Raw genomic sequence first — 56,337 nt, forward strand, 5'->3', positions numbered from 1 at the left:
ACGCCGTAATAGAAAGGGTTCGACTGAATCGTCGAGTTGCCCACCAGCACGCCAGCGTCTGTCGCAGGGTTCGTCGCGCCATTCGTAAAGTAGTTCTCCGTCGTTCCGTGTGAGCGGTTCCAGTTCAGCGAGGCATTATCCCGAAATCGTCCGTAGCTCAACATATAGCCAGCCGTGATCCCATAGCCGGTGCTATCTGTCCGCCCGCCAAGTGGCAGGAAGATGTTGCGCAGATCACTGGCACTGTGTGAATAGCTGCCATTGAAGTTGATGTTCTGACCCAATTGCGCAGGTCCGCTTGTTTGTCGCCGTCCAAAGCCTCTGCCAAAGGCCGGAGCCTGCCCGAAGTTCCTCACATAACGGAGCGCGGCAGAGGTAGAGTTCTGCCCTGCGTTCGTCACGGTCTGGTAGTTGTTCAACGCGCCTGCATTCGGCACATTCGGCGCAGGGTAGAACTTCAATAGTGCCAGCGCCTGTGCGGAGACAGGCGTCTGCGCGTTATTCAGATTGTTGCCCGGAATCGGTTTCCCGGTCGCGGGATCATAGAGCGCCTGCGAGAGAGCGGAGAAATCGCCGCCGCGCTCAGCCAGCGTTGGCACCGTACCGTTGTAGATGGAAGGATTGATGTTCTTCTGTCCGGTCAGATTGAAGAAGAAGAATTGCTTCGTGCTTGGCTTGATGAGCCCAGGAATGAAAGGCGACCCGGCAAGGCTCACGCCAAAGCGGTTCGACATCGACGAGGGCTTCACCACCTGCGCGCCTGGCTCACCCAGCGCAGCCGCAACCGAGAACGGCGCGGCATTCAGCGCACCATTGCCGCCCTGATAGAAGATCGCACCATGCAGCTGCGTCGGATCGAACTGCCGGAACCCGCCGCGCCCGCCGCCGCGTCCTCCACCACCAAAACCGCGTCCGCCGCCACCGGGCCCCATCATGCCGCCAAGCATTCCCGCGACCATGTTCGTCATGTCGCCGACAGCCCCGCCCTGCCTTCGCGCCTGTTCCATTGCATCCTGAATGCGCTGACGGATCTCATCTTCGCTGAAATTGGCAAGGCCGTTGGTCTCGCCCATCTGCCCGTTCACGGCAACCGACTCCGTCGCCGCAGAATCCGCTCCGCTCGCTGAAGGCATCTGCGCACCCGTGTCGCTTCCGCCCGAACTTGCGTCAGCAATGTCCGCACTATCGCCGGACAAACTCAACGCCTGCGTTCCGCGCGCCAGCGCACCCGCTAAAGCGCTCGCCGTTCCCGTCTGCCGTGCCTGTTGCTGTGCCTCCTCGCGTGCCATCCGCGAAGCCAGCTGCATCTCGAACTGAGCGATCTCCTCGGGCTTCCCGCCATTCTGACCATTTGCGTTGATCAAAACTTCTTTTGTCTCTGCTGCAAACGCCGCCAACTCCGCCTTCACCACGTAGCGTCCATCGCGCGGAACAATCATCGAAAACGCGCCATTCACATCTGTAGTTGTCGCGTATTTCTTGCCGGTCAAGGTGTTGGCTGCTGTCACGGCTACGCCTGGCAGGGGCACTGTACCGGCCTTCACGGTTCCCGTAATCGTACCTCCAGATGCAGCCGCCGACACGGCAGCAGCCGGTGCTACAGGCGCAACCTGTGTCTGGCTCGGAGCCTGATTCTGCGCTGCGAGGCTCGTTCCAGCCCACGCAGACACAGCCAGTACCACCATCGTTCGTCTCATCAATCTCTGCACAAAACCCTCACCGAAGTTCATTGCCTAAGCAGGCCGGAGATTTCTAGTTAGGAGCGGTTGTCGCGGCAGGAGCAGTCGTAACCGCATCCGTTCCCTTTGCGCCGTTCTCATCTGCTGCACGTCGGCGCCGTTGCCGCATCATCGAAGGATCCACAATACCCAATTGCGTCGGTACAAAGACGCCGTTCTTGATCGTGCCGGGACCCATTACGCGGTCGCCCACCTTCACGTCGGCCAGCGTAACGCTCTGTTCATCTGGCGCAGTTCCCGGTGCGCCAGCTTCCACCGGCCCGCTGCCATTCATCATCGAAGCCAGCCTGCGGCCGCCGTGCCGGAACGACGTCCCTTCATCCACTCCGATCACCTGCGACACCCCATCGGGTCGCAGTACAGTAATCTTCAGTGCGTCCATATCGACTGCCGTAACTTTTCCGGTGATGTAAACCTTCCCCAGACCCTCGCGTGCCTTGCGTACCTGCTCGGCATCCATCACTGCGACAAACACCGCATGGACCGTCTTCGTGGGAGCATCCATCACGCCCATCGCGCCCACGCCGTCGCCCACTTTGACATCGGTCAGCTTCACCGGCTGGCGGTTCTCCATCAGTCGTGTATTGGCCGAGACAGCCACCTGATACACATCGCCCGCATCGGTCTTCACTGTCAGATGGTCAGCCGTGACAGCCGTCACGGTCCCGCGCACCATCTGGCCACCCGCAAAAGCGGGCCGCTCACTTTGCGGACCACCCATTCCATCCTGGCCCTGTGCCTGAACCAACCCGGTCGCCAGCAAAGCTGCCAGCGCAAACCGGAAAATCGTCATCTTGCGTCTCATGCCACACCTGCCATAAGGCCCTGTGAATCGAACGAATCCCTGTGCACATACAGACGATTTCCGGTCACGAAAGACGCGCCGTACGGATAAAAACTTCCATTGCAATGTTCTATGCGGCACACGCCCTCAACTACACTACGGCCATGAGCGATGCTGTCCAGACCCCCCACACACATGCCACACACAGCCACACGCCGCACATAGAAGGCCACTTTGAGTCCTCCGAGACCGTCCGGGACATCGTCATCGGCCTCTCTGACGGTCTTACGGTCCCTTTTGCTTTGGCGGCAGGTCTCTCGGGAGCAGTAGCGTCGTCGCACATCGTCGTCCTCGCCGGTCTCGCGGAGATTGCTGCCGGCTCGATCGCCATGGGTCTTGGCGGCTATCTCGCGGCCCGCGGCGACGCTGAGCACTACGCCTCCGAGCGCCAGCGCGAAGAGCGTGAGATCGTCGAGCGCACTCACGATGAAGAGGAAGAGATCTACGAGATATTCGGTCAGTACTCGGTCGACCGCGCCAGCGCAGCGCCGGTCCTCCATGCACTCAGGCAAAATCCCACTGCTTGGGTCGATTTCATGATGCGCTTCGAGCTTGGCCTGGAAGAGCCGCCTGCCAACCGCGCCCACCGCTCAGCGATTACGATCGCCGCGTCCTATGTCGCCGGTGGATTCATCCCATTGTTGCCGTACATGCTGGTCAGCAACAATCTGGCCGCACTCAAGCTCTCCGTCCTGATTACGCTGCTCGCACTGGCCGTCTTCGGAGCGCTCAAGGGAAAACTAGTCGGTACCGGCTGGCTCCGCAGTGCCATCCAGGCCATCACTATCGGCGGCGCTGCTGCTGCTGCTGCCTACTTCCTCGCTCGTCTGCTCAACGCCCACTCGTAAGCCTGATGAGGCTGCCACTCTTCATCTAACCGGCATGGCTGCTAGGCGGCACGTCCGCATCTACTTCCAGCCCGAAGCGCGAAAGTTCGCGCTTCTGCAGGTTGTAGTCCACAAAGAAGCCAATGCCAATCGCCAGCGGAATCAGCCCCGCCGCCGCGCCGGAGAGTACCTCATGCACCTGCAGAATAGCGGTCAGCAGGAGGAAAAACGCAATCAGGCCAATCCCAATCGAGACCAACACAATCCCCGTCCTTCGCGCATTGCTCAGGCTGCGGAGCGGGTCCTTCGGGGGGCGCATGTCTTCTCCGGGTGCGCCAAGCAGCTTCTCGATCTCGGCAATCGACATGCCTCGCGCAATCATCGCCATGCGCTGCTCTGCCTTCATGCGAGTGCTGTGCATCTGTGCCCAGATGCCCCCAATGATCGCCACAATTGGGATCAGCATCGCTACGACCGGAACAATTAGTCCGCCACTCAGTACCTCATTCATAGTGTTTCCTTTCTGCCCGCGTTAGACCACCGCGCATTTGCAAAGTTTCACCCCGGCGCGTGAAACTTTCATCCGAGCGAGTTGTCTAACCCTTCCTTGGCGGCCGACCTCAACTTCGAGCAGATTGTCCGGGACCATCAGACGATGGTCTTCAGTACGCTCGTGCGCCTTACCGGGAGCCGCGAGAACGTCGAAGACCTCGCGCAGGAGGTCTTCCTGCGTCTCTACCGGGCCTTGCCCGGCTTTCGCGGCGAAGCCCTGCTCTCGACCTATCTTTATCGCATTACTATCAACGTCGCGCAGAACGAGTGGAAGCGCCGTCGCCGCGCTGAGCGGTCGACGGTGTCGATCTCCGATGAGGTCTCAGGCTGGGAAGACCGCCTTGAACATCCCGGCCTGAATGCAGAGCAGCAATTAGCCGAAGAAGAATTTAAACTTACCGTTGAAGACGAGTTACACAAACTAAGTCAGGTCGAACGCACGGTGCTCGTCCTCTACCATCAGGAAGAGCGCACCTATGAGCAGATCGCCGAGGTGCTCGGCATGCCCATCGGCACAGTCAGAACGCACCTCCATCGCGGCAGAAAAAAGATGCGCGAAGCGCTCGCGAACGCATCCAAAGGAAGGAGCGAGCTATGCACGGCGAACCTGTGAACAACCCGAACGAAGCCATTAATCTGGAAGAAGCTTTGCTGCAGGCTCTGGACACAAAGATTGTCCAGGCATTGGAGATGCAGCCCGAGGTGGCGATTCCAGCCAATTTTGCTGCGCGTGTTGCCAGTCAGGTTCCTGTGCGACGCTCTGCCATTCGCCGTGCAGTTCTTCTGCGCCCCACACACTATGGGTTGAAGGCGATGGTCGCTTCATTGGTAGCCTTGGCAGTCATTCTCGTTGCCTTATTGGCCAATCACTTCGGACATACCGCAATCGGGCAGGTGATGGAGTGGATCATCTACTCGCAGTTTCTCTTGTTAGCCGTATGGTTTGGCGTCTACCGCGTCAATATCTTCTCAGCCCTCAGGCCGCATCGAGCAGGGAAATAGTCAACTGCGAGGTTTGGGAGAATTTTCGAGCTCCTATACACCCTTTTTCATCGGCTCCCAGATGAACTTGTGTATCTGGAGCGACAACCGCGCAGGAAGACCATCGGCAAGCATCCACTCCACTAGCTTGCGCGGATCGAGCGCCATATTGTCTGCCGTACGCTGCGGGCTTGGTGTCTTCTGGAAAGCAGGGCTCAGCAGCACTTGCCCAGCCTTCAGCTCAAGCTCATGCTTGCGAATGAACTCCCGCGCAAACTCATAGTCCGCACGGTCCGCAATCACAAACTTCACCTCATCATTTCCGGTAAGTGCATCGAGGTTTTCCATGCGAAAGCTGTCCGCCGCAGCACCCGCACCCGGACACTTCACATCCACAATCTTATGAACCGCCTTGGGCACGTCAGTCAGCGGGCGCTCCCCGGAGGTCTCCATCATCAAAGTAAAGTTCTGTGCGAGCAGCCGCTCCATCAAGGGAAGAAGCTCCTTCGCCTGCAGCATCGGCTCACCGCCTGTGAACTCAATCAGCGTGCAAGGCGCCAGCGCCTTGATCTGCGCCTCGATTTCATCCAGGGTGAACGGCTTACCACCCGTGAAGGTGTACTCGGAGTCACACCACGCACAGCGAAGATTGCATCCAGCCAGCCGCACGAAGATGCACGGCAATCCCGCAAACGATGACTCGCCTTGGACGGATTTGTAAAGTTCAATTAAGTACATGTGAAGGCTTACTCGGGCACTTATTCGTAGTAGCGTGCAAAGCTGGTATCGGTCTCGTACAGCGTGCAATCCTTCACGCGCACGCGGCCTCCGGTCATCTCATGCACCTGTTTGCTGGTCTGTTGGTAGAAATACCGCGCCAGGTTCTCCGCGCTGGGATTGATCTCTTTGTCGAACGGCGCCAGGTCGTTAATCATGAAGTGGTCCAGATACTCGACCGTCGGACGCATCACCTGTTTCAGCAGCTTGAAGTCGAGCAGCAATCCGGTCTCATCCAGTTCCTCACCCACCAGGGTCACGAAGACCTTGTAGTTGTGGCCATGCGGGTTCTCACACTTGCCTCGATAGTTGCGGAGGTAGTGGCCGGAGGAGAAACCGGCTTCTACAGTCACTTCAAACATGGTTGGGAGACACCTTCACTTTCACTTGCGAGCCGCGCTAAAGTCTTCAAATTAGATGGGGAAGGGAACGACGCGGCTTCAGCTTTTCCTCTTCTATTGTAACGTTTTGTCGGCGTCTCGGGTATTAGCCGCGTTTACGCCGGGCGCGGCGCTGTTCCTCGCGCTGCTCTTCAGTGTGCCGCTCCGCCTGCTCAAACAACGTGGTCAGAATCGCCCCCAGCCCCACCACCATGCTGATGACAAACAACACCAGCCCCATCGACCGCCACAAAGAGATGTCGCCCGGACTCCCCGGCTGCTGCGCGATGTTTGTGTAAGAGACGCCAAACGAGACAATTGCGAGGATCAGCAGCGTACCGGCGAGGATGTAGAGATTGCGTCCCATCGTGCTGTTTAAATTCTCTCAGAATCCGCGAAGAACCGCTCCACGTCGGCGATCTCCTGGGTCAGCCGATAAGGCGGAAGACTCTCCAAAAATATCCGTCCATAGCGCTGCCGCTGAATCCGCGGATCAAGCAGCATCAGCACACCCCTGTCCGTCAGCGAACGAATCAGCCGCCCAAATCCCTGCTTCAGCGTGATTACAGCATTCGGCACCTGGTAGTCGAAGAACGGTTTCCCACCCTGCGCTTCGATCGCCTGCATCCGCGCCTCCACCACAGGATCATTCGGCACAGCAAACGGCAGCCGGTCGATAATCACACAACTCAATTGCTCGCCCTGTACATCCACTCCCTGCCAGAAGCTCGACGTGCCAAAGAGCACCGCATTCGGTGTCTCGCGGAATTGCTGCAACAGAACATGCCGAGGAGCCGTGCCGTGCAGCAGCAACTTATACGGCAACTCGGCTAACAGCCGGTCGTGCGTCTCCTGCATCTGCTTGTAGCTGGTAAACAGGCAAAACGCGCGCCCGTGCGTAATCTCCAGCACGCGGCGAATCCGCTCTGTAGCCCGTTCAGGAAAGTCCGGCTCACGAGGATCAGGCATATTCGGTGGCAGATAAAGCAGCGCCTGTTCGCCGTACCTGAAGTGACTCGGCACCACCAGTTCTCGCGCACTCACCAGCCCCAGCCGCGCGCGGAGATGATGGAAGCCTCCAGAAACTGTCAGCGTAGCCGAAGTCAGAATCACCGAGCTATACGCATCGAAGAGCGTCGTGCTCAGCAGCTCCGAAACATCAATCGGCGTGGCCTGCAACTGCGTATGCAGCACCGGATTCCCATGTCCACGCGCCGCCGCGCGCACGCCACCCACAGCCCGCCGCTCAATCCAGAAGACTGTGTTGCGATCCGGCGACTCCAGCAAAAAAGAAAGATGCGCACGAATCTCTGCAGCGCGCCGCCGCAACCCCGGAGCCTCGTCCACATTCTTCAGATACTCCAGCTCCCCCTCCAGCCGCGTCAGCGCATTCTGCACCGAGATGTAGAAATCGCCGCTCTCCTCCAGAAAAGCCTCGCGGTTATGAAACGGCATCCTCCCCGCACCCGCCGTCTCCATCGGCAGCACGCCAAAGAACATGCGCGCGCGCTCCTTCAGCGTGGCACACGCGCTCTCAATCGCGGACGTACTCGCATGTTTCGCCTTCAGCATCAACTCCACATCGCGCACCAGCTCATCAAAACGCTGCGTACCCAGCCCAATGCCGAAGTAGTTCGACGCAACCTCCTCCAACTCATGCGCCTCGTCAAAGATCACCGCCGCTGCATCCGGCAGAATCCCCGCATCCGGCGCACCCGCAGCCTCCTGCTTGATGCTCAGATCGGCGAAGAAGAGATGGTGATTCACGATGATGATGTCCGACTCCAGCGCCTTGCGCCGCATCGCCGTCACAAAGCACTGCTCCCAGTCCGGACACGTCTGCCCCAGGCAAGCCTCCGTGCGCGCATCCAGCTTCTGCCACAGCGCCGAAGTCTCCGGCAGCGCATCAATCTCCGCGCGGTCGCCCGTCTCCGTCGTCTTCTCCCACGCCAGAATGTTGTGAAACTGCCAAATCTCCTCCAGGCCATTCAGCAGCGGATTATCCCGCAACGCATACAGTTTGTGCCGGCACAGATAATTCGCCCGCCCCTTCATGTAACAGACCTTCAGCGGCCCCAGCAGCGATTCCAGAAATGGCACATCCTTGAAGTAAAGCTGCTCCTGCAGATTCTTCGTGCCGGTCGAGATAATCACCCGCTGCTGCTTCTCACGCGCCAGCCGCAACGCAGGCAGCAGATACGCCAGCGTCTTGCCGGTCCCCGTCCCAGCCTCGACGATCAGGTGGCGCTTTTCCTTGAAGGCCCGCTCAATCTCCCGCGCCATCTCATACTGCCCCTTGCGATGCTCAAACGCCAGCGACGACCGCGAGAGCATCCCACCTGGCGAAAAAAAGTCATGCAGACTCGGCAGCTTCTCAGCCGGTGCAGGCGTAATCGAGATGGGAGTGCTGGCGGACAAGGTAAGGTCTGTGAAGTTCCTGCGCTCAGTTGGCCGCGCAATTTCTATAATAGATAGGTAGCGAAGATTTAGCGTAATTGCCCTGGCCACCGGAATGGTGCGCGGGAGAAAGACGGACATTCCGTGGCTCAGAGAGACGGCAAGAAAAGACTAGGCAAAAAACACAGGCAAGCCAGCACGCGGCCAAAGAAGGGTCGCGCTCCGAAGGCCGCACCGACCACAGGCGCAGTAGACCCACGCAAGCGCAAGCTGCTCGCGTCCAAACGCGCTGCAGCAGAAAATGCCGCGCGCACGCCGAAGAAGTCGCCGACCAAAGAGCGCAGCGTCGCACTATCCCCAGACGGCACCCGGAAGCAAGCACGGCAAGCATCTGCGCTAGGTGCCCGCGCAATCAACCCCACGCCGCTCGCCCCATCAGAAGACCAGGACTGGCGCGAAGTCGAGCTGCTCGCCTCGCAGATGGCCACCGAAACCGAGCGCGCCGAATCACGCACCCTCCCACTGATTGCCATCTGCGGCCGCCCCAACGTAGGCAAATCGACGCTCTTCAACCGCCTCACCGGCTCGCGCCGCTCCATCGTCGGCGACGAGCCCGGCATCACCCGCGACCGCATCTACGGCGAGATCGAGTGGATGAACCGCGACGCCCGCATCGTTGACACCGGCGGCGTCATCCCCGACGACGAAGCCCTCATCCCTGCCGAAATCTTCCGCCAGGCCCAGGTCGCGCTCGACGAAGCCGATGCTATCGTCATGGTCGTCGATGGCCGCACCGAGCTCGCCTCGCCCGACATGGAGCTCGCCCGCCTGCTCCTGCGCGGCGGCAAGCCCGTCTTCCTCGCCGTCAACAAGATGGACACCGAAGCCCTGTTGCCCTCGGCGGAAAACTTCCGCCGCCTCGGCTTCCGCAACGTCCTGCCCATCTCCGCCGAACACAACAGCGGCATCGGCGACCTGCTCGACGCTGTCTTCGCAGTCCTCCCCGAAGTCGACATCGAAGAGCCCGTCGTCATGCTCACCGCAACCGACGAAGCCGACGAAGACGAAGACGGTCCCGACTACTCCATAGCGCCCGCAGCGAAGCGTGTCCGCCATCTCCGCTCGCACGGCGAGTATGAAAGCCGCGAAACAAAGATCGCCATCATCGGCCGCCCGAACGTAGGCAAGAGCACGCTGCTCAACGCGCTCACGGGAACAAAACGTGCCATCGTCTCGCCCATTGCCGGAACCACACGTGACGCAGTCGATGAAGTCGTCGAACGCGACGGCCACGCCTTCCGCTTCGTCGACACGGCAGGCATCCGCCGCAAAGGCAAGACAAAGCTGATGGCCGAAAAGCTCTCAGTCGTCATGGCGCGCAAGCATCTCGAAGCCGCCGACGTCTCGCTGCTTGTCATCGACGCCACCGAAGGCGTCGCTGCGCTCGACGCCAACATCGGCGGCTACGCGCACGAGAGCGGCCGCAGCGTCATCATCGTCGTCAACAAGTGGGACCTCATGACGAAGACCGGACCCGACGGCAACCGCCTCTTCGACGGCAAGCAGCCCGCAAATCAAAAAGTCTACGAACAGCAGGTGCGCGACGCGCTCAAGTATCTCGACTACGCGCCGCTCCTCTTCGTCTCCGCAGCCGACGGCAAAAACATCGAACAGGTCTTCAAGAAGGTCGAGTTGGTCGCCCGCGAGCGCCGCAAGCGCATCACCACCGGACAGATGAACCGCTTCCTCGAACGCGTAGACTTCCAGCGCGCCAGCGTCCCCATGAGCAAGCGCGTGCGCATCTACTACATGACGCAGGCCGCCGTCGCGCCGCCGACGTTCGTGCTCTTCACCGACAAAGACGTGAAGCTGCACTTCTCCTTCGAACGTTTCCTTGAAAATCAGATACGCGAATCCTTCGGCTTCATCGGCTCACCCATCTGGTTCAAAGTCCGCGCCCGCAACAAGAAGAAGGCGGAATAGTTTTCGCATCAACTCTGTATATCTGTATCTCTCGATCGTCTTCCTCGCAGTATTTGCGTCGTCAAACCCAAAAGCGGAATCCCTGTTCCCAGAAGGAACATCGATGAGGGCTCAGGTACAGATGCGGGTGGACTGTAGCCGGTATCGGAGATGAGAGTCGCGTTCGACACCAGGTTTCCGTTGACGTCGTAGACGCTGGCCCCTGTGATTGTCAGCGGGTCAAGGTAGTTGGCAATGGCCGTGCAGGAGATGCCGCCGCTGATTTGGAGTGCTGTGAGCGCCGGACATTCAGCCAGGGTCGTGAGATTAAAGGAAAGATCGGCGATGCCGCCGCTGATGGGCACAACTATCTGGATAGGGCCCGATGGCGCGCTCGCAGAGCCGCTGTTGGAGATATTGGCGAGCACGTCCTCGGTGGTGCCGGAGGGTGCGCCGTTAAAAGACTCGCCCGAGGCGATTCCGACTTCTGCAACGGCCTTGCAGGGTGTCGATGCTGGACAGATAGAGCTGGGCATTCCCGTTGTAGAAACCGAGGCATTGCCGGTAACACTCAGATCGATGACTGCCGTCCCGCTCTGAACGCTGCTGGTGAAGTTGTAAAGCAGAGCAGCGCTGGCGATGGCCTCGTCGGTGGTTTGGCCCGTGAAGCTAGGCAAGGGAAGGCCGCCCGGAGGAAACTGTGCAGCGGCGCCTACTGTTCCAGTGGCGCTTGAGCCGCTGGCCTGCGCGCCGGTACATGACGCCGGGTTGGCGTTGCTGGAGCATAAGACGGTACTGTTGCCCAGAAACTCGGCGGAGAGAGTAAGGCTGTCAGCGTGCGCGGTCGGGGGCTGAAGGCAAAGGGATACCAGAGCAGGCATGATTGAAAGGAGAATGAAGTACGGGCGTAACTTTGCAGATTGGACCATTGTGCTAATCCTCTCTTCTGGCAAATTTTCCCGGGGAAGCCCGAAGTCTAGCACATTCCTGATAACTATTTCCGCAAATACTCGCCGCTCTTGCCGCCGCTCTTGCGCACCAGCACCACCTCGCGGATGCGAATCCCCTTATCCAGCGCCTTCGTCATGTCATAAACGGTCAGCGCCGCGACTGAAGCCGCCACCATCGCCTCCATCTCGACACCTGTCCCGGCAACGGTCGCCGCAGTAGCCTCAATCTCGACGCCACCCTCCACCACTCGCGCCGCCACATCCACAAAGCTCAGCGCCAGCGGATGACACATCGGAATCAACTCAGCCGTCTTCTTCGCCGCCTGAATACCCGCGAACCGCGCCACCTCCAGCGGATTCCCCTTCGGATTCTGCGGCAACGCCGCAAGCACTGCGTCCGAAAGCTCAACAAAGGCCCGTGCCACAGCCTCGCGCCGAGTCTCCGCCTTCGCGCTCACATCCACCATGTGGGCCTGGCCTGCTTCGTCGTAATGCGACAGTTTCGCCATCCCTCAAGCCTACCGCAACAGCAAGGAAATCACGTCGCCGCGCGAGCACTTCTGATCAGGAGGCAACACAGCGTAGCAATTCGAGCGAGCATGAGCAGCCATATCACCCGATCCCTGCCACGGCACCAACCGCACTTCAGCCTTCGTACGGTCCGAAGTCAGTCGAGCAGGCAACACCCGCATCAGCCCCGGCTTCGCCTCGACATCCTCCGCCAGAGTCGCCTGAACAAACCGCGGAGAAACCTCACCTGAGCCGCTGATCGCCCGCAGCAGCGGCGCAACGAAGCAACAAAACGTCACCTGCGTCGAAACCGGATTCCCAGGCAGCCCAAAGAAGAATTGCTCACGCAAACCATCCCGGGCAGGCAGTCGCCCGAAGACCACCGGCTTACCCGGCTGCATCTTCACTCCGGTAAAGAAGAACTCTGCTCCCAGCGAGCGCAGTACCTCTTCCACCAGGTCATACTTGCCCATCGAAACCCCACCCGAAAGCAACAGCAACTCGCACCCACGCGCCGCACGAACCGTTGCATTAAGAGCCGCGCGTTCATCGCGAGCAACAGGGAACCGCACCGCCTCACCACCGGCCTCATCCGCCAAGGCCGCCAGCCCATAGCTGTTCGAATTGCGAATCTGCTGCGGCTCCGGCACAGCGTCAATCCCCACTAACTCATCACCCGTAGCGACAATCGCCACTCGCGGCCTGCGAAACACGTCAAGCGAAGCCCGCCCGCAAGCAGCCGCCAAAGCAATCTCCGCGCCCTTCATCACCGAACCAGCCCGAAGCACCACGTCGCCCGCCCGCGCCTCGCACCCACGCGGAACAACATTCTCGCCGCTCCGCAACGAGCGCCCTGCCACCATCCGGACCCTGCCAGCCGCCTGCTCCACATGCTCCACCATCACCACAGCATCAGCCCCATCCGGAATCGGAGCGCCAGTCATAATCTCAATCGCCGAGCCGCGCACGAGCGCAGGCCCACCCCACTGCTCGCCCGCCCTCACCAACCCCGCAACCACCAGCTCAGCGCCGGCAACTGCATCCGCAGCCCGCACTGCAAACCCGTCCCGAGCCGACCGCGCAAACGGAGGCTGGTCCCGGTCTGCCGCAACGTCTTCAGCCAGCACCCGGTCCACGCAATCCAGCAGGGCCAGCCGCTCGACTCCGGTTTTCTCAATCGGCACAGCCCAATGCAGCACCATCTCCAGCGCCTCATCAAAGCCCGCAACGTACTCGGACGTCTCCAATTTCATCTCGCGCTCCTCACGCCGAAAGCAAAATGGCCCCGAGCATCGCCCGGGGCCATTTCAACCGTTGTCGCATTACTTCTTCTTCTTGCCTGCTCTGTAGCTCGACTCAACCGTCGCGCCGATGCCCTGCAGAATGCCCTTCACGTCAGCCGCGTGGGGCCCATCCGGAGCCAGCTCCAGATACTTCTGATAAGCCTCGACGCATCCCGGAGGAGCGACTATCTTCTGCGTCTTCGGGTCCACTGTCGCCTTTGGAATCAGTGCTTGTCCCTTGATGAAGTAGGTGTCTGGACGGTTCGGATCAACGGCGATCGCCTTGTCGGCAGCCGCGGCCGCTTCATCCAGCTTGCCTGCGTTGTACAACGTTGCGGCTTCGTTGTAGTAGTACATTCCCGCGTTGGCGGGCAGAGCCTTGGCCGCCGCTTCGTACGCATCGGACGCGTCCTTCGCGTCGCCCTGCTTGCCGTACGCCTGGCCAAGCTGGTTGTACGCAACCGCAGTCGTCTCCGGATTGGGCTTCTTCGACGCCGCGTTCAGATCTACACCCTTCTTGTACGAAGTCGCTGCATCGTTATACTTCTGCACAATCGCTGCGTCAGTAGGCGAAGTCCCGGCTGCGCGCGCGGCTTTCGCTGCTGCATCGGCGCTGCCTAGCTGCGCATCGCCCAGCGCCAGCCACAGAATCGGCTCATCCGGCTTGGCTGTTGTGGCGCTCGTCATCAATTTGATGGCTTCGTCATAGTTACCGGCCTTCGTGTCTGCGCGCGCCTGGGTCAACTCTGCATTCAGGTTTTTGATCTGCACGTTGGCAGCCATCGCCGACTCGTTCTTCTTCTTATACTCTTCCAACTGCTTACGCTCGTCGGGAGTCATCTTGTCGATGTACTCCTTGCGCGACATGTCGAAGTCCACCTGCTTGTCATCGCCTGCCGCCAGGGTCACATTGTCATTGAAGTCGACGCTCTTCGTGCCCTGAAACACGACCGCGACATAGTTGCCTGGAGCAATCCCTGTCCCCTTATAGTCGCCGTTCGCATCAATCGTGAAGTCGTAGGGGAACTTGCGGTCGTTCGCCGGCGAAGTCCGGTCGGTCGTCAGCTTGATATCGCCCGAAGTGAGCGGCTGGCCGAGCGGGTTACTCACGTGGCCATGAATGCTCGCCGTTCCTGTCTGCGCCACCGCGCTTGCCGGATGCGCCATCACGTAGGTCATCAGCAGACACGCTGCAAGCGTTCCGCCCATCTTCCATCCAATCTGTCTCATACGCTCTCTTCTCCTGCCCCGTCGGACCCCGGGGTGTTATCTCTGAACTTCCAACATCAACTTCCGCAGCCAAATTCTTGGATGCAAAAAACTCAGTTACGCGGCGGCGTAGGGTATCGGGTCCGCCGCTCCGGCCTCGCGGAACGCCCGGAGCCGCAAAACGCAGCTCTCGCACACCCCGCATGCCTTCTCCTCGCCGGAATAGCAAGACCAACTTACATGGAACGGAGCGCCCAATTCAACTCCCAGACGCACAATCTCGCTCTTTCGCATGGCAATCAGCGGTGTCACCACGCGAATATCGCCCTCTTTCGTGCCCGCTTCAATCAATTTGTTGAAGGCGTCATAATACGCCGGACGGCAGTCCGGATACCCCGAGCTGTCCTGCTCCACCGCGCCAATCAACACCTTCTTCGCCCCCAGAACCTCGGCCCAGCTCACCGCCGCCGACAGAAAATGCGCATTGCGAAACGGCACATACGTCACCGGAATCTCTGTCCCAATCTGCGCCTCCTCCGCCGGAGCCTGCGGCACGGCAATCCCCGGATCGGTCAGCGCCGACCCGCCAATTCTGCGAAACAGGTCCATCTTCAGGTGCATAAACTCCTTCACGCCCACCAGCGTGGCCACGGCCTCGGCCGAACGCAGCTCCCGCGCCTCCGTCCGCTGTCCATAACCAAAGTGAACGGCATAGACCTCGTAGTCCCTTGCCGCCAGCGCCGCACATACGCACGAGTCCATCCCACCTGAAAGGCACACCACAGCTCGCGCGCGCTCACTCATCGACATCCACCCTCTCGTCCGCTTCAGGCGAATCCAGAATCGCCAGTGCATCCGCCAGGTCCTGCCTGTGCACCTGCAGCTGCGTCGCAAGCGCGCCACTGTAGATGCGGCTCGCGTTCTCGTTGATCAGAAGACACTCCACCCCAGCCGATTCCAGAGCGCCCCTGGCCAGCATTGCCTCACCCGGCTCAAGAAACTCCCGCACCGTCACGAACTCTTCTGGATCATCCGGCAAATCCGTCATCGCTGCCCCTATCTCCGGCTATCTCATCACTTCGCGTCATACGATTGCAAATGCGCTGTGATTGTCCCCCAGAACAGCCGCGCCCGCATCTGCACTGGCATATGTCGCGCATCGTCCGTATACCAGATCCAGATGTTGCCGCGGTTCTTCACCACGCCCTCATCTGCGGTGGGCTGTACGCGAATCGTCTGAAACGTCCCCGCAGGCGTCTTGATCTCTTCCTTTGCCTCTACCTTCATCGTCACTGTCACGGTGCGCATCGAATCGGCCAGCGGCAGCTTGAAGCTCTGCCCCACCACCATCGGCTGCGACGCAGCATAGAAGATCGCCGAGAGCGAGTCCGTCACGCACGGAGGAATCGAAGCCGTTTGCTCTTTTTCGGTCCCTTTCACCAGGTTTTTTTCGATCTGGTGCTGCTTGCCGGCCGCATAATCAAACGTCAGCACGCTCGACACCTTGCGCCGTCCCTCCAGCAATTGCTTGCTGAAGCCCGTCGAGCAGCCCGTCTTCGTGTTGAACCCCGCCTGAAACGTGTCGACCACCGGGAACAGCATCGTCACTGCGCCCACAGAATCGCCCGAGGCCGTTATCTTCTGCACATCGCCCTGCCGCTCCAGGTGAAACACCGCCGTGCCTGCGGTAAACACGCGCCAGTCGACGGAATAGATCAGTGTCTGCCGCTCCGGATAAACAAAGTCAGGCGGCGGAGGCTGGAGTGCTGGAATCTGGCTTGTCTGTGTCTGCTGTGGTGCCTGTGAGGGCTGTTGCGCGGGCACCGGCAGCGCCGTCATCAGCAGCATCGCAATCGAGAACAGGGCCGTTTTATGCGTAAACAGAGGGCAGCTCGCAAAGTTGGAGTTGGGTGACACTACCGTTTCAAAAACAGCAGGCGCGCCGCCAGCGCCGCATAAAGGGCGATGGCACCTATACCTGCATTGTACTCGCGGTGCTTCATATAAAGCTCCCGCGAAAAACTCCCCGCAGCCTCGGCGGTCTTCGCCGCCGTCAGCCGCGGCAGCAGCCTCGGCACTTGTCCAGCATACGCATCAAAGCCCGCAAAGTGTTCCCGCAGGTAGGCTTCTTCCGACCGGATCGTCGGCAGATAGATCGCCGCAAACAAAATCGCCAACGCAACGAGGATAATCCAGCTCCACGCCGCTATCGCAAATCCGAACGCAATCATCATGGACCCCAGATACAGCGGATTGCGCGTATGCGCGTAAGGCCCGGTCCGCGTCAACTCGGCATTCTTCTTCACATAGCCCGAAGCATACGCGCGCAGCCACACACCCGGAACCACCAGTACCAGACTTTCCGCCATCGTCTGCCACGTAGGCCGTGCCAGCCACAAAAACACCGCAGCAAATACAAATCCCAGCGGCACACGAATGCGCCGCGCGATCTTCTGCCATCTGGTCCGTTCGCTCACTCCACTACCTTACCCTGTCCTCAGCTTTCACCGACTGCAAAAGCTCAAACGCCGCGCTCACTACCTCGTCGACCGTAATCAGCATCAGCCCACGCTCCGGCGTCTTATGGCGCGAATGGTCCGTCTCGCTCTCCGCATGGCGCAACACGCGCGACCGCGTCCCATAAGGCCCAGTTCGCTCCGGATCGGTCGGCCCAAACAGAGCCACCACCGGCTTGCCCAGCGCAGCCGCCAGGTGCAGAGGCCCTGTATCGCCTGCAATCACCATCTCTGCCCGCCGCACCAGCGCAATCAACTCCGCCATCGTCCCCGGCAAAGCGATGGCAAACCCATCACTCGCCGCAACCACCGCCTTCGCCGTCGGCTCTTCCGCCGAAGAAGCATTCACCACAACCCGAAACCCCGCATGCCCCAGAGCTGCTGCAACCGCGCCATACCGCTCCGCGGGCCACTCCTTCGCGCCCCACCCAGCCGTAGGCGCAAGCAGCACAATCGGCCGATCCATCGGTAGTTTCCGCGCCAGTGAAGCCTCCGCCGCTTCATCGACAGGCAAAATCACGCGCGCAGGAGACAAAGTCTCCCCAACAGCAGCACCCAGCAGCTCGCACCCCTGCTCAATCACATGCGGAGCCCGCGCCCGCACCCGCTCCTTGTAGAGCCACCGCGCCGGACCCTCACGCGGCCTCGCCCGTCCCACAAACCGCCTTGCCCCGGCCATCCGCCCGATTACCGCCGTGCGAATCAACCCCTGCATGTCCACGCAAAGATCAAACTCAGCCGCACGCATCGCCACTCGCAGCGCCGAGATATCCGCAAGCGTAGCCCGTCCCAGCGGATGCTTCTTCCACTCCCGCGCCGCCGCCAGAAACGTCTGGTTCACCAGAGGCATCTCGGGCCCGCGCACCGTCGCCCCAGCCACGCGCAAAAGCGGCTCCCATCGCGGCTCAATCACCCACCCGACAAACCACTCCGGATGCCGCTCCCGCAAAGCCGCCACAGCCGGCATCGCATGAAGCACGTCACCCATCGCGCCCATGCGCACAATCAGCACACGCGGTGCATGTTCATCACCGGCAATTTTGAAATTCGTCGTCAAGCTGCCATTTTCTCATGGCAATATTAACGCCGACGCCGGTCCAGCCCACCCACCATTGCCACCAACTGAATCAACGCGTCCTTCTCATCCAGCAGCTCGACATTCAGCCGAGCCACCACAATCGGCCCCACCTGCTCCAGCCGCTCGCGCATCTCCTCCGTCAGCTTCACCGCATCCTTTTCGGTGGTGCAGAACCCATTCGCTCCCGAAGCCCGCGCCCGCTCGATCAGCCGCTGCACGTCTTTCTCGTCATAACGATGGTGATCGCGAAACACCACCATCTCCACCGGCTCATAGCCCTGACCCTTCAGCATCCTGCTGAAGCTCTCCGGCCTCGCAATCCCGCAGAACGCAAGCGGCATCGTCGGCAGAGCCACCTCGCCGCCCTCGCCCAAACTCAGCGTCCGCCGAATCACCCACACCGCCGGCCCGCTCTTATCGCGCGTCAGCTCATCGACAAACCCGCCGAGCGCATCCACCTCTTCCTCGCGCAGCACCAGTACGTCTGCCTTTGCCACTGTCTCCAAAGGCTCGCGCAGGTTCCCCGCCGGAAGCAGCCTGTCCTCCACATCCTCCTGCGTCAGCAGAACAATATCGACATCCCGAGCCAGTTGCCGATGCTGAAACCCATCATCCAGCAGATGCACCATCGTCTTCTCAGTCGGCTCACTCCGCTCTGCCAGCAGTCCAGCCTTGTACCGCTCCGCACCCACAAACACCGGCACACCCGACCGCTGCGCCAGCAACACCGGTTCATCGCCATGCCAGCCCGCGTCATCAAACGGCTCCACACGTTCCACCGTGGCCGAACTCCGCCCATACCCCCGCGACAGAATCCTCACCGCATAACCGCGCTGCCGCAGCATCGTTGTCAGCATCAGCACCACCGGCGTCTTGCCCGCGCCGCCGGCCGACACGCTCCCTACGCTGATGACCGGGCTCTCCAGCCGCTCCTGGTTCAGCCATCCCCACCGAAACATCTGCGCCTTGATTGCCAGCACAAGCCTGTACACCGGCGCCAGCGGCAACAGCCATGGCCTCCGCACACTCATCGCCCACCTGCTCCGTTCGTGCTCAGCAAATTCATCAGGGCCCCCGTGGTCCGCGCCGTCGCGCCAGCCTGCGCGTCGAACACCTCTCGCCCGCGCTCGCCCATCGCCAGCGCCTCGCCGCTCCTATCGAGCATAGCAACAAGCGCATCGCCAATCACCTTGTTATCCACCACGCGAATCGCATCCCGCACCCGCATTGCATCCACAATCTCGCGGAAGTTTTCATACGACCCGCCCATCACCACCGGCACGCCAAACCGAGCCGCCTCCAGCGGATTGTGCCCACCCTTCGCCACCAGGCTCCCGCCCACAAACGCAACCGCCCCCAGCGAATAAACCGAAGCCAGGTCCCCAATCGTATCGAGCAAAAAAACACTGCCCGGCGCAATCCCCACCGGAGCCACACGAAACGCACTCGCGCGCACACAACCAAACCCACTCGCCTCAACCATCGAAGCCACCGCCGCAAACCGCTCCGGATGCCGCGGAGCCAACACCATCACCGCGCTCGGTTCGGCCGCAACCACGCGCGGCCAGGCCTCCAGCAGCATCCGCTCCTCACCCTCCAGCGTGCTCCCGCAAACCACCACCCTCGCATCCGCCGCCAGCCGATCACGCAACATCCGCGTCAACTCGCTCTCCGCACCCACGCGAATGTCGTACTTCAAATTCCCCGAGACATGCACTCTATCGGCAGGCGCGCCAATCCTCCGTAGCCGCGCAGCATTCTCCTCACTCTGCGCCAGAAACACCGAAACCCGCTCCAGCAGCGGCCTCCACAGCCTCTTCAGCCGCAGATACCGCGGCAGCGACCTATCTGACACCCGCGCATTCACCACTGCCAGCGCTACACCGTCGCGCTCGCACTCCATCATCAGCCGAGGCCAAAGCTCGCTCTCCATCAGCACAATCATCCGAGGCCGCAGCACCGCAAGATACCGTCGCACGGCAAATTTAAAATCCAGCGGCAGATAAAAAACAGGCACCCCAGCAAACCGCTCCTTCGCCAGCCGCTGCCCGGTCGCCGTTGTCGTCGAAACCGCCACCACCCACCCAGGCAGAGCCGCACGCAGCTCCCGCACCAGCGCCGTCGCCGCCATCACCTCACCCACCGACACCGCGTGGACCCACACCACCCGCTTCCCGGCCACAGCCTCGCGCAAACCAGCAGGCACGCGCCCCAGCCGTCCAGCCAGCCCCGCGCGATACCGCCCACTCGTCATCATCCGCACCAGCCAGTACGGAGCGCCCACCACCAGCACCGCCGCCAGCAGCGCGCTATAGACCCACAGCATCACCCTCAGCTAACCTCCGCTTTGCCTCAACCGTCAGCCAAGATGATAATCAACCTGACCATGAAGTCCCAGAAATCCCACTCACTCCGCACCATCCCGCTCCTCGCCGCAGCTCTCGCGCTCAGTGCCACCGCTGCCCACGCCCGCGAAAAGAAGGCCCCGCCCGTCAAGCCTGCTAACCAGTATGCCGCCTTCGACCAGCACCCCAACGAAAAGCTCACCATCGCCGCCGAGCCCTGCACCGACCCCAAAGACTGCGACTTCTTCCGCCTTCCCTACATCGAGCACGGCTTCATCCCCATCCGCATCGTCTTCACCAACGACGGCGACACCGCCCTCACCCTCGACGACGTCCGCATCCAGCTCATCACCTCCGACAACACCGTCGTCCCTGCTGCAACCGACGACGACCTCAACCGCCGTCTCTTCACCACCGGCGGCGTCCGCGGCACACCGGTCCCGCTGCCCGCGCCCTTGCCGCCCATCCACATCCACCGCCAGCAGGTGGACAAGAAGATCACCCAGGACGACGACGACTTCGGCTTCTCCGGCACCGTCGTCAACGCCCACTCGACCCTCGCCGGCTATCTCTTCTACGACGTCCGCGGCCTCGACGCCCCACCCCTCAAAGACGCCTCCATCTACGTCAAAGAGATCTGGACCATGGACCGCAAAAAAGAGCTCTTCTCCTACACCATCCCCCTCAACAAATGGCTCGCCACCCAACCGCATTAAAACAGTTGCTGGTTGTCGTTGCTATTGTCGCTGTCGTTGTTGTTTTTTGCATTTCCATTCCGCAGCGTAGCGGAGGAAACTGCTGTTTGCTTACCCTGACACAAACGCTCGGGTGCCCCATTCATGCGCGGCCTCATCGCGCATGGGTGGGAATGAATACATGCGAACCGTTCAATTGGTTATTTAGCAACGCATAATCTGTCGAGATAATCTAAAACCAGCCACCAACCAACCAAAATGCTCACCATTAGAACCGCAGTCCCCGCCGACGTCCCCCAGATCCTCGCCTTCATTCGCGCCCTGGCCACCTATGAGCGCGAGCCCGACGCGGTCCACGCCACCGAAGCCGACCTTCTCCGCGACGGCTTCGGAGAGACCCCGCAGTTCTACTGCCTCATCGCCGAACTCCAGCAAGCCTGCCACACGATCCCGGTCGGCTTTGCCTTGTACTTTCACAACTACTCCACTTGGCGAGGCCACCCCGGCATCCACATCGAAGACCTCTTTGTCCTGCCCGAGCATCGCGGCAAAGGCATCGGCAAAGCACTGCTCACCCGCGTAGCTGCCATCGCCCACGCCGAAGGCTGCACACGCCTGCAATGGGACGTCCTCGAATGGAATACCCCCGCCATCGGCTTCTACGAGCAGCTAGGCGCAAAGATGCTGATGGACTGGCGCACCATGCGCGTCACCGGCGAAGCCATCCCCGTCCTTGCGGCCCAATCAAACTCTTGACACCCCCGATATAATAAAACTAGGGGGCAAGACCACAGATCACCGCAGAACCGCAAGATTAAGTCTTGTGAATGGAAGGCTTTGCAGCTTTAATCCCTGCAAAACAGGACTTTTCATGAAACTATTGTCCATATCGCGCAACAAGTCGTTATTTTTGAATACTTTGGTACGGCATAAATATACTTGACACACCATGACTATTTGTTTAGTATTAGTTAATGGCAATCCAAGACATCCCGAACAGCCTGATTGAAGTCATCCGGTACTTTTCGGATGTTGATGTCTGCATTGAGTTTATCGCTTCTTTGCGGTGGCTCGATGGTACTGTTTGCCCTCACTGCGAGAGCAAGAATGTCGGCTTTCTCAAGACCCGTCGCATCTGGAAGTGCCGCGCTTGCCGCAAGCAGTTCTCTGTGAAGACCGGAACCATCTTTGAAGAGTCTCCAATCAAGCTCGACAAGTGGCTCATGGCGATCTGGCTGGTAGTGAACTGCAAGAACGGCATCAGCAGCTACGAGATTGCACGTGATCTGAAGGTCACACAGAAGTCGGCTTGGTTCATGCTGCATCGTATCCGTCTCGCTCTCAAAAACGGCTCATGGGAGAAGCTGGGCGGCAGCGGTGGCCCTGTAGAAGTGGATGAGACTTTCATCGGTGGCAAGCCAAAGAACATGCACGCTGACAAGCGGCTCAAGATGAAGACTGCGCTTCATGGCTATGCAGAGAAGGCCATCGTGGTTGGGATGCTCGACCGTGAATCGCGCCAAGTCCGCGCAGAGGTCATTTCTAGCGTGAAGCGCGAGACTCTGCAAAAGAAGATTCTGGAGCGCGTCGGGTTCGGCTCTACCGTCTATACCGATGGATGGCCCGGATACGACGGCCTCAAGGCTGAGAAGTACATCCATGAGACCGTAAACCATATGGAAGAGTATGTGCGCGGCAACGTCCATACTCAGGGAATCGAGAACTTCTGGAGCTTGCTCAAGCGTGGATTGAACGGAACCTACGTTGCTGTAGAGCCGTTCCATCTTGACGCCTATTTGGATGAGCAGATGTTCCGCTTCAACAATCGCGGCACACGCGAGAACCCGCTAAACGACGGTGATCGTTTCATGCTGGCGGTATCGCAGATTTCAGGGAAGAGACTGACTTATGCAGAACTGACCGGCAAGGTGCCAGCCACGCAATCCTAAGAGTGTTTTGAGACTGCGGAACGGAGCTTTGCGGATGCGGCAGAATCGAGGGAAGCGCCCTTAGAGAGCCGCTTTCCGCTTTCTTTGTGGGCTTCGATTCTCGTTCTCATTTCATCCTTAGACACCTTGAGAACATCGCGCACGGCGGCCGTGAAATTAGCGAACTCAGGCGTGGCAGGGGGCGTCTTCATAGGGCATATAATACTGCGAAGGCCCCTTCCGCAGTTAGCGGGGAATTGGATCTAACGAATCGCCCCGGTTATCCTTGCCGGGAGAGTGGGGCGCATCATTCGCAATCCTCTACAGAATAGAGGATACGCTATTGATCGCCCTAAATCAAGATTCTGTTGACGTTTCAGATGCCGCCACAGAGAATGGTCGATACCTCATGATCGAATCATTTGCGATTAAGAACTTTCGATGCTTCAAGGATATAAACACAACGCTGAAGCGTTTTAATGTTGTGGTGGGCGAAAGCGGTAGTGGGAAGACTTCTCTTCTTGAGGCTTTGTTTCTTCTGGGCGGTTCCAGTCCGGAGATATATTTCCGTCTGCGCAACTGGAGAGGATTTAGCAATCAAGTCACATTGGTTGGCACGAGGGAATCGTACGAATCTCTATTCCGCGATTTGTTCTATGACTTCGATCAAAAGCAGGGCGCGGTCATCAACTCCTACGACTCCGCAGCTGGCACTCGACAACTAGACATCCTTTTCAAGAAAAAGGATGAATACTCGCTTGATCTGAACCTTGAGGAAGGACACGCATTTCTGATCTCTCCGATTTTGTTCAAATGGACAGTGCGCGGGAAAGTTTACGATTCTCTTCTTGAGTTCAAAGAAGGAAAGTTTACCGTTTCAGGGGTGGCCCCTGTAGCACCACTGGTCTACCTGAATTCTAATAATTTCAGTACCCACCAAAATACGGCTTCACTTTCAGCTCTGAATCGCAAATTCCAAGCTGGTGATTTAGTAAATGCGATTAATAGTATTTTCCCTCAAGTGACGGACCTTAGTTTGGAGTTGGTTGGGGGGGAGACGGCTATACACGTTTCTACAAACCTAAGCCAGATGCTTCCGCTTGGGGACTTGTCGGGTGGAGTCAACAAATTCATTAGCATTGCCCTTGCGATTCTTGCTAATCCTGGGGGAGCGGTTATCGTTGACGAGTTTGAGAGCGGATTCTATTACAAAAATATGTCAGCTATCTGGTCGGCACTAGTTAAACTGTGCATTGATGCAGATGTCCAGCTGATCGTTACCACTCACAGTTACGAATTCTTAAAAACGGTAGCTTCTTCATTGAGTGACGAGTCTTTAGTGAAGCAGATGCAGTTTATGCGGCTAGAAAAGGATGAGGAAGGTGGTCAGTTCATCAAAAAGATCACTCCGAATGCCTTTGCTTCCGCGATGGACTACGAGATCGAAGTGCGCTAGTCGCGTTGGAGATGCGCTATTCCTAAGTTAGTGATCGGTCCGTCAGTCGTGCTCGGAGAGGGTACTCGCGATAAGAAGTTCCTTGAAGAACTTTGCGCGGCGCGAGGCATCGCTGGACATGTTATGAGCGAAGTCGAGAGTAATGCTAATTTTGGCAAGTATATTCAGGCCATCTCGGCACAGACAAATTTCCTCCATACCTGCAAAGCGATTCTCATAGTGAGCGATAGCGATGAATCGCAGCCCGATTCTTTCAAGTTCATCAAGAAGCAGCTGAACGATATTGGATATCCTTCGCCAGCATACCCATTAGAAATTGCCAAGAAGAAGGATATGCCATCGGTGGCAGTCGTCATGCTTCCCTATCCTGTAGTCAACGGGATTACAGAAGGCTGTTTGGAAACTGTACTAATCCCAGCGATGGAATCCGCAAATTGCGCACAGGCGGCATGTGTAGACCAGATGCTAGCGTGTGTAAATGTTGCTGCGTGGCCCAAGAAGAGTTCTAGGGACAAAGCAAAGGTGCGTTGTCTCATTTCCGCTGTCTGGAGTGACGACCCTATGAAGGGACTTCAGTGGTGTTATGGCTCAAACATGGGACTAATACCTTTGGGGCATGCGGCATTCGACGGCCTTGCCGATATCCTCAGCAATTTCCCTGCTTGGGCTGCGTCAGATCTCAAAACATGGGCCGAATGGAAGGCCAAAAACCCCTGATTGGTGTGTCAGGTATGTTTATGCCTTTGGTACTTAAGTAGGGGGAGGGGGCGGGGTGGAACTCAAGCGAATCCGGGTCATCGGCGGCGGCCTCGCCGGCCCCGAAGCCGCCCTCCAGGCCGCCCGCTTCGGCTGCCCGGTCGATCTCTTCGAGATGCGCCCCACTCGCTCCACCGAAGCCCACCAGACCGCCGACTTCGCCGAACTCGTCTGCTCCAACTCCCTCAAGTCCGAATCCGAAAACACCGCTCCCTGGCTCCTCAAGCAGGAGATGCGCCTCGCTGGCAGCATCCTCCTCGCCGAAGCCGACGCCTCCGCCGTCCCCGCTGGCCATGCCCTCGCGGTAGACCGGGTGGAATTTTCCAGAAGAGTCGCCGCCCGCATCGCCGCCGAGCCCCGCATCACCGTCCACCGCGAAGAGATTACCCATCTCGACGAGTCTGACACCGAAACCATCACCATCCTCGCCACCGGCCCGCTCACCAGCCCCGCACTGGCCACCGAACTCCAGCGTCTCACCGACTCCACTCACCTCGCCTTCTACGACTCCATCAGCCCCATCGTCGACGCCACCACCATCGACATGGAGAAGGTCTACTTCGCCGCCCGCTGGGACAAGGGCACCGCCGACTACATCAACTGCCCCTTCACCAAAGAAGAGTACGAAGCCTTCCTCGAGGCCCTCACTGCCGCCGAAACCGTCCCCGCCAAAGAGTGGGAGCAAATTCCCACGGAGAGTGATGGAAAAGAGTTGTCATCCTTCCGCGTAGCGGGAGGACCTGCTTCTCCCCGCCAGCCAGAAACGCCCGCTTACTTCGAAGGCTGCCTCCCCATCGAAGAGACCGCGCGCCGAGGCCCGGACACGCTCCGCTTCGGCCCCATGAAGCCCGCAGGCCTTACCAACCCAAAGACCGGCAAGTGGCCCTACGCCGTCGTCCAGCTCCGTCAGGAGAACCTACGCGCTGACAGCTACAACCTCGTCGGCTTCCAGAACCACCTCAAGTTTGGCGAGCAGCAGCGCGTCCTGCGCCTGATCCCCGGCCTCGAAAACGCGACCTTCCTCCGCTACGGACAGATCCACCGCAACACCTACATCAACGCCCCCACGCTGCTCACCGATACGCTCCAGCTCAAACAACACCCGAACATCCTCATCGCAGGGCAACTCAGCGGCGTCGAAGGCTACACCGAATCTATTGCAAGTGGCATGCTCGCCGGACGCTACGCTGCAGCCCTCGCACAAGGCGAGCGACCCACACCTGCACCACGCGCCAGCGCCAACGGCAGTCTCACCCACTACATCACCCACGCCGAAAGCAAAAGATTTCAGCCCGCCAACATCACCTTCGACCTGCTCCTGCCGCTCGAAGAAGAGCTGCGCAAGAAGATTCGCGACAAAAAAGAGCGCCATAGGATCCAATGTGACCGTGCGCTCGAAGCCTGGAAAACGTGGCTCGATCAAACTGTCCCGTGTGCAGCCGGTGCCAGCTAAACAGCCGACGCAAGCGTAACCGCAAACAGTTTTGCATCATCGTTCCACGTATGCGTCGCTCTGAAGCCAGTATCACTCAGTAGCGACTCCACCGCCTCCGGCGTGAATTTGTAACTGTTCTCGGTATGAATCGTCTCGCCGCGAGCAAATGTCAGAATCATCGCATCTCCCGCGCTGTTCGCCGGAACATGGACTCGCTGCGCGCACAAAGACTCAAGGTGCATCTCGATCCGCGACTCCCGCGCATTCCAGATGGCCTTGTGACGGAAAGCCGACAGATCGAAGTCAGCGTCCAGCTCTCGATTGAGCCGCTCCAGCACGTTGCGATTGAAAGCAGCAGTCACGCCAGCCGCATCGTTGTAAGCAGCAAGCATTGCAGTGACATCCTTCACCAGGTCCGCACCGAGCAGGAACTGGTCACCCGGAAGGAGCTGAGCCCGTAGATTCTGCAGCAGAGCAAGTGCTTCATTTGGAGTGAAGTTACCGATGCTCGACCCAATGTAAAGCGCCAACGTACGCGTATTGGGCAAGCGGTTCTCAGGCAGAGGCTCGCGTGTATAGTCCGCGACCTGACAGCGCACGGAGACACCAGGAACACGACCCAGAATGTTCTTCCTCGCGCTCTCCAGTGCTGTAGCCGAGACATCGACCGGCTGATATACAACGCTGCCTTGCAACCGCACAGCAGCCTCCAGCATGATCCTGGTCTTCGCAGCCGAGCCGGCACCTGGCTCAATCAGGGTGAGCGTCTGGCGAGGTTCTCCAGCCGCAACGCGGACGATCTCATCAGCATGCGCAGTGAAAATAGCCCGCTCGGTGCGGGTCAGGTAATACTCTGGCAGTGCTGTGATCTGTTCGAAGAGCTGCGATCCGGCCTCGTCGTAGAAAAGCCAGGGTGAGAGAGTCTTTGGAGTTGAAGTCAGCCCAACCCGAGTTTCGTCTGCGACCGCCTCACTGGCAGTAGCGACGGGAAGAGGCTCGAGAACCAGGGCGGATGTTTCAGGAGTCGCAGAGTAGAGTGGCACTGTTCAAGTCCTTCCCGACTGCTGTATTTGCTGATCTTGTGTCCTGACAGCTCTCCGGATTGGATGCCAATTGCGGATAAGAAGTTACAGCGAAGAACATCCTGCTGACATAACGCTGTCAGTAGCGTATCTCACACGCTAAAGAGGCCGCCCATCGGCGGCCTCTTTAGCGATGAAATTTCTGGCGATCAGCGATGAGTTGCGGCCACCGTTCCCACAAGGTCGACGACATCCGAGATGATGCGTGTCGTCGGGTTATAGGCTACGACGTAGCCACCGTAGTAGCCATAGGCATAACCCGGCGGCGGCGGAGCCATCCCTGCATAGTAAGCCGGCGGGACTGCCTGTATGGCGTATGTGGGTGGGATGTAGTACCCGGCGTAGAAGTGCGGACGCCCATGCGGATAGCGGCGCCAGTGGTCGGCGTCGCGAGAGTAGTAGCGCTCGAAATGGTCGCGGTCCCCACCGTGAAAGTGGAAATCTTCGCCGTGCTTCTCGCGGCCGTAGGCATGTCCGCGCCCGTTGTCGTAGTGGTCGTGGCCATGGTTGTCGTTGCCGTGACCGTGGCCATTGCCCTGGTCATGATAGCCGTCGTCGTGTCCATGCCCGTGTCCGTGATCGTCGTCCTGGCCATGCGCGACTGCCAGACCAACGGCCGTGGCCAGCATGGGAACAAGTGCCCATCTGGCGAATTTCATAACTGTGCGGCTGATTCTCATTGGAGCTCCTTCTCGAAAAGCTGGAATTGGATGATGAAATGCGACTCATTGAGCGGTCTTTGCCGCTTCTTCCAAACCAAGGCTAATCAGAGGTAGCTCAGAGAGCGTATGCCCGAGTCTTCCTTGGGCAGTATAGCCCACGCTTAAAGATGTCCCACCTTGCTAAACAGTTGGCTTTGAATCCTGCGCCAGCCGCAAACCACTGAACTGCCAGCGCGTGGCCGGCGTGAAGAAGTTGCGATATGTTGCGCGTATGTGTGTCGCCGGAGTCACACACGAGCCGCCGCGCAGCACCATCTGCGACGACATGAACTTCCCGTTGTACTCACCCAGGGCACCGGGGAGTGGTTTGTATCCGGGATAGCCAGTGTATGGACTTGCCGTCCACTCCCACGCATCGCCAAAGATCTGCTGCAGGCCCTCTGCAGGAGTCGCAGGCATGGGATGTAGCTTTCCGTTCTCAAGAAAATTATTGCTCTTGTTGTTCAAAGACGATGCAGCGGCGGCGTGCTCCCACTCGAACTCGGTTGGCAGGCGCTGTCCCGCCCAACGCGCGAAAGCATCGGCCTCAAAGAGACTGATGTGACACACAGGCGTCTCGCTCAACTCTTCAAGCGGTATGAAGCCATGCAGCGTGTATATGCGCCAGCCAGATTCAGTTGCATCATCTCGATGCCAGTAAAGCGGCGCTTGCCAGCTCTCAGCGCGCATCACTGCCCATCCTTCCGAAAGCCAGAGTTCAGGCCTGCCGTAGCCGTTCTGCTCGATAAAGGCCAGGTATTCCGCACACGTGACGAGCCGCGTGGCCAGACGGAAGGGCTGCAAATAGATGCGATGGCGTGGAGTCTCGTTATCAAACGCAAATGCTTCCGTGCGGACATCAGCCGGATTAGGTGTAATGCCTATCTCAACAAGTCCGCCAGCAAAATCCATCCATTCGAGCGGAGGTGCAATCACATCAGCCGAGTTCTGCCCGTCAGTCTGCGCAAGATATGCCGGATGCAGCGGGTTGGTAAACAGGGCATGCTTGATGTCGGTTGCAATTAGCTCCTGGTGCTGCTGTTCATGCGAGAGGCCAAGCACAATACGGCGTGCGGCTTCATCGGCTACCGGCTGAGCGAGCAAACCCGCAATCGCCACATCGACGTGCTCCCGGTACGCAAGAATAGCGTCCAGCGGAGGACGCGAAAACGACGCGCGCAGTTTCTTCTCCGGCATCTCGCCAAGCGAGTTGTAGTAGCTGTTGAAGAGCCAGCGAAAGTCAGGATGGAATGGTTGGTAGTGTCTGTCGAATTCTGCCAGGACAAAAGTCTCGAAGAACCAGCTTGTATGTGCCAGATGCCATTTGGAGGGGCTTGCTTCAGGACACGACTGCACCATCAGGTCCTCAGGCGATAGCGGACGACACAGATCAAGCGTCGCTTGGCGGACATTCTTGTACTGCGCAAGCAGGTATGCGGTAGAGGCTTGATCCGAGTATGCAGGCATGGTCTTTCCAGAGTGCCGGACTGTAAAGCGAACGATTCGTTGGATGCTTCAGGGACAGCGTTCGTTGCTGAAATCTGACTAAGTATTCGTCGGAGGGTTAGTCCAGAATGCGCCGCACCATGCGCCGCACTGTTTCCGTCGCCACGCCAAAGACAACATGCAGAGTGATCTGGCGGGCGCGTTCGCGTGGAGTCTCGGTCATTGGAGTTGCTGCTAGCCCAAGCGCTGCCAATGATCCGTCCTGCTTGAGCGAGGCCAACGCCATGCCAAACCCAGCGCCCTCTTTAGCAGTAGCCTGCGGGTAGAACTCCGCGACTGCGCCATAAGCAGCGCCAGCAAGCGCGCCTTCGGCCCAGAGCGCCTTCGAGTTATGGGTCTGCACTGGCAGAACGAGTACGTTGTGGGTTCGTGTTACGGCAGGAGCAGTCTGGGGTTCCGCTGCGCTGCCTGTAATCGATGGGTAGAACTTCTCAGCCATGGACTTCACCGCAACTGCAGCAAGTCCACCGATCAATCCTGCCAGCAGTCCTTTAGCTAACGATTTGGAGGGCTTTTTGCTCATAGGGTTTAGTTGCGGCCTGTGTCAGTCCAGTCGTAAGCGACGATGCCCAGATCGTTTAGCGTTTTCTCCACGGTCTCGATGTTGCGCCGCACCTGTGGTTGGTCCGCAGCTGGTACTTGGTGTGCCTCTTCTACTGCGATGACTCGCCCATAAGGCCAGGCGCTTTGCGGAATTGCATTCAGCGCAGTCGCAAGGTCGCTGACGCGTACATTCAGGTCTTGGCGGCGCGCACCTGCCGGCCGCAACATGCCACCCAGCCCCATCGTGCTGGTATTGGCATCAGCCAGCATCACATGTAGCGTCACCATCTCGCCCTGCACGGTGACGTAAGGATTCTCCCAAGCCGAAAGGCTCTTCACTGCCATATAGAGAGACTTCGACGGCGGTGGAATCTCATCCAACTGCTGCCGTGAAGCATCGGCGATCTGCTGTTGCTCTGCAGCAATTGCGCGCTGCTCGACTGCGCTTGGAGGAGCAGCATGCTGGCAGCCGGCAAGAACGAACGACGCAACAAGAGCAGGGAAGAAGACAAGGTGTTTACGCACAGTCTCCAGCATACCAAGCCGCAATGGGCGAAAAAAGCCCCCAAAGACGACGAATGCAGAACCTCAACGCCCCGTCCAGACGGCGGAACGTTTTTCAAGAAATGCCGTTGTGCCTTCAGCTTTATCCGCAGTACCGCACAAACGCCCGAAGATCTCAGCCTCCGTCTCGATAGCGGCTTCAAGCCCCAGATTGCAGCCGCGTTCGACGGCTTCCACGCATCCCGCAATTGCCAGTGGAGCCATGCCGGCGATGGCCCGGGCCAGCTCCTGCCCACGCGCCGCCAGCCGGTCGGCGGGAATGACCTCATCGACCAGCCCAATCCGCAATGCCTCGGTTGCCGAAATCATCTCGCCGGTCAACAGCATCTTCAGTGCTGCAGACCGACCTACCAGCCGAGGCAGACGCTGCGACCCGCCGTAGCCGGGAATCAGCCCAAGCTTCACCTCGGGCTGGCCCAGTCGGGCAGTCTCGCTGGCCAGGCGCATCGTACAGGCCAGCGCAAGCTCGCACCCTCCGCCGAGTGCGAAGCCGTTGACCAGCGCGATCACTGGCTTACCGCACGTCTCGATCAAACGAAAGACGCCCTGTCCGCGCCGTGCCTTTTCGGTTCCCGTAATGGCATTGGTAGCGGCAAGCTCGTTGATGTCCGCCCCGGCAGCAAAAGCCTTCTCGCCCGAGCCCGTCAGCAGAATCACGCGAACAGACGCATCTTCCTTGAGCCTCAGAAATACTCGCTCCAGCTCATCGAAGACCTGACTGTTCAAAGCGTGCAGTACCTTCGGACGGTTCAGCGTGATAGTTGCGATCTGGTTCTCGACTTCGCACAGCAGCGTCTCGTAGCTCATCGGCGTCTTCTCCAACTCCACACAATACAGGCAAAGATACCTGAGACGGTACAATCGAACTCTATGATCAAGGCAATCACGCTGGTGAAGGCCATCAGCTCGCCAGAGACATTCGACCGTCTTAATAGCCTTTTTTTGTCGCTCGGCTTTGAGCCGGGCAAGGGCTGGAACGACGCCAACGGTCCAGGCCGTGGTACTTCGCTGCTGGCTCCGCTGGCGAACCTTGAGATGGTCACAGGTCGTCTTCCCGCCGTTCCGCCTCTGCTGATTGAAGTCACGAATCTCGACGCAATCCACACCGCAGTCGAGCGCTGGATGCTCAGCAGCTATCGCACCGAAGAGGTCGCTGCGCTGCTCACCAAACCCGAGTTGACGCACTGGAACTCACGCCTCTTCACCGTCCGGCTCGCCACAGGCGACACCGACGACCTGCTCCTCGGCTTCTGGCAGTCGGAGAACCCGTTGCACAACAAGCCTGTTGCTATCGAAGGCGGCCTCTCCGCAGAAGGCATGAAGTTCGCCGTCATCACCACGCGCTGGAACACCGTCATTACCGATCGCTTGTTGCAGGGTGCGCTTGACGGCCTTTATCGCAGCGGAGCAAAGAAGCCAGACGTCGAAATCGTTCGCGTGCCAGGAGCATGGGAAATTCCCTCTGCCGCCCGCACACTCGCCGAATCGAAGCGTTTCGATGCCATCGTCACGCTGGGTTGCCTGTTGCGCGGAGAAACCGCACACTACGAGGCCATCTACAACGAAGTTGCGCGCGGAATCGGCCAGTCGCAACAGGAGACAGGCATTCCCCATGCATTCGGGGTGCTAACCTGCGAGACCCTCGAACAGGCGCTAGACCGCGCCGGCCTGAAGGCAGGTAACAAGGGCTTTGAGGCAGCCATCGCAGCCATCGAAATGGTCTCCATTCAGCGCAAGATCAAAGCAGACGAGCGAGGAGCAAAGTAGATGGGAACTCGCCGCAAATCACGCGAACTTACCCTGCAAATGCTCTATCAAGGCGATCTCGGTAAGCAAACCCCAGACGAAGTGCGCAAGGTCTTCTGGTCCTCGACCACTGACGTCGACGCCGAGACGCGCGGCTTCGCCGAAGACCTCTATCGCGTAGCCACAACGCGCAAGGAAGAGATCGATCAGATCATCGAAGCACATGCGCAGAACTGGCGTATCGAGCGCATGCCCGCAGTAGATCGCAATCTCATGCGCGGAGCAGTCGCCGAGATGCTCGGCTTCCCCAATACACCAGCGGCCATCGTCATCAATGAGAGCCTAGAAGTAGCCCGCCGCTACGCCGCGCCCGAGTCCATCCATTTCCTTAATGGCGTGCTCGATGCCATCGCGCGCGACCTCATGAAGCAGCGCCTCGGCTAAACCTGATGCGGATGTTGGCCCGGAGCATCTAAACTGCTCAAGAGCCATGTCACCCACAAAGACGTCCGCCGACAACGCTGCCACAACTCTGGCTGCAACAGATAAGCCGCCCATCTACCTGCTCGACTCGATGGCGTTCATCTTTCGCGCCTATCACGCCATGCAGCGTCAGCGGCCCATGTCCACCCGCACCGGAATTCCCACCGCGGCGACGTATGTCTTCGTCAACATGATTAACAAGCTGCGCAAAGACTTCGCTCCGCAGTTTCTCGCCGCCGTCTACGATCTCTCCGGCCCCGTCTTCCGCGACGAGCGCGCCAAAGAGATGAAGGCGGTCAAAAAGTTCAACGTCAAGACGCAGCAGTTTGAAGAAGTTGATTATGCAGGCTACAAGGCCAACCGCACCGAGATGCCCGCCGACCTCGCGCAGCAGTTGCCTTACATTCGCCGCGCGCTCGAAGCCTTCCGCATCCCCATTCTCAGCTACGAAGGTTTCGAGGCCGACGACGTCATCGGCACACTCAGCTCAAAGCTCTCTGCCGAAGGCTACAAAGTCTTCGTCGTCTCCTCCGACAAAGACATGATGCAGCTTGTCAACGAGCGCGTTTCCATCCTGAACCCCGCGAAGGACAACCTCGTACTCGATTCTGCCGGCGTCGAGCAGACGCTTGGAGTTCCACCAGAGCGAGTCATCGATGTGATGGCGCTACGCGGCGACGCCATCGACAACATCCCCGGCGCGCCCGGCATCGGCGACAAAGGCTCCGTCGAACTGATCCAGCAGTTCGGTACCGTGGAAGACGCGCTCGACCGCGCTGCCGAGGTCAAACGCAAAAGCTACCGCGAGTCGCTCGAAAACAACCGCGAAAACATCCTGCTCTCGAAAGAACTGGTCACAATCCACACAGCAGTCCCCATCGACTTCTCCATCGACGAGATGCGCACGCGGCAGCCAGACACTGCTGCCTGCCGCGATCTCTTTTCCGAGCTCGAATTCACGACGCTGCTCAAAGAACTCGCACCCGCAACCGACCACACCGTCGCCACGTACAACCTCCAGCCCGCCGCTGCAGAGATCGCCGCACTGCTCGCAGAGGCCCGCACGATCGACGAAGCCACAGACAAGCCACGCGGACTCGCGCTGGCCATCATCGAAGATGCGCAAGCGGTAGCCGAAGAGGTCGCGTCCGGCGATGAAGAAGCGGAGCGGGAACCTCCGGCGGCCGAAAATCTTTCGCTCTTCGGCGCAGCGCCGCTGGAGCAACCTGCGGCGAAGGTATTGGCCGCGACCTTCAACTGCAAACTAGGCCTCGCCGCCAACGACAGCACTGCAATCGAGGTCTTACTCGACATACCAGGCGTTCGCGAAGCTTTGCTTGATCCAGCATTGCCAAAGGACGTACACGATCTCAAGGCAATCTATCGCGCGCTCGAACCTCACGGCGTCGCACTTGCAGGTGTCCGCGACGACGTGATGCTCCTGAGCTACCTTGTCAATCCAACGCATGGCTCGCACACCCTGGCCGACGTCACTGCACGCTTCACCAGCCGCGCACTCGCGCCAGTAGTGAAAGGTGAAGTCTCAAAGAACCTGCTGCCCGAAGCAGCCAACGCCATTCATCGCATCGCTCCAATTCTGCGTCGAGAAGCTGACGCCGCAAAGCTCGCCAGCGTCTACGACACCATCGACCTGCCGCTCGTCCCTGTGCTGCTCCGAATGGAGCAGGCCGGCGTCCGCATTGATGCGAGTGTCCTTAGCACCATGTCTACGAGGCTCGCGGTCGAGATCGACAACCTCGCCGAGCGCATCTACGCCGAATCCGGCAACCGCTTCAACATCAACTCACCCAAACAGCTTGGCGACGTGCTTTTCAACAAGATGCAACTGCCCAGGCCGGTCAAATACGGCAAGGGCAAAGTCGTCTCCACCGCGCAGGATGTGCTTGAAGAGCTCGCTGAAGCCCACATCGTTCCCGCGCTCGTCCTCGAATACCGCCAGCTCGCCAAACTCAAATCCACCTACCTCGACTCGCTGCCGCAGCTCGCCGACTCTGAAGGCCGCGTCCACACCACCTTCAACCAGGTAGGCGCCGTAACAGGCCGCCTCTCCAGCACGAACCCCAACCTGCAAAACATTCCCATCCGCACTGCCGTTGGCCGCGAGATTCGCGCCGCGTTCGTCGCCGCGCCCGGCAACCTGCTTATGTCTGCTGACTATTCGCAGATTGAACTGCGCCTCATGGCCCACTTTTCGCAAGACCCGCTGCTGCTCAACGCCTATCGCACCGGCCAGGACATCCACACCCTCACCGCCGCCGAAGTCTTCGGCGTCGATGCTGCCACGATGGACAAGGAGACGCGCAACCGCGCCAAGGCCGTGAACTTCGGCATCGTCTACGGCATCAGCCCGTTTGGCCTTGCTGCACAGCTCGGCATCGACCAGAAGACCGCGCGCGCCTACATCGAGACCTACTTCGAGCGCTACGCCGGCGTACGCCGCTTCATCGACGAGACGCTCGAAGCCGTCCGCCGCGACCAGTCCGTCCGCACGTACTTCGGCCGCGTCCGCCCTATCCCCGACATCCAATCGCGCAACCCGAACATGCGAGGCTTCGCGGAGCGCACCGCAATCAACACGCCCCTGCAGGGCACGGCAGCCGACCTCATCAAGCTGGCCATGCTCCGCATCGATCAGATCATCCGCGAGCGCAAACTCCGCTCACGCATGACTCTCCAGGTTCACGACGAGCTTCTCTTCGACGTGGTCCCCGAGGAGCGTGATGAGCTGGAAGAACTGGTCAAGCACGAGATGGAGCACGTCGCCAAGTTCGACGTTCCCATCGTCGCCGAGGTCGGCGTAGGCCAGAACTGGCGCGACATCAAGTGACCCCGAACCTCGCCCTGGAAACCGGCAGGTGAACTTCCGGCCCTCCCCTGATAGACTTAAAGACCTCGGGTCAAGCACACGCTGGACAACCCCTCCGCCAGACGGACAGGCCGAGTCGAGCCAGAAGGAAGAGCCAACACAAGTGGATCAACAGACCAAAGCAGCCCTTAAACGCGACCAGTTCATCGACACCACGCAGCACGGCCTCGAATGGGCCACCGAGCATCGCAGCGGCGTCATCGCCGGCAGCATCATCGCTGGCATTGTCATCCTCGTGGCGATCGTCTCCGGCTTCATCTACAGCAGCCGCTCCAGCGCAGCTACGGATCTCTTTGGCCAGGCCATGGCCGAGTACCAGACGCCGCTCGCCGACCCCGGCCAGCCCGTGCCCCCCGGTACCAAGACCTACTCCAGTGCCGCTGACCGCGCCAAAGCCGCCAACCAGATCTTCATGCAGGCAGCCGACAAGTACGGCATGATCCCCGAGGGCAGACTCGCGAAGTACTTCGGTGGCATCACCTACATGGAAGCGGGCGAAAACGACCTGGCCGAGACCACACTCAAGCAGGTCGCCGATAGCTGGGACAGCAACATCGCCGCCCTGGCCAAGTTCGCGCTAGCCGATCTCTATCGCCGTACCAACCGCGACCAGCAGGCCATCGATCTCTACAACGATCTCACGGCAAAGCCCACCAGCACTGTGCCCGCAGGCCTCGCGCAGCTTCAGTTGGCCGAGCTTTACACCGCTGAAGGCAAGCCGGACCAGGCCAAACGCATCTATGCCGAACTGAAGGACAAGGACGCCAAAGGTGCGGTAGGAGCGATCGCCGCCCAGAAGTTGAATCCATCGGCGCAACAATAAGTTCGTCTTGAAGAATCAGTGGCCGTGCTCATCTGCATGCAGAATCGCAGATGCAGCGCGGCCCTTTTCATTTCCTTCATTCAGCACTGTATCTGCCTCAGACCGTAGCTTTGTCAGCAAACTCCACTGATCTTTCTTACGCGGCTCCGCAACCCACACCGGCAGTGGCATTCGCAAATACGCAGCGAGCGCAAGCGCATGCGGCTCATACAGCGCGCGAATCGTGTGTAGGCGCCGTGCCGAAGCCGGATCGCCACACACACGCAGATGCACGCCTCCCAGTATGCCGCATAGTTGATTGAAGCCGGTCGCAGACATCCGTTCCTTCAATGTCTCCTGCTGCCAAAGTCCCTTCTGCTGAATCCCAAAGACTTGTCCCAGATCGATCAGCGCATGGCGCGCCATCACAAACGTCAGCTGAGCTTGGCGCGAGGGCGTTCCCTCGAGCACCGAAATCAGCAGCGCGCACGTGTCGAGTATCGCCACCAGCGCCGAAAGCCAGCTCTGGTTATCGTGCTGCGATCGGTAGTAGCACAGGATCGGGTACGAGATGTGCGATTCCAATATTTCTGCTGACCAGCGTTCCCACTCCGCCAGCAATAACTCCAGCGCCTGCTCACCGCCCGCAAAATCGTGCCGTCGCAGCAGCTCAGCCGCGGTTGGTGGCGAGCCTGCACGCGCATCGAGCAGCACAATGCTCACCTCGCGCCGCGAGAACGCCTGGTACAGCACTGGAAGATATCCAATAACCAACGCAACAAAGCCCAGGCCTACAACCGCTTCGCTGATCACCACCGCGCGCGACAGAGGTGTACGCGGCAGCACATCGCCTAATCCCAGCGTGCCCAGCGTCGTTCCGCTCACATACAGGTCGGAGCCAAAGCGCGTCCACGCAGGCGCTCCCGTGCCGACAATCGAGTCGGCAAACGGAGACCCCATTGCAAAGAAGAACAGTCCGAATCCAAGCACCAGCAGCAGGGCCCATACCAGCAATAGCAACAGCAGCGAGAGCGGTCCATAAACGCTATAGACCTGTTCGCGTCTTTTCGCGTTCTTCATACGTTCCGTGACTGCCGCCCACGGTGCCCATGTCGTATTCAGGAAGATATGGGTGATTTGGAAGCGTCCCGTAGGGCGCCGCGGCAGAATGATCGTCTGAAAGGCGTCAAGCGCGACGCTCAGGCAGCAAAGTAAGCCGGCGATGAGAGCAACGGCGTGCAAAGCGTAAGTTCTCCTTTAGGCGTATGGCCAGAATTGATAGCTTGGGTAAACCATAACAGAGCGCGGATTGCTCTTAGTCGACCGTCGTTTTGTCTGGTTTTTGTGTGAAATATTCCCTTTGTTCTGTACTTCTTTCCACTCTCGTTTTTGCGCGAATTAATTCACCTGAATCCTTCAAAAAATAGCCGTAAATTCATTCGACAACGGTGTATGATTCTGCCTATTCTGATGCTGTTGAGCGAGGCTTTTCGGCGTGTCCGGAAGCGAAGCGGCGAGGAGAGTTTGCCATGAGGCGAGTACTGGTTGTTGACGATGACCGCCTGGTTGCCGACACTCTTGCGCTTATATTTTCCAAGAGCGGTTTCGAGTCAAAGGCTGCTTACTCTGCCGACCATGCTCTCGAGCTCGCTCGCGAGATTGCCCCTAACTTGCTTTTGTGTGATGTGACGATGCCGGACCGCAACGGCCTCGAGTTGGCCAACGACATCGCGCATGAGTTTCCGGATTGCCGCATTATCATGCTTACCGCGTTCTACTCCAATCTGAAGAACGTGCGCGAACAAGCCACGAAGTCGTCGCGTCCGATGGGCATCCTCACCAAGCCGTGCCAGCCTTCAGACCTTCTGCGAGAGGCTACGGCAATGCTCGCCACAGCATAGCCATTACCATAGGCTCATGTCCGACCTGGGCCGCATTCTGATCATTTTCGGCATCATCCTTGTCGTCGCAGGGTTCGTTGTCATTGTGCTGGCGCGAATGCATCTTCCCCTCGGCCGTCTCCCGGGCGATCTCACATGGCACGGACGCGGCTGGTCTGTCTCGTTTCCCATCGTCACCTGCATTCTACTGAGCGTTATTGTCAGCTTGATCCTCTGGATTATCGGGCGCTTTCGCCCTTAAGCAGCGAGCGCACGCAATGTAGACTGGGCACTGTGGCCAAACGTGAAGACAATCCGCCTACACTGGCCAACCTACGGTCACGCCGCGGCAAAGCGAAGCCAGCCCAAAGCATCTCGGCGTCCAGCGAGCAGAGCCAGGCAAGCCTCTTCTCTGCAGAGATCGTCGAATCCCTAGAGCCAGTCGCAAAGCCAGCGCGAAATGATCGATCAGAAGCGATTGCGCCTGCTCCGGCAGATCCAGTAGCTCCCCTCACTGAGCGCCATATCTGGAGCGTGCGCGCTCTCGTTGCCAACATGCGCCAGTTGGTCGAAACCACCTTTACCGACCTATGGGTTGAAGGCGAAATCTCCAACTGCAGACCTGCGCCATCCGGCCATCTCTACTTCACGCTCAAGGATGGAGAATCCCAGCTCTCAGTTGTGTTGTTCCGCCGCCAGACTGTGCTTCTACGCTTCCGCCCCGCAGATGGCCTCGCTGTTCTCGTACGCGGCCGTATCTCGGTCTACGAAGGCCGCGGTCAATTACAACTCATCGCCGAGACGATGGAGCCGCGCGGAGCAGGCGCACTGCAGCTTGCGTTCGAACAGCTCAAAGCACGCCTGCTTGCCGAAGGACTCTTCGACGCCGAGCGCAAGCGCCCGCTGCCAGCATTCCCGCACCGCATCGGAGTCATCACATCACCCTCCGGGGCAGTCATCCGCGACATCGTCACCGTAGGACGCCGCCATCACGCACGTCTGAACCTGCTCGTCTATCCCGCTGCTATGCAGGGTGAAACATGTAGCGCGACAGTCGCCGCAGGGGTGCGCTGGTTCAATGCACACGCGTCGTTGGTCGACGTCATTGTCATCGCTCGCGGCGGTGGCTCGGCGGAAGATCTCGCCGGTTTCAACGACGAAACACTAGCCCGCACCATTGCAGCGTCGACAATTCCAGTAGTTTCCGCCATTGGCCACGAGACAGATTTCACCATCGCCGACTTTGTCGCCGATTTGCGCGCGCCTACTCCATCAGCTGCCGCAGAGCTCGTTACCGTCGCGCATCATCGTATCGAAGAGCGCATCGACTCACTCCTCGCACGTGTTCTTCGCGCTGGCCGCTTCCATCTCATGCATGCGCGACAGCGTTACGCAAAGCTGTCAGCCGATTCTGTCCTCATGCGTTTGCATGACGCCGTCGACCGCCGTGAGCAACGAATCGACGAGCTACGCATGCGTCTCGACTCTGCCTCGCGCCGTCACATGCAAGCCCCATCGCGACGCCTTGCCGTGCTTACTGAACGGCTTCGTCGCCAGAACATTTCGTTGCGCATCGCTATTGCTCATCGCCGTCTGGAAAAGGCGAGTAGTCACCTCAATCGTATCGCGACACAGGAATTTGCCATAAACCGCACGCGCATCGATCGTGCTACCACACGGCTTGAAGCTCTCTCGCCACTAGCAGTGCTTTCGCGTGGCTACGCTCTCATTTACGCTGAAGATGGCACTCTGTTGCGCTCAGCAGGAGACACCAACGCCGGACGCCAAGTCCACGCCCGCCTGGGCACAGGCTCGCTCGATGCCCGGGTCATGGCTACACATGTTATGGAGAAGACTGAACGATGAAGAAGCTCTTTGGTACCGACGGCATCCGTGGAATTGCTGGTGAATCCCCACTTGATGCACCAACTATCTATGCCATCGGTATCGCGCTCGCACATCATCTTGGCGCGTCACCACGTGTGCTGCTGGGCATGGATACTCGCGAATCTGGCAAGTGGATAGCGGCCACGCTCACCGCAGGTCTCACGGCAGGCGGAGCATCGGTCGAAAGCGCAGGCATCATCACTACGCCTGCCGTCGCGTATCTCACCTCGAAGCACGGATTCTCCGCAGGGGTAGTCATTTCGGCCTCGCATAATCCCTGGCTCGACAACGGCATCAAGGTCTTCGGTTCCGATGGCTACAAGCTCCCCGACGCCACCGAGATTGCCATCGAAGAAGAGATCTTTCGCCAGCTCGACGCAGTGCCGACCGCGGCGCTGCAACAGGCCACGCCTCCGCCCGTCAATGAGGCCGACCGTGAAGACTACATTCGTTTCCTGCTCGCAGCCGTGCCCGGACTCTCGCTCGACGGCAAGCGTATCGTCGTCGACTGCGCCAACGGCGCCGCCTCCAACGTTGCTCCACAACTCTTTGCCGGGCTAGGCGGAGAAGTCGCAATTACCCATGCCAGCCCCACAGGCCGCAACATCAACGAGAAATGCGGCGCTCTGCACCCCGACGTCGTCGCAGCTGAAGTCAAACGCTGCCAAGCCAGTCTTGGAATCACTTTTGATGGTGACGCCGACCGCGCACTCTTCAGCGATCATAACGGTAACGTTGTTAACGGAGATGCAGTCCTTCTCCTGGCCGCGCGCGACCTTCAGGCACAGGGGCTGCTCGCCAATTCCACCGTCGTCGCGACGACCATGTCTAACATGGGTCTTGAAGCCGCACTCAAGCGCAGCGGTATCCGCATGCTCCGCGCGAATGTAGGCGACAAGTACGTGCTCGAGCAGATGCTTGCTACTGGCGCAGCCCTGGGTGGTGAACAGTCGGGCCACATCATCTTCAATGGTCGTAGCACCACCGGCGACGGCCTGCTCACGGCGTTGCTTGTGCTCGACATGGTGCATCGCAGCGGCAAATCGCTGGCGGATCTCGTCAGCGATCTCAAGGTCTTCCCACAGGTCATCGTCAACGTGAAGGTGCGGGAAAAGAAGCCACTCGACACTATACCCACAGTCGTCGCAGCTATCGCTGCCGCAGAAAAAGAGCTGGCCGATTCAGGCCGCGTCGTTATCCGCTACTCAGGAACCGAAGCCCTCGCGCGCGTCATGATCGAAGCCGAATCGGAGCCGCTCATGCGCCATCATGCCGACTCCATCGCCAACGCCATTCGCTCCGAACTTGGAGCTTGAAGCACTCACGTGCGCGGAAGCGCGCCAACCGCAGCCTGCCCTCCTTCAGGAACAGCTAGCGGTTTGGCGCGGATCGAAGCCACCAGCACCAACACGTTGGTGAACAGAATCAGCGCGAAGGTTAGCGATGGCAGAAACGCCAATTGATTCGGCATTCCCTGCACTACCTCCAGTGCGAGTACTGCCGTAATCAAACCGCGCGGAATCAGCAGCATTGCCAGCTCGCGTTCGCGCGAAGAGGTCCCGCGCCACGCAACGCGACTAGCCGTTACAGCAACTGCACGCGCAATCATGAAGACGCATAGGATCCCAACACTCGATAGAAGTTGCTCGCGCAGCCCATGCAATCGAATCATCGTCCCCAGCAGCACAAAGAAGAAGCTGCGGACCAGAAACGCAAGCTCCGAGTGAAACGTGTGTATCTGCGTGCTGCGTCCATCCTGCACCAGCTCAAATCCAAGCTCCAGTTCCTTCTGTGGATCGAGGAGGCTGGTGAGAGTCGCGCCAAACACCATCACGGCTACGAGGTCGCTGCCGCCCAACGCGTGGGTCACCGAGTACACCATCAGCACGGCAGCAAACGTCAGCGCCTGCCAGAACTGCTTGTCTGAGATGTGCGGCAACAACCGTACCCAAAGAAATCCAGCAACGACAGCGATGATGACCGCTAATAAAAACCGGAAGAAGAACATCGCAAACATGCCGCGCACAATCGCGCCCGCGCTTTGCAGGTTCGTTCCTCCTGCCATGCCCAGCAACACACCCACCACCAGCGCGCCCAGGCCATCACCAAATGAAGCCTCGATCACGAGTGTCGTCTTCAAGTCGAAGCGCAGATCAAGCTGATCCAGTATCGGCAGCACAATCGATCCGCTCATGCAAGCCAGTGGCGCAGCGACCATCATCGCTGGCAGCCTGCCCATATGCAGCATCCTCAGACAGAAGTACGTGACGCCACCCATCGTCAGCACATAGCTGATGATGCCAAGCACCATTCCGGAGACGAACTGCCGCAACGACCGCCGCAGGTCCAGCTCAAGTCCAGCGGCGAAGAGAATCAGAATCAGCGCCAGTGTGCCGACGCCGCGGATGATTCCCGGAAAACTCGCCGCGTCGATCCAGTGCAGCACCGGCCCGAGCACGATTCCGCTGCCTAACAGAACGATCACGTCCGGGACACGCGTCCGGCGCGAGAAGCGGTTGGCCACGTATGCAAGCACAAGCAGCCCACCCAGCAGCCCGAAGAGGTTGGTTAGCGTCAGGGTCAAGATCTCGAACCATGCGCTCGTCGAACGGAGCGTAGACGTTGACTATATCTAAACCTGGTTACAAAAGCACCCCGTAGAACAGGCCGCGACCTCCCCGCGAGCCTTGCCGTTCCTTCCACGCTGCATTAACCTTGAAATAGCCATGTACGAAGACTTCAAAGCTACCGACCGCTGGACCGGCGACCAACTCCACTGTATGTGGAAGGGCACGATAGTTGCCATCGCCACCCGCCACGCCGATGCAACCGACATCCGTTTCTCCGTCAACGGCAAGCCAGTCTGGATTGCCATGCCCAACCAGGCTTGGGTCGAGCAGAAACGCCGCACCGGCTACGTCATCACCGACTATCTCGCCGCGCAAGCCGCCGGGCGTTACCTCAAGCACGCCATCGAGTCCGGCTACGACAACGGCCGCGAGATGTATACCATGACTGTCGACGAGGTGCTCGAGCACGCCAACGCCGTGGTCAAGGAGGCGGGCCGTACTGACAAGCTACCCAGCCTACCCGTCATCAACGAAAACATTCGTGCCGAAGACGAGATGGCCATTCACCTTCCTGGTGAACCGGCCTGAAGCCGCCGATGCTGACGCGACGCAGATTTCTTTTGCTCCTCCCGGCTGCGACGGCCTCTGCTTCAGCTTCAGCGCAGGACCTCGCCTCCCTCTTTCATCGCAAGAAGCCTGCGCCGCTCGTACCAACGCGCGTTTACTTTGGCACCGATACGACAAAAGGTGTCAGCAAGGGAATCTACCTCTCCCACTTCGATTCAGCCACCGGACAACTTTCTTCTCCGCTTCTTGCCGCCACTACAGCGAGACCGTCCTACATGGCCATCACACCCACGCGCAAGCACCTCTATGCGGTCAATGCCATCAATGACCCCTCTGCGACAATCTCGGGCTTCGCCATCGACCAGCGCACAGGCATGCTTCGCGAGATAGGCCAAGTTTCATCCGGCGGCGCCGGTCCAGCGTACATCTCCATCGACGCCACCGGCCACGCGGCCTTCGTCGCCAACTATTTCGGCTCCACCGTCGCATCGTTCCGCATGTTGCCCGACGCCATGCTCAGCCAGCCAGTCGAGCGCATCAACTTTAACGATCACAAAAGATTCGCCCCGCTCGGACCCAACACCGCGCGCCAGGACCGCTCCCACCCGCACTGCACCACCATCTCACCCGACAACCGCTTCCTGCTTGTCTGCGATCTCGGCACCGACCACATCTCCGTCTTTGCCATCGACCCGGAGACGGCGCAGCTCACCACCGGCACGCCGTACCTGTTCACCAACAGTCGTCCCGGCTCCGGAAACCGCCACGTCTTCTTCCATCCGAACGGTCGCTGGATTTACGGCATCAACGAGATCGACTCTACGATCGACCACTATCTCTGGACCGAGGCCAGTACACTCAACCCACCTCAGGCGCTGCTCGTCAATACTGGCCACTTTGTCAAAACGATTGCTGCCAGCTTCCCCGAAGAGAAAAACACAGCCGCTGAAGTCGCCGTCTCACCTGACGGTAACTTCCTCTACGCCAGCAATCGCGGTGAAGATACGCTGGTCGTCTACTCCATCGATCAAGACAATGGCCGCCTGAAGCTTGTGCAGCGTATCCCCAGCGGAGGCAAAACGCCGCGCCACTTCACCTTCGATCCAACAGGCGAGTGGATTCTCTGCGGCAATCAGGACTCGGCCACCGTAACGGTCTTCCACCGCAACGGTGCGACAGGGCGCCTCACTGGACCCGCACAAAGCATGGCGCTCGACGCAGTGATGTACACCCTTTTTGCATAGAGATGGTCGTCCCAGGTCCCTTTCTTTAGGGACCCAGGCAATTCGCGGCTACTTCCCGAGCGTCGCCATATCAATCACAAACCGATACTTCACATCGCCTTTAAGCACCCGCTCATATGCCTCAGCTAGCTTCGTAATCGGCGTCAGCTCAATGTCCGACACGATGCCGTGGTCAGCGCAGTAATCCAGCATCTCCTGCGTCTCTGTCATCCCGCCAATCATCGACCCCGCAAGCGACCGTCGATTCTTCAAAATTGCGAATGGAGCAACCGTTAGTGGCGTCTCTGGCAGCCCCACCGAGCAAAGCGTCCCATTCAACCGCAGCAGATCGAGATACGCATTCATGTCATGCGGAGCGGCCACACAGTCCAGCACAAAGTCGAACGTTCCCGTTTGCTTCGCCATCGCGTCCGGATCTTTGCTGACAACCACCTCATCGGCGCCTAGCCTCTTCGCATCTGCCGCCTTACTCTCCGATGTCGTGAACTGCACCACATGCGCGCCGAACGAGTGAGCAAATTTGAGCGCCATATGCCCTAGCCCGCCCAGTCCTACAATGCCAACCTTCTTGCCCGGCCCAGCTCCCCAATGCCGCAGCGGCGAGTAAGTCGTGATCCCCGCGCACAGCAGCGGAGCTACCGCCGCCAGGTCCAGCTTCGGCGAGATCGTATGCACATACCGCTCATCCACGACGATATTGTTCGAGTAGCCGCCATACATCAGCTCTCCGTCATAGCCGCGTGCGTTGTACGTCCCCACCATGCCTTTCGTGCAATAGGGTTCCAGCGAAGCCTTGCAAGCCTCGCACACGCGGCACGTATCCACCATCACGCCCACCCCTGCCAAGTCGCCTTCCTTGAACTTCTTCACCGCTGCCCCAGCTTTGGCGACGCGCCCCACGATCTCATGCCCGGGCACCATGGGAAAGATCTCGTTACCCCAATCGCCATTGACCTGATGAATATCTGAGTGACAGATGCCGGAGTACGCAATTTCTACAACAACATCGTTCGGGCCTGGATCGCGCCGTTCAAAGCTGTAGGGAACCAGTGAAGACTTCTTTGCAAGCGCAGCATAGCCGTGGGACTTAAGCATATTTCTCCGTAATCTGGCGTGAAATCAGGATCACGCCCTCGAGTTATTAACCGAACCTGAAATTAACTGTAATTGTTGTCTCGACCTCAGTCGGGGCGCCGTAGAGCAGATAGGGTTGGTATGTCCAGGTTTGTACTGCGTCCTGTGCAGCCTTTGAGAGAGCTTTATCCGGACTTGCGACCACCTCCAGCCTGTGAATGTGGCCATCCGTTCCGACAATTGCCGTCATCACCACCGTTCCCTGAATGTGCTGTTCTCGCGCAGTCTCGGGATAGTGCGGAATCGCTCCACCTGTCTTACGTCCTGCAATGACGACGGGCCCGATATAAATGTCAGATACCGGTTTGTGCGCCTTTTCCCACGCCGGAGAAGACGTGTCAAAATCGGCAGCGTTGGGCTGGTAGCCCGTCAGTGCCATCACGTGCGCGGTCATGACATTTGGCCCGATGTCCGTGACAAACACGTCGAGTGCTACGGTCCGCTGCTCAAATATCCCCATCCGGTTCTGCGCCACCTCCAGATAGCCAATCAGCGAATACAGTCGAAGCGCGTTGCCATCGTGGTCGAAACAATAGGTGGGGTCCTCCACAGGCGGCAACATATCGTCAGCAGGCATCATCTCGGCCAGCTTTTTGTCGCCGGGTTTCAAGTGGATGCAGTCCAGCTTTACCTTCCCGATGCTCCTCTGTTCCAGCTTCGCCGTGGACTGCTCGATGGCCTTGTCAGATGGCATAGGATGTACCTCCATCTGATGCAGCACACGCAGCATGTAGGGCCACCCCTGACTTCCCCTGGTCCGGAACAGGCCATCCTTGTTTTTGATCTCGGTTGCAGTGTAGGAAGGACTCGCAAACGATATCTTGTAAAGATCAGGCCCGGCCCACCACTCTTCCATCGTGCCCTGCTCGCGGGGTTTCTGCTGATCGTCGAACAACTGAAAGCTCACCGTCAGGTGCCAGGGCCTGATGCCCGGCCCATCGATAGAGTTCTGAATGCCTGCGGCCTGCACGCGCGCGACCAGTGCCGCTGCATTCTCAGCCTCCACAACCGGCGCAGTAACCATCAAGGCAGCAACCAGAAGCCATCGCGCACACGCGCTCATCTCCAGCCCTCGCAGCTTGTTTTATTCGTCATAGTGCAACAGACTCAGCACATCGTACTCCTGAAACTTCTCGCGCCCTTTCAGGAAGTCGAGCTCAATCGCAAACCCGAGCCCAACAATCTCGCCGCCAAGCTGACGCACCAGTTGCACGGTCGCCTGCATCGTCCCGCCTGTGGCGAGCAGGTCATCCACAATAATGACGCGCTGTCCCGGCTGAATCGCGTCCAGATGCACCTCAAGCGCATCCGTGCCGTATTCGAGGTCATAGTTCACACGCGCAGTCTTCGCGGGCAGCTTCTTCGGCTTACGCACCGGCACAAACCCGGCGTTCAACCGATACGCCAGCGCAGGCCCAAAGATAAATCCACGCGCCTCGATGCCAAGCACCAGATCAACCTCGCGACCGATGTAGTGCGCCGCCATCGCGTCGATCAGTTGCGCAAAGCCCGTCTTGTCCTTGAGCAGCGTCGTAATGTCATAAAACAAAATCCCCGGCTTAGGAAAATCCGGCACGGTGCGGATCAGCGATTTCAACGGTTCGCAGTTAATCGGAAGACTCATCGAATTACCAGGCTCCTTCAATCTGAAACGGTCCGAGGCCTTCACCTTCGCTCTCGACCAGTTCGTGTTCAACTACAGCATCAACACGGCTGCCGCGCGATCCCTTGCGCAGCGCCTCTTTCAACTCAGCTAAATCCTCGGCCTCGCCCGCCGCGACCACTTCAACTTCACCGTCGTCGGTATTGCGTACCCAGCCGTGCAGGCCAATAGCTGACGCCTCCCGATGCACAAACCACCGGAAGCCGACGCCCTGCACGCGGCCTTTGACAAGGTAATGGCAAACCATGAGCCTTCAGTTTCGCAGAGCAGCCAAAGCCACGCAAGGCTGCCTCGCAAAGCAAAGAGGCGAAGCCATCAGGCTCCGCCTCCAGAACTTCACTGCAGAAGATTTACGCGCGGCTCATATAAGCGCCTTCAGCCGTATCGATGCGGATCTTCTCGCCTTCATTGATAAACGGCGGAACCTGCACCACCAAGCCCGTCTCCAGCTTCGCCGGCTTCGTCACCGAAGAAGCCGTCGCCGACTTGATGCCCGGCTCCGTCTCCACCACCGTCATCTCGACCACATTCGGCAGTTCGATGCCCACAGCCTTGCCATCATGGAAGCTGACGGCGATCTCCAGGTTCGGCAACAGGTAATCGACCGCATCACCCAGCACATCGCGCTTCAGGTGCGTCTGCTCGAAGGTCTGCATGTCCATGAAGTAGTAGTCGTCGCCATCGTTGTACAGATACTCCATCTTCACTTCGTCCACGATGACGCGGTCGATGGGATCAGGCGAACGGAAGCGCTCCACGTACATCGCGCCGGTGCGGATGTTGCGCAACTTGGCCTGAATGAAGGCGCGAAGGTTGCCCGGTGTGCGGTGCTCCACTGAAAAGACAAGGTGAAGATCGTCCTTGAACTTGATAACCATGCCCGGGCGCATCTGTGTGGCGGGAATCGACATAAGAAAACCCCTGATCTGTGCCGGTCCGTATGCGGAACTCAGCGGAAAAATTGTGAGAATGTGGACGGGGAAGATGACCGCCAATAGCAGCCCGAGTCACCCGCAACCTCTTCTATTGTAGCTCAGAGCTTCCCGAATATCCGCTTGAAGAAGTGGCCGACCGAGTGCCCAAAACCCTTGCCTTTCTTCGCCTGAGGCTGTGCCGCACCATTCGTATCAGAACCCGCAGCTCCGGAATCCGCTGCCTGTGGCTTCGTCCCGTCGTAGCTCATGGTCGTCGAGACCTGCACGTGTGTAACGCCGGGCGTCTCCTGCGGTACCGTCGGTTTTGCAAGCCCATCGCTGATCGCTTCGGGGAACGGATGCTGCGCTGTCGCACTCCCGTCCGTCTTTCCTGAAGCGTCCGCAACCGAAACGGGTGGAGCAGTCGGGCATCCACACGGCGAGCTCTCGTTGTCCACGACTTCCTTCAGGCTAGCGTGCTCAAACAGCACATGCTGACCGCTCAGCAGAATGTACATTGCTCCGCCAAACGGATCGGTCACGCGCACCGCAGGCGAATTAGCACCTCGGTTTTCCACGCAGGTATCGCCATTGCTCGTCACGCGCAACCGCAGATCCAACGGCCCACGCGCCTTCATGGCAAACCGCAGGTCGGGTGTCATAATGGCGTCATTCTCCGTCACTGGCATCTGAATCTCAGCGGCACCGCGGTCCAGCGTCAGCAGTAGTGGCGCAGGTTCATTTGCGCTTTTGCCTTCGGTAAGGTGCAAGCTGCTCGTCGCGCACACCCGAACCTCGCCACCACGATTCAGTTTGACCGTCGCCGTCTGGTCCTTCGCTGTAACGGACGCGCTGCCATCCAGCACGGCTTGGCCATTATTGACAGCAAGCGATCCAGCGACCGTCGCATCCGCAGTGCTCACCGTGCCGATAGGCTGCTGTGCCCCGGCGACCGCCGTCGCCACCAGCAATACTCCCGTCAGCCGAAGCACCATCGTCTCGCCCGCTTACATCTTCAAAAAATTGTGAACAATCTCTTTGCCGTGCGCCGTCAGCACGCTCTCCGGATGAAACTGCACGCCCTCAATTGGCAGCTCGCGATGCCGCAGTGCCATAATCGTCTCGCCGCCCACAGTACGCGCCGAAACCTCCAACTCCTCCGGCAGCCCATCATCGGCAACAATCAGCGAGTGATACCGCGTGCAAGTCATCGTCCTCGGAATCCCGCTGAAGATCGTCTTGCCGTCATGCTCAATCTCGCTCGTCTTGCCATGCATCAGCTTCGGCGCACGCACCACATTGCCACCAAACGCCGCCCCAATCGCCTGATGTCCCAGACAGACACCCATCAGCGGCACGCGCTTTCCCTCGCGGTTCAGCCGGGCGAAGTGCCGAATCAACTCAATGCTGATGCCCGCATCCTGCGGCGTGCAAGGCCCGGGCGAAATCAGAATCCGGTCTGGGTCCAGCGCCTCAACCTCGGCAGGCGTAAGCTCATCATTGCGCCGAATCACCATCTCAGCGCCCAGCTCACCCATGTATTGCACAAGGTTGTACGTAAAGGAATCGTAGTTGTCGAGAACGAATACCATGGCGATACTTTGATTCTACGCTGATCGGCAACACCGCGAAGCAACAGCAGCGGCAGCGCGAGTCTCTAACCGAAAGGTGGCACACACATGTCCGACGAATCAAGACGCTGGAAGCACTTTGCCGCCATGGCGCTCATCGGCGATGGCGTAATGGCGGTCCTCAGGCCCGAAGATGATGCCTTCTTGGCGTGGAAGCACGGCCCCGCCCCTTGGAAAGCCCTGATGGGCAGCCTCGCGGAGCACCCTACACTCACCCGTTGCATCGGTGCCGCGCAGATCGTCGGAGGCATCTGGTGGGCGCTCCATCAATCGCGCGAATACAAACCCGAGCAGACACGAGCCAGGCAGCGCCCGCTCCCTTTCTAAGCCCTATGCCCGCCGCGCACGCTCAATCGCCCGCACAACCGCTTGCGCCTTATTGAGGCTCTCCTCGTACTCCTTCTCGGGCACTGAGTCGGCTACCAGCCCCGCACCAGCCTGAATGTGCCCCTTCTCGCCATCCATATACAGCGTGCGAATGGCGATGCATGAGTCGAGATTGCCGTTGAAGTCGGCGTACAGCACGCTGCCGCCATAGACCCCGCGCCTCGCTGGCTCCAGCTCCTCAATAATCTCCATTGCCCGTACCTTCGGCGCACCGCTCAGCGTCCCCGCCGGGAAGCAAGCCCGAAACGCATCCACCGCGCTCAACTCCTTCTTCAAGCGGCCTTCGAGCGACGTCACGAGATGCATCACGTGGCTATAACGCTCCACAAACATCAGGTCCTTCACATGGACGCTGCCAAACTCGCTCACGCGGCCAACATCGTTGCGCCCCAGGTCTACGAGCATGATGTGCTCTGCGCGCTCCTTCTCGTCGGCGCGCATCTCCGCTTCAATCTCGCGGTCGCGCACCTCATCCGAGCTGCGCGGGCGCGTTCCTGCAATCGGCCTGTACTCAATCTCGCGCCCTTGGACGCGCACCAGCAACTCTGGCGACGAACCCACAATATGCGACAGCCGCGGCTTCTTCGCCTTGGCCTTTGTGTTGTTGCTCTCCTGCCCAAAGCGCAGAAAGAACATATACGGCGATGGGTTCACGATGCGCAGCGCGCGATAGATGTCAAACGGATCCACGCCCGGCTCACAGTCGAATCGCTGCGACAGCACGCACTGAAACACATCGCCCGCCGCGATGTATTCCTTCGTCTTCTCCACGCCGCGTAAAAACTGCGCCTTCGGCGTGCGATGCGACAGCTTCAACTTTCCGCTCGCCGTCTTCTTCTTCGGCTTCGGCAAAGCCGCCGCGAGTCGCCGCTCCAGCTTGTTCAGCCGCCGGACCGCCCGCTCATAAGCGTCAGCGTGGCCCTCACGCTTTAGGTCCGCGGTCACGATCAGGTGAATCTCCTTCTTCACATGGTCGAACGCCAACACCTGGTCGAAGAACATCAGGCAGGCATCCGGCACGCCAAGTTCGTCCTTCGTGCTCGCAGGCAGTCGCTCAATCAATCGAACCGCATCGTAAGCAAAAAAACCCACTGCTCCGGCGGTGAAGCGGGGCAACTCCTGTAGCCGCGCCGGCGAGTGCCCGCTCAACTCACGCTTCAGCTCAGCGAAGATATCGCCCTCGATCGTCCGCGTCTTCCGCCCTTCGTGAACTGTGATCTTCCGCCCACGAGCAACCATCTTCTTGTACGGCTCAATACCGATGAACGTATACCGTCCGACATGTTCGCCGCCCTCGACCGACTCCAGTAAAAACGCCTCCGGCTCGGCATCAGCGATGCGCAAAAACGCCGAAACCGGCGTCTCCAGATCAGCCGTCACGGTGCGGTAGACAGGCACCAGCGAGTGCTTCCGGCTCAACTTCAAAAACTCCTGTGCGGAGGGCAGGGCATTGACAGCAGATTTCGGCATAGATACCAACCATCATACCTGTGCTTCATAACATCTCTGGCAAGGTGAGAGTGTGGCGGGAGGCTATTAACTCCCCACATCCGTGCAATTGCCCAACCCGCCCGCCAAAGCCTATACTCCGGCTCGTTTGGCCACCGACCGGTCTGGCCAAGCTGTTTCTGCATCCCACCTACGGGAGCAAACGATGGCCGGAGAATCGCTGATACCAGCAACGGAGAAAAGGCAAATCACCATGCAGACCCTCACGCTTGAGCAGGAGACCAACCCCTGGGAGGCCCAGGCTGCTCGATTCGACTTCGCCGCAAAAAAACTCAATCTGGACCAGGGCATCTGGAAGGTGCTCCGCCAGCCCACCCGCGAGATCATCATCCACATCCCCGTCGGCATGGACGACGGCTCCATCGAAGTCTTCACCGGCTATCGCGTCCAACATTCCGCCGCGCGCGGTCCCGGAAAAGGCGGCATCCGCTACTCCCCCGACGTCTCGCTCGACGAGGTCCGCGCCCTCGCCAGTTGGATGACCTGGAAGTGCGCCGTCGTTAACATTCCTTTCGGCGGAGCCAAGGGCGGCGTCATCTGCGACCCCAAAAAAATGTCGCAGGGCGAGCTCGAACGCCTCACCCGCCGCTACACCGCCGAGCTGATCGAGTTCCTCGGCCCCGAAAAAGACGTCCCCGCACCCGACATGGGTACGGACGAGCAGACCATGGCCTGGATCATGGACACCTACTCCATGCACATGCGCCAGACCGTCAACGCCGTTGTCACCGGCAAGCCCGTCAACCTCGGCGGCTCGCGCGGGCGCAAGGAAGCCACCGGCCGCGGTGTCTCCGTCGTCTGCGACGAAGCCCTCAAGCAGCTAGGCATGTCGCCCCAGGGCACGAAGGTCATCGTGCAGGGCTTCGGCAACGTCGGCTCCAACACCGCCAAACACCTCGCCGAAAAGGGCTACACCATCATCGGCATCGCCGAGTACGACGGCGGCCTCTTCAACGCCAAAGGCATCGACATCGCCGCGCTCACCGCGCACCGCAAAGAAGCAGGCACCATCACCGGCTTTCGCGGAGCCGAGGCCGCCAACAGCAGCGAACTCATCACCCAGCCCTGCGACATCCTCATCCCCGCCGCAATGGAGAACGTCATCACCAGCCGCAACGCCGACAAGCTCCGCTGCCGCATCCTCTGCGAGGGCGCAAACGGGCCAACCACCCCAATAGCCGACGAAATCCTCGGCGACAAGCGCGTCTTCATCATCCCCGACATCCTCGCCAACGCCGGCGGCGTCACCACCAGCTACTTCGAGTGGGTCCAGGACCGCATGGGCTACTTCTGGACCGAGCCCGAGGTGAACCAGCGTCTCGACCACATCATGAGCACCAGCTTCCACGACGTCATCGCCTACTCCAAAACCCACAACGTCAACAACCGCATCGCAGCCTACATGCTGGCCATCGACCGCGTAGCCTACACGACGAAGCAGCGGGGGATGTACGCATGAGCCAATTTTCACGGTAAAGCATTCAGGATAAACAACTTGTTATATTTTTGTGGATTGAGGGAGAGGCGGTTAGAGAACGACCTTCAGGGTCACCCGGGTGGCATTTTCCCCTGAGGCTTGAGCTGAGACCCCTGAACCTGAGGCTGTGCCTATGACCTGGATGGTGTAGCTGCCTGGGCGGGTTCCGAGATCGGTGCAGGTACCGCAGCCGGTCAGCGCGCTGACCGTTCCCAGCGCGACCAGCGCCACCATCAATCCCCTCAGCCTTTTTCGCTTTCCAAAGGGCAGAAGGAACAGTCCGAAGCTTGCGCCAAGGAAGTACGGGGTCGAGGAGCCGCAGTCGTGTGGGGCGATTGTGCTGACCTGGAGGGTGGTCGTTCCACCACCTGCCGGAATCGTGTGCTGGCCAAACGTGCATGCCGACTCTGTCGGCAGATGGGTGCATGAGAGATCGACCGGCAGGTTGAACCCTGACTGCGGCGTAACCGTGACGGTCAGGTTTGCGCTGCGCCCGACTCCGACGGTCGTGGAACCTGCGACGGCAATTGAGAACCCACCCGTGGACTGCACTGCCGCCGGATTCACTGTCTCTGCCAGCGCTGGCGAGGTGCTGGCAGCCGATCCACCATCCCCGGCGTAGCTGGCCGTGAGGCTGTGGCTCCCTGCAGACAGCGAGGCAGTGGTGAAGGTTGCCGTACCGGAAGAGTTGAGCGTTGCCGTTCCCAAAGAGCTTGTTCCGTCGAGAAAGGTCACAGTGCCGGTGGGCATCGCGTAGGAACCGGCTGCCGTGGCTGTGAGCGTAACGGGCTGGCCTGCGATCGCCGGGTTGGCCGAGCTGACGAGGCTGACTGCTGTGGGATTCGCCAGCACAGTAATGACGACGGCATTTGAGGTGGCCGCAGCGTGAGTTGCGTCTCCAGAGTAGACAGCCGTGATGGTATGGGCGCCGACGGCAAAGCCGGTGCCGGTCGAAGCCGGGCAACTCGATGGCGTGACGGGAATCTGGCAGATGTTGGTTGCGCCGTCGTAGAAGGTGATGGTCCCGGTGGGGATGCTGCCGTCGCTGGTGGTGACGTTGGCGTAGCCGTCGACGCTCTGGCCGAAGTACATAGTCGCCGGGGAGGTAATAGTAAGCACAACCGTACTGGTGATGGCCGTGGCGTGCGCCGCTGGCATGAGGCCAGTAAGGAGGACGGCAGCGAATTTGAGGAGACCTCGGCTCGGCATGGTGGCTCAGCAGTCCATTCGGGGTGGACAGTCTCTCTATCGGCAGCTGCTGACCGAAACAAGAGGGAATAACGGCGTGCAGTCTCAAGGGCAGTTTCAATGTGGCAAAACTATGGCAAAACGGGGCGCTAAAGGCGGTGTATCCTCAGAGTAAGGACCGGTCTGCCCTGCCATGAACCTGCCCAATTCCATCACGTTGAGCCGGATTGCCAGCATTCCGCTGCTCCTCTGGATTCTGTCCTCGGTCTTCCCATGGACAGGGCACGGAGCGACGGGCCTGCGCGGTGGCGAGCAGGAGATTATCGCCTCCCTGGTCTTCATCGCGGCCAGCATCACGGACGGCCTGGACGGCTATCTTGCCCGCAAGCGCGGCCAGATTACGACGATGGGAATACTGCTCGACCCGCTAGCCGACAAGCTGATGGTCTCAGCGGCATTCATCATCCTGGTCGGCTACAACCCGCGCGTCGTTCCGGCGTGGATCGCGGTACTGGTGATCGGTCGCGAGTTTCTGGTCTCCGGCCTGCGCTCGATTGCCGCGACCGAAGGCTTCACCATCGAAGCCAGCGAGATAGGCAAGCTCAAGACGGTCATCCAGATTGTCTCGGTCGTCGCAGCGATCCTCGCGCACCGCTGGGACTACTGGAACTGGGGCGGCTTCATCGTCGGCGTCCACCTGATTGCGGTGACAGCGGTCTACTGGATGGCGATTGTCTCGATCATCTCGGCGGTAGACTACTTTGTCGCCTTCTGGAAGAAGATCGACCACGCCGCCGAACGCCAGCGCAAACGCCGCAGCTTTGTGCTGAGCCGCAAGAAAAAAGCTGCTTCGCCGACAGAGCATCCTTCGCGGATTTCGTGATCTCCTACAATCGACCGCTACTGCAGAATTCGTACACCGCCTAGGTCTCCAGCGATACGCGCCTTCCACTCAGCCGGTCCGGTCGTGTGAACACTGCTGCCGGTTGCATCAACCGCGACGGTCACCGGCATGTCCCGCACATCGAACTCGTAAATGGCTTCCATCCCGAGGTCTTCAAAGGCGAGCACGCGCGAGCTCTTGATGGCCTTCGAGACCAGATACGCCGCGCCGCCGACGGCCATCAGGTAGACGGCTTCGTTATCGCGGATGGCTTCGATGGCTGCGGGGCCGCGCTCGGCTTTGCCCACCATGCCGAGCAGGCCGGTGGTTTCGAGCATCTGGCGTGTGAACTTGTCCATGCGCGTAGCGGTCGTCGGACCGGCAGGGCCAACGGCCTCGTCGCGCACCGCATCGACCGGCCCGACGTAGTAGATGAAGCGGCCAGTGAAATCAACGGGCAGCTTTTCGC

The 56,337-nt window shown here is 59.4% G+C and carries 59 protein-coding genes (2 of these 59 cut by a window edge); 23 read left to right on the forward strand and 36 right to left on the reverse strand.

The annotated features are described in order from the left end of the window. A protein-coding gene (locus tag IEX36_RS14015; RefSeq protein WP_229669021.1) for a TonB-dependent receptor crosses the window boundary here: on the reverse strand, positions 1-1,697 show its 5' portion. Its footprint begins 1,771 nt before the window's first position; only the first 1,697 of its 3,468 coding nucleotides appear in the window; the start codon lies at positions 1,695-1,697; the stop codon falls past the left edge of the window. Between the two features lie 55 nt (positions 1,698-1,752). Then, the gene (locus IEX36_RS14020) at positions 1,753-2,532 is read right to left on the reverse strand and encodes a hypothetical protein (protein WP_188760184.1); all 780 of its coding nucleotides are present in this window, start codon (positions 2,530-2,532) and stop codon (positions 1,753-1,755) included. A 116-nt stretch (positions 2,533-2,648) separates the two neighbouring features. On the opposite strand from IEX36_RS14020, the gene IEX36_RS14025 reads away from it, so the two are divergent. Next, positions 2,649-3,431 (forward strand): VIT1/CCC1 transporter family protein, encoded by a 783-nt coding sequence (locus IEX36_RS14025; protein WP_229669022.1) that lies wholly within the window; start codon positions 2,649-2,651, stop codon positions 3,429-3,431. A gap of 25 nt (positions 3,432-3,456) precedes the next feature. On the opposite strand, the gene IEX36_RS14030 is transcribed toward IEX36_RS14025, so the two are convergent. Then, positions 3,457-3,921 (reverse strand): DUF6249 domain-containing protein, encoded by a 465-nt coding sequence (locus tag IEX36_RS14030; protein WP_188760185.1) that lies wholly within the window; start codon positions 3,919-3,921, stop codon positions 3,457-3,459. 81 nt (positions 3,922-4,002) lie between these two features. Here IEX36_RS14030 and IEX36_RS14035 point away from each other — a divergent pair, with 81 nt between their 5' ends. Together IEX36_RS14035 and IEX36_RS14040 are read left to right on the forward strand one after the other, a co-directional pair. Continuing rightward, entirely contained in the window at positions 4,003-4,575 is a 573-nt protein-coding gene (locus IEX36_RS14035; protein ID WP_229669023.1) for an RNA polymerase sigma factor, read from the forward strand. Continuing rightward, positions 4,557-4,964, forward strand: a complete 408-nt coding sequence (locus tag IEX36_RS14040; protein WP_188760186.1) for a hypothetical protein — start codon at positions 4,557-4,559, stop codon at positions 4,962-4,964. The genes IEX36_RS14035 and IEX36_RS14040 overlap by 19 nt, the downstream gene beginning before the upstream one ends. A 33-nt stretch (positions 4,965-4,997) precedes the next feature. On the opposite strand, the gene IEX36_RS14045 is transcribed toward IEX36_RS14040, so the two are convergent. The 4 genes from IEX36_RS14045 to yoaA form a co-directional block, all read right to left on the reverse strand. Continuing rightward, positions 4,998-5,681, reverse strand: a complete 684-nt coding sequence (locus IEX36_RS14045; RefSeq protein ID WP_188760187.1) for a 7-carboxy-7-deazaguanine synthase QueE — start codon at positions 5,679-5,681, stop codon at positions 4,998-5,000. 20 nt (positions 5,682-5,701) lie between these two features. Beyond that, the gene (gene queD, locus IEX36_RS14050) at positions 5,702-6,082 is read right to left on the reverse strand and encodes a 6-carboxytetrahydropterin synthase QueD (protein WP_188760188.1); all 381 of its coding nucleotides are present in this window, start codon (positions 6,080-6,082) and stop codon (positions 5,702-5,704) included. Between the two features lie 124 nt (positions 6,083-6,206). Next, positions 6,207-6,467 (reverse strand): hypothetical protein, encoded by a 261-nt coding sequence (locus tag IEX36_RS14055; RefSeq protein ID WP_188760189.1) that lies wholly within the window; start codon positions 6,465-6,467, stop codon positions 6,207-6,209. Positions 6,468-6,475: 8 nt separating this feature from the next. Then, entirely contained in the window at positions 6,476-8,518 is a 2,043-nt protein-coding gene (gene yoaA, locus IEX36_RS14060; protein ID WP_505661228.1) for a DNA repair helicase YoaA, read from the reverse strand. 123 nt (positions 8,519-8,641) lie between these two features. Between yoaA and der the strand changes: the two genes are divergently transcribed. Further along, positions 8,642-10,480: a ribosome biogenesis GTPase Der gene (der, locus tag IEX36_RS14065; protein ID WP_188760191.1), complete on the forward strand. Its 1,839-nt coding sequence runs from the start codon at positions 8,642-8,644 to the stop codon at positions 10,478-10,480. A gap of 8 nt (positions 10,481-10,488) precedes the next feature. Here the strand turns inward: der and IEX36_RS14070 are convergent, their stop codons facing one another. The 11 genes from IEX36_RS14070 to IEX36_RS14120 all read right to left on the reverse strand — a co-directional run bounded on the left by IEX36_RS14070 (position 10,489) and on the right by IEX36_RS14120 (position 20,331). Continuing rightward, positions 10,489-11,388 (reverse strand): PEP-CTERM sorting domain-containing protein, encoded by a 900-nt coding sequence (locus tag IEX36_RS14070; RefSeq protein ID WP_188760192.1) that lies wholly within the window; start codon positions 11,386-11,388, stop codon positions 10,489-10,491. Between the two features lie 65 nt (positions 11,389-11,453). Continuing rightward, on the reverse strand, positions 11,454-11,918 hold the full coding sequence (moaC, locus tag IEX36_RS14075) for a cyclic pyranopterin monophosphate synthase MoaC (RefSeq protein ID WP_188760193.1): 465 nt from the start codon (positions 11,916-11,918) through the stop codon (positions 11,454-11,456). Between the two features lie 9 nt (positions 11,919-11,927). Continuing rightward, positions 11,928-13,172, reverse strand: a complete 1,245-nt coding sequence (locus IEX36_RS14080; protein ID WP_188760194.1) for a molybdopterin molybdotransferase MoeA — start codon at positions 13,170-13,172, stop codon at positions 11,928-11,930. A gap of 69 nt (positions 13,173-13,241) precedes the next feature. Further along, positions 13,242-14,432, reverse strand: coding sequence for a tetratricopeptide repeat protein (locus IEX36_RS14085; RefSeq protein ID WP_188760195.1), 1,191 nt, complete (start codon positions 14,430-14,432; stop codon positions 13,242-13,244). Between the two features lie 96 nt (positions 14,433-14,528). After that, positions 14,529-15,221 (reverse strand): 7-cyano-7-deazaguanine synthase QueC, encoded by a 693-nt coding sequence (gene queC, locus IEX36_RS14090; RefSeq protein ID WP_188760196.1) that lies wholly within the window; start codon positions 15,219-15,221, stop codon positions 14,529-14,531. Beyond that, positions 15,208-15,459, reverse strand: coding sequence for a putative signal transducing protein (locus IEX36_RS14095; RefSeq protein ID WP_188760197.1), 252 nt, complete (start codon positions 15,457-15,459; stop codon positions 15,208-15,210). Before IEX36_RS14095 ends, queC begins: the two co-directional genes overlap by 14 nt. A gap of 26 nt (positions 15,460-15,485) precedes the next feature. Next, positions 15,486-16,328 (reverse strand): DUF3108 domain-containing protein, encoded by an 843-nt coding sequence (locus IEX36_RS14100; RefSeq protein ID WP_229669024.1) that lies wholly within the window; start codon positions 16,326-16,328, stop codon positions 15,486-15,488. Then, positions 16,328-16,888 (reverse strand): methyltransferase family protein, encoded by a 561-nt coding sequence (locus tag IEX36_RS14105; protein WP_188760198.1) that lies wholly within the window; start codon positions 16,886-16,888, stop codon positions 16,328-16,330. The genes IEX36_RS14100 and IEX36_RS14105 overlap by 1 nt, the downstream gene beginning before the upstream one ends. A gap of 4 nt (positions 16,889-16,892) precedes the next feature. Continuing rightward, positions 16,893-17,984, reverse strand: coding sequence for a lipopolysaccharide heptosyltransferase I (waaC, locus tag IEX36_RS14110; protein WP_229669025.1), 1,092 nt, complete (start codon positions 17,982-17,984; stop codon positions 16,893-16,895). Between the two features lie 23 nt (positions 17,985-18,007). Beyond that, positions 18,008-19,036: a tetraacyldisaccharide 4'-kinase gene (lpxK, locus tag IEX36_RS14115; protein ID WP_188760199.1), complete on the reverse strand. Its 1,029-nt coding sequence runs from the start codon at positions 19,034-19,036 to the stop codon at positions 18,008-18,010. Further along, positions 19,033-20,331 carry a 3-deoxy-D-manno-octulosonic acid transferase gene (locus IEX36_RS14120; protein ID WP_188760355.1) on the reverse strand — a complete coding sequence of 433 codons (1,299 nt, stop codon included), beginning with the start codon at positions 20,329-20,331 and terminating at the stop codon, positions 19,033-19,035. The genes lpxK and IEX36_RS14120 overlap by 4 nt, the downstream gene beginning before the upstream one ends. A 60-nt stretch (positions 20,332-20,391) precedes the next feature. Here IEX36_RS14120 and IEX36_RS14125 point away from each other — a divergent pair, with 60 nt between their 5' ends. The 6 genes from IEX36_RS14125 to trmFO all read left to right on the forward strand — a co-directional run bounded on the left by IEX36_RS14125 (position 20,392) and on the right by trmFO (position 26,638). Next, positions 20,392-21,066 carry a hypothetical protein gene (locus IEX36_RS14125; RefSeq protein ID WP_229669026.1) on the forward strand — a complete coding sequence of 225 codons (675 nt, stop codon included), beginning with the start codon at positions 20,392-20,394 and terminating at the stop codon, positions 21,064-21,066. Between the two features lie 237 nt (positions 21,067-21,303). Next, the gene (locus IEX36_RS14130) at positions 21,304-21,801 is read left to right on the forward strand and encodes a GNAT family N-acetyltransferase (protein WP_188760201.1); all 498 of its coding nucleotides are present in this window, start codon (positions 21,304-21,306) and stop codon (positions 21,799-21,801) included. A 218-nt stretch (positions 21,802-22,019) separates the two neighbouring features. Continuing rightward, positions 22,020-22,994: an IS1595 family transposase gene (locus tag IEX36_RS14135; protein ID WP_188760202.1), complete on the forward strand. Its 975-nt coding sequence runs from the start codon at positions 22,020-22,022 to the stop codon at positions 22,992-22,994. A gap of 322 nt (positions 22,995-23,316) precedes the next feature. Beyond that, the gene (locus IEX36_RS14140) at positions 23,317-24,429 is read left to right on the forward strand and encodes an AAA family ATPase (protein WP_188760203.1); all 1,113 of its coding nucleotides are present in this window, start codon (positions 23,317-23,319) and stop codon (positions 24,427-24,429) included. 48 nt (positions 24,430-24,477) lie between these two features. After that, complete coding sequence (locus IEX36_RS14145) at positions 24,478-25,146, forward strand: DUF3226 domain-containing protein (RefSeq protein ID WP_308422323.1); 669 nt, start codon at positions 24,478-24,480, stop codon at positions 25,144-25,146. A gap of 55 nt (positions 25,147-25,201) precedes the next feature. Further along, positions 25,202-26,638: a methylenetetrahydrofolate--tRNA-(uracil(54)-C(5))-methyltransferase (FADH(2)-oxidizing) TrmFO gene (gene trmFO, locus IEX36_RS14150; RefSeq protein ID WP_188760205.1), complete on the forward strand. Its 1,437-nt coding sequence runs from the start codon at positions 25,202-25,204 to the stop codon at positions 26,636-26,638. Here trmFO and egtD read toward each other — a convergent pair. From egtD to IEX36_RS14180, 6 genes are all read right to left on the reverse strand, one after another. Then, positions 26,635-27,663 carry an L-histidine N(alpha)-methyltransferase gene (gene egtD, locus IEX36_RS14155; RefSeq protein WP_229669027.1) on the reverse strand — a complete coding sequence of 343 codons (1,029 nt, stop codon included), beginning with the start codon at positions 27,661-27,663 and terminating at the stop codon, positions 26,635-26,637. The genes trmFO and egtD overlap by 4 nt on opposite strands. Positions 27,664-27,851: 188 nt before the next feature. Then, positions 27,852-28,361 carry a hypothetical protein gene (locus tag IEX36_RS14160; protein ID WP_188760357.1) on the reverse strand — a complete coding sequence of 170 codons (510 nt, stop codon included), beginning with the start codon at positions 28,359-28,361 and terminating at the stop codon, positions 27,852-27,854. Between the two features lie 183 nt (positions 28,362-28,544). After that, entirely contained in the window at positions 28,545-29,870 is a 1,326-nt protein-coding gene (egtB, locus tag IEX36_RS14165; RefSeq protein WP_188760206.1) for an ergothioneine biosynthesis protein EgtB, read from the reverse strand. A gap of 97 nt (positions 29,871-29,967) precedes the next feature. After that, positions 29,968-30,432: a DUF1440 domain-containing protein gene (locus tag IEX36_RS14170; RefSeq protein WP_188760207.1), complete on the reverse strand. Its 465-nt coding sequence runs from the start codon at positions 30,430-30,432 to the stop codon at positions 29,968-29,970. Positions 30,433-30,437: 5 nt separating this feature from the next. Further along, positions 30,438-30,977 carry a hypothetical protein gene (locus tag IEX36_RS14175; protein WP_229669028.1) on the reverse strand — a complete coding sequence of 180 codons (540 nt, stop codon included), beginning with the start codon at positions 30,975-30,977 and terminating at the stop codon, positions 30,438-30,440. Positions 30,978-31,040: 63 nt separating this feature from the next. Further along, positions 31,041-31,823, reverse strand: a complete 783-nt coding sequence (locus tag IEX36_RS14180; protein WP_188760209.1) for an enoyl-CoA hydratase/isomerase family protein — start codon at positions 31,821-31,823, stop codon at positions 31,041-31,043. Positions 31,824-31,886: 63 nt separating this feature from the next. On the opposite strand from IEX36_RS14180, the gene ribH reads away from it, so the two are divergent. The 4 genes from ribH to IEX36_RS14200 all read left to right on the forward strand — a co-directional run bounded on the left by ribH (position 31,887) and on the right by IEX36_RS14200 (position 36,955). Beyond that, entirely contained in the window at positions 31,887-32,783 is an 897-nt protein-coding gene (gene ribH, locus IEX36_RS14185) for a 6,7-dimethyl-8-ribityllumazine synthase (RefSeq protein ID WP_188760210.1), read from the forward strand. Continuing rightward, the gene (gene nusB / locus IEX36_RS14190; protein ID WP_188760211.1) at positions 32,784-33,206 is read left to right on the forward strand and encodes a transcription antitermination factor NusB; all 423 of its coding nucleotides are present in this window, start codon (positions 32,784-32,786) and stop codon (positions 33,204-33,206) included. A 46-nt stretch (positions 33,207-33,252) separates the two neighbouring features. Beyond that, complete coding sequence (gene polA, locus IEX36_RS14195; RefSeq protein WP_188760212.1) at positions 33,253-36,093, forward strand: DNA polymerase I; 2,841 nt, start codon at positions 33,253-33,255, stop codon at positions 36,091-36,093. Positions 36,094-36,235: 142 nt separating this feature from the next. Then, positions 36,236-36,955, forward strand: coding sequence for a tetratricopeptide repeat protein (locus IEX36_RS14200; RefSeq protein WP_188760213.1), 720 nt, complete (start codon positions 36,236-36,238; stop codon positions 36,953-36,955). Positions 36,956-36,970: 15 nt separating this feature from the next. Here the strand turns inward: IEX36_RS14200 and IEX36_RS14205 are convergent, their stop codons facing one another. Further along, positions 36,971-38,176, reverse strand: a complete 1,206-nt coding sequence (locus IEX36_RS14205; protein ID WP_188760214.1) for an ion channel — start codon at positions 38,174-38,176, stop codon at positions 36,971-36,973. 287 nt (positions 38,177-38,463) lie between these two features. Here IEX36_RS14205 and IEX36_RS14210 point away from each other — a divergent pair, with 287 nt between their 5' ends. Genes IEX36_RS14210 through glmM form a run of 4 tightly spaced genes read left to right on the forward strand, consistent with a single transcriptional unit; the run spans position 38,464 to position 42,017 of the window. After that, positions 38,464-38,835 carry a response regulator gene (locus tag IEX36_RS14210; protein ID WP_188760215.1) on the forward strand — a complete coding sequence of 124 codons (372 nt, stop codon included), beginning with the start codon at positions 38,464-38,466 and terminating at the stop codon, positions 38,833-38,835. A gap of 16 nt (positions 38,836-38,851) precedes the next feature. Then, positions 38,852-39,076 carry a DUF2905 domain-containing protein gene (locus IEX36_RS14215; RefSeq protein WP_188760216.1) on the forward strand — a complete coding sequence of 75 codons (225 nt, stop codon included), beginning with the start codon at positions 38,852-38,854 and terminating at the stop codon, positions 39,074-39,076. 32 nt (positions 39,077-39,108) lie between these two features. Further along, positions 39,109-40,680, forward strand: coding sequence for an exodeoxyribonuclease VII large subunit (gene xseA / locus IEX36_RS14220; RefSeq protein WP_188760217.1), 1,572 nt, complete (start codon positions 39,109-39,111; stop codon positions 40,678-40,680). Then, the gene (glmM, locus tag IEX36_RS14225; RefSeq protein ID WP_188760218.1) at positions 40,677-42,017 is read left to right on the forward strand and encodes a phosphoglucosamine mutase; all 1,341 of its coding nucleotides are present in this window, start codon (positions 40,677-40,679) and stop codon (positions 42,015-42,017) included. The genes xseA and glmM overlap by 4 nt, the downstream gene beginning before the upstream one ends. Positions 42,018-42,022: 5 nt before the next feature. Here glmM and IEX36_RS14230 read toward each other — a convergent pair whose 3' ends face one another. Further along, positions 42,023-43,285, reverse strand: coding sequence for a cation:proton antiporter domain-containing protein (locus tag IEX36_RS14230; protein WP_188760219.1), 1,263 nt, complete (start codon positions 43,283-43,285; stop codon positions 42,023-42,025). 142 nt (positions 43,286-43,427) lie between these two features. Here IEX36_RS14230 and IEX36_RS14235 point away from each other — a divergent pair, with 142 nt between their 5' ends. Together IEX36_RS14235 and IEX36_RS14240 are read left to right on the forward strand one after the other, a co-directional pair. After that, complete coding sequence (locus tag IEX36_RS14235; RefSeq protein WP_188760220.1) at positions 43,428-43,859, forward strand: hypothetical protein; 432 nt, start codon at positions 43,428-43,430, stop codon at positions 43,857-43,859. Between the two features lie 8 nt (positions 43,860-43,867). Continuing rightward, the gene (locus IEX36_RS14240; RefSeq protein ID WP_188760221.1) at positions 43,868-45,082 is read left to right on the forward strand and encodes a lactonase family protein; all 1,215 of its coding nucleotides are present in this window, start codon (positions 43,868-43,870) and stop codon (positions 45,080-45,082) included. A gap of 48 nt (positions 45,083-45,130) precedes the next feature. Here the strand turns inward: IEX36_RS14240 and IEX36_RS14245 are convergent, their stop codons facing one another. From IEX36_RS14245 to IEX36_RS14275, 7 genes are all read right to left on the reverse strand, one after another. Further along, entirely contained in the window at positions 45,131-46,177 is a 1,047-nt protein-coding gene (locus IEX36_RS14245) for an NAD(P)-dependent alcohol dehydrogenase (protein ID WP_188760222.1), read from the reverse strand. Positions 46,178-46,223: 46 nt separating this feature from the next. Beyond that, positions 46,224-47,279 carry an energy transducer TonB gene (locus IEX36_RS14250; RefSeq protein WP_188760223.1) on the reverse strand — a complete coding sequence of 352 codons (1,056 nt, stop codon included), beginning with the start codon at positions 47,277-47,279 and terminating at the stop codon, positions 46,224-46,226. A 21-nt stretch (positions 47,280-47,300) separates the two neighbouring features. Next, positions 47,301-47,840: an adenine phosphoribosyltransferase gene (locus IEX36_RS14255; protein ID WP_188760224.1), complete on the reverse strand. Its 540-nt coding sequence runs from the start codon at positions 47,838-47,840 to the stop codon at positions 47,301-47,303. 4 nt (positions 47,841-47,844) lie between these two features. Continuing rightward, the gene (locus IEX36_RS14260; RefSeq protein ID WP_188760225.1) at positions 47,845-48,126 is read right to left on the reverse strand and encodes an acylphosphatase; all 282 of its coding nucleotides are present in this window, start codon (positions 48,124-48,126) and stop codon (positions 47,845-47,847) included. 103 nt (positions 48,127-48,229) lie between these two features. Next, positions 48,230-48,790, reverse strand: a complete 561-nt coding sequence (gene efp, locus IEX36_RS14265; protein ID WP_188760226.1) for an elongation factor P — start codon at positions 48,788-48,790, stop codon at positions 48,230-48,232. A gap of 122 nt (positions 48,791-48,912) precedes the next feature. Then, on the reverse strand, positions 48,913-49,788 hold the full coding sequence (locus tag IEX36_RS14270; RefSeq protein ID WP_188760227.1) for a nuclease: 876 nt from the start codon (positions 49,786-49,788) through the stop codon (positions 48,913-48,915). Between the two features lie 12 nt (positions 49,789-49,800). Then, entirely contained in the window at positions 49,801-50,385 is a 585-nt protein-coding gene (locus tag IEX36_RS14275; protein WP_188760228.1) for an anthranilate synthase component II, read from the reverse strand. 87 nt (positions 50,386-50,472) lie between these two features. Between IEX36_RS14275 and IEX36_RS14280 the strand changes: the two genes are divergently transcribed. Continuing rightward, a complete protein-coding gene (locus IEX36_RS14280; protein ID WP_188760229.1) occupies positions 50,473-50,751 on the forward strand; it encodes a hypothetical protein in 279 nt (92 codons plus the stop codon). A 3-nt stretch (positions 50,752-50,754) separates the two neighbouring features. Here IEX36_RS14280 and trpE read toward each other — a convergent pair whose 3' ends face one another. Further along, positions 50,755-52,281 (reverse strand): anthranilate synthase component I, encoded by a 1,527-nt coding sequence (gene trpE / locus IEX36_RS14285; protein WP_188760230.1) that lies wholly within the window; start codon positions 52,279-52,281, stop codon positions 50,755-50,757. A 232-nt stretch (positions 52,282-52,513) separates the two neighbouring features. Here trpE and IEX36_RS14290 point away from each other — a divergent pair, with 232 nt between their 5' ends. Then, positions 52,514-53,779 (forward strand): Glu/Leu/Phe/Val family dehydrogenase, encoded by a 1,266-nt coding sequence (locus IEX36_RS14290; RefSeq protein ID WP_229669029.1) that lies wholly within the window; start codon positions 52,514-52,516, stop codon positions 53,777-53,779. Positions 53,780-53,848: 69 nt separating this feature from the next. Here IEX36_RS14290 and IEX36_RS14295 read toward each other — a convergent pair whose 3' ends face one another. After that, complete coding sequence (locus IEX36_RS14295; protein WP_188760232.1) at positions 53,849-55,006, reverse strand: Ig-like domain-containing protein; 1,158 nt, start codon at positions 55,004-55,006, stop codon at positions 53,849-53,851. Positions 55,007-55,178: 172 nt separating this feature from the next. Here IEX36_RS14295 and pgsA point away from each other — a divergent pair, with 172 nt between their 5' ends. Then, entirely contained in the window at positions 55,179-55,868 is a 690-nt protein-coding gene (gene pgsA, locus IEX36_RS14300) for a CDP-diacylglycerol--glycerol-3-phosphate 3-phosphatidyltransferase (RefSeq protein ID WP_188760233.1), read from the forward strand. 17 nt (positions 55,869-55,885) lie between these two features. On the opposite strand, the gene IEX36_RS14305 is transcribed toward pgsA, so the two are convergent. Beyond that, positions 55,886-56,337, reverse strand: the end of a protein-coding gene (locus IEX36_RS14305) for a fumarate hydratase (RefSeq protein ID WP_188760234.1). 1,084 nt of this gene lie beyond the right edge of the window; 452 of the gene's 1,536 nt are visible here — the last part of the coding sequence; the start codon falls outside the window, past its right edge — the gene reads right to left on this strand; its stop codon occupies positions 55,886-55,888.

The sequence above is a fragment of the Edaphobacter acidisoli genome (assembly GCF_014642855.1).
In the GTDB taxonomy this organism is placed as follows: domain Bacteria; phylum Acidobacteriota; class Terriglobia; order Terriglobales; family Acidobacteriaceae; genus Edaphobacter; species Edaphobacter acidisoli.

Excerpts from the sequence above, each read along its gene's own strand:
- IEX36_RS14020 (WP_188760184.1), bottom strand. The coding sequence starts at position 2,532 with ATGACGATTTTCCGGTTTGCGCTGGCAGCTTTGCTGGCGACCGGGTTG.
- IEX36_RS14025 (WP_229669022.1), top strand. The coding sequence starts at position 2,649 with ATGTTCTATGCGGCACACGCCCTCAACTACACTACGGCCATGAGCGAT.
- IEX36_RS14030 (WP_188760185.1), bottom strand. The coding sequence starts at position 3,921 with ATGAATGAGGTACTGAGTGGCGGACTAATTGTTCCGGTCGTAGCGATG.
- IEX36_RS14040 (WP_188760186.1), top strand. The coding sequence starts at position 4,557 with ATGCACGGCGAACCTGTGAACAACCCGAACGAAGCCATTAATCTGGAA.
- IEX36_RS14045 (WP_188760187.1), bottom strand. The coding sequence starts at position 5,681 with ATGTACTTAATTGAACTTTACAAATCCGTCCAAGGCGAGTCATCGTTT.
- queD (WP_188760188.1), bottom strand. The coding sequence starts at position 6,082 with ATGTTTGAAGTGACTGTAGAAGCCGGTTTCTCCTCCGGCCACTACCTC.
- IEX36_RS14055 (WP_188760189.1), bottom strand. The coding sequence starts at position 6,467 with ATGGGACGCAATCTCTACATCCTCGCCGGTACGCTGCTGATCCTCGCA.
- IEX36_RS14070 (WP_188760192.1), bottom strand. The coding sequence starts at position 11,388 with ATGGTCCAATCTGCAAAGTTACGCCCGTACTTCATTCTCCTTTCAATC.
- moaC (WP_188760193.1), bottom strand. The coding sequence starts at position 11,918 with ATGGCGAAACTGTCGCATTACGACGAAGCAGGCCAGGCCCACATGGTG.
- IEX36_RS14080 (WP_188760194.1), bottom strand. The coding sequence starts at position 13,172 with ATGAAATTGGAGACGTCCGAGTACGTTGCGGGCTTTGATGAGGCGCTG.
- IEX36_RS14085 (WP_188760195.1), bottom strand. The coding sequence starts at position 14,432 with ATGAGACAGATTGGATGGAAGATGGGCGGAACGCTTGCAGCGTGTCTG.
- queC (WP_188760196.1), bottom strand. The coding sequence starts at position 15,221 with ATGTCGATGAGTGAGCGCGCGCGAGCTGTGGTGTGCCTTTCAGGTGGG.
- IEX36_RS14095 (WP_188760197.1), bottom strand. The coding sequence starts at position 15,459 with ATGACGGATTTGCCGGATGATCCAGAAGAGTTCGTGACGGTGCGGGAG.
- lpxK (WP_188760199.1), bottom strand. The coding sequence starts at position 19,036 with ATGAGTGTGCGGAGGCCATGGCTGTTGCCGCTGGCGCCGGTGTACAGG.
- IEX36_RS14120 (WP_188760355.1), bottom strand. The coding sequence starts at position 20,331 with ATGCTGTGGGTCTATAGCGCGCTGCTGGCGGCGGTGCTGGTGGTGGGC.
- IEX36_RS14125 (WP_229669026.1), top strand. The coding sequence starts at position 20,392 with ATGAAGTCCCAGAAATCCCACTCACTCCGCACCATCCCGCTCCTCGCC.
- IEX36_RS14130 (WP_188760201.1), top strand. The coding sequence starts at position 21,304 with ATGCTCACCATTAGAACCGCAGTCCCCGCCGACGTCCCCCAGATCCTC.
- IEX36_RS14135 (WP_188760202.1), top strand. The coding sequence starts at position 22,020 with ATGGCAATCCAAGACATCCCGAACAGCCTGATTGAAGTCATCCGGTAC.
- IEX36_RS14160 (WP_188760357.1), bottom strand. The coding sequence starts at position 28,361 with ATGAAATTCGCCAGATGGGCACTTGTTCCCATGCTGGCCACGGCCGTT.
- egtB (WP_188760206.1), bottom strand. The coding sequence starts at position 29,870 with ATGCCTGCATACTCGGATCAAGCCTCTACCGCATACCTGCTTGCGCAG.
- IEX36_RS14170 (WP_188760207.1), bottom strand. The coding sequence starts at position 30,432 with ATGAGCAAAAAGCCCTCCAAATCGTTAGCTAAAGGACTGCTGGCAGGA.
- IEX36_RS14180 (WP_188760209.1), bottom strand. The coding sequence starts at position 31,823 with ATGAGCTACGAGACGCTGCTGTGCGAAGTCGAGAACCAGATCGCAACT.
- ribH (WP_188760210.1), top strand. The coding sequence starts at position 31,887 with ATGATCAAGGCAATCACGCTGGTGAAGGCCATCAGCTCGCCAGAGACA.
- nusB (WP_188760211.1), top strand. The coding sequence starts at position 32,784 with ATGGGAACTCGCCGCAAATCACGCGAACTTACCCTGCAAATGCTCTAT.
- polA (WP_188760212.1), top strand. The coding sequence starts at position 33,253 with ATGTCACCCACAAAGACGTCCGCCGACAACGCTGCCACAACTCTGGCT.
- IEX36_RS14210 (WP_188760215.1), top strand. The coding sequence starts at position 38,464 with ATGAGGCGAGTACTGGTTGTTGACGATGACCGCCTGGTTGCCGACACT.
- IEX36_RS14215 (WP_188760216.1), top strand. The coding sequence starts at position 38,852 with ATGTCCGACCTGGGCCGCATTCTGATCATTTTCGGCATCATCCTTGTC.
- glmM (WP_188760218.1), top strand. The coding sequence starts at position 40,677 with ATGAAGAAGCTCTTTGGTACCGACGGCATCCGTGGAATTGCTGGTGAA.
- IEX36_RS14235 (WP_188760220.1), top strand. The coding sequence starts at position 43,428 with ATGTACGAAGACTTCAAAGCTACCGACCGCTGGACCGGCGACCAACTC.
- IEX36_RS14240 (WP_188760221.1), top strand. The coding sequence starts at position 43,868 with ATGCTGACGCGACGCAGATTTCTTTTGCTCCTCCCGGCTGCGACGGCC.
- IEX36_RS14245 (WP_188760222.1), bottom strand. The coding sequence starts at position 46,177 with ATGCTTAAGTCCCACGGCTATGCTGCGCTTGCAAAGAAGTCTTCACTG.
- IEX36_RS14250 (WP_188760223.1), bottom strand. The coding sequence starts at position 47,279 with ATGAGCGCGTGTGCGCGATGGCTTCTGGTTGCTGCCTTGATGGTTACT.
- IEX36_RS14255 (WP_188760224.1), bottom strand. The coding sequence starts at position 47,840 with ATGAGTCTTCCGATTAACTGCGAACCGTTGAAATCGCTGATCCGCACC.
- IEX36_RS14260 (WP_188760225.1), bottom strand. The coding sequence starts at position 48,126 with ATGGTTTGCCATTACCTTGTCAAAGGCCGCGTGCAGGGCGTCGGCTTC.
- efp (WP_188760226.1), bottom strand. The coding sequence starts at position 48,790 with ATGTCGATTCCCGCCACACAGATGCGCCCGGGCATGGTTATCAAGTTC.
- IEX36_RS14270 (WP_188760227.1), bottom strand. The coding sequence starts at position 49,788 with ATGGTGCTTCGGCTGACGGGAGTATTGCTGGTGGCGACGGCGGTCGCC.
- IEX36_RS14275 (WP_188760228.1), bottom strand. The coding sequence starts at position 50,385 with ATGGTATTCGTTCTCGACAACTACGATTCCTTTACGTACAACCTTGTG.
- IEX36_RS14280 (WP_188760229.1), top strand. The coding sequence starts at position 50,473 with ATGTCCGACGAATCAAGACGCTGGAAGCACTTTGCCGCCATGGCGCTC.
- trpE (WP_188760230.1), bottom strand. The coding sequence starts at position 52,281 with ATGCCGAAATCTGCTGTCAATGCCCTGCCCTCCGCACAGGAGTTTTTG.
- IEX36_RS14290 (WP_229669029.1), top strand. The coding sequence starts at position 52,514 with ATGCAGACCCTCACGCTTGAGCAGGAGACCAACCCCTGGGAGGCCCAG.
- IEX36_RS14295 (WP_188760232.1), bottom strand. The coding sequence starts at position 55,006 with ATGCCGAGCCGAGGTCTCCTCAAATTCGCTGCCGTCCTCCTTACTGGC.
- pgsA (WP_188760233.1), top strand. The coding sequence starts at position 55,179 with ATGAACCTGCCCAATTCCATCACGTTGAGCCGGATTGCCAGCATTCCG.